Below are 57671 nucleotides of genomic sequence, written 5' to 3'. Positions count from 1 at the left end.
CCACCGCATCCTCGGGTGATGTAACCTGCACCTGTTCGCCCAAACTGGCTACTTGTATACGTTTGGAAAGCTCAAACACCGCCTCCAGGGTTAATGACTTTACCTTCCCCATCCCCGGTATCACTTTAAGATCTTGCCAATCTTTACGTGCCAGGTAGCGTAGGCCATCGAAATGATCGAGTAGCGCTTGGGCCATCTGTATCACGTTCATTTTTCGGCTGCCCGTGCGAAGTAAAATAGCCAGGAGTTCAGCATCCGAAAGACTTTCACTTCCGTAATTCATTAGCTTCTCGCGCGGTTGTTCGTCTGGGCTCATCTCTTTGACGGTTCTGTTTAAAAAAGTGCCGGCTTCGAATTGTTCTTGGTCAGACATGGGAACCTCTCTTTTGATGTTGGTTTTATAAGTAAGACTATCTGAACGTATAATCCTTACAAAAGGGAGGCCAACCTCTTTTGTCTTTACCCCCAACCCCAAATACAACGCATAACTTAAGTTATAAGCATATACACCGATAATTAAATCTTAATCGTGGGCAAGGGGACAAAAAAAATGGGAAAAGTTATATCACTGTTTTTGCTGGCAAGCTTATTATTATTGCCTGCTACTTTAGTAATAGGTTTTTCGTATTTAGGTAATGCGCATCCCCTGGAAAATAAAACAGTAGCTGAACCACCGTTTCTTTCCCAGTCATCAAATTCAATAGAGGTACTATTTTTCGGATATGTTGGTTGCGAGTCGATATGTCCTACTTCGTTAATAAAACTGGCTAAGGTTTTTAAGGAAATAGATCAAAAATACCCTGACAGTAAGACAGGGGCAGTATTCGTAGATATTGGAGAGCAGGTTTCGGCAGACTTATCGAATAGGTATAGCCGTCAGTTTTCGGAAGATATACGAGGTGTTACCTTGGCAAAAGATGATATGAAACAAGTTCTCCGTGATTTTAATGTGCGCTTAAACAAGCCGAATGCAGATAAGCCAACAATTTTTCATACGGATCACTTTTTTGTTTTACAGCAGAAGCAGAATGAGTGGAAAGTGAGGCGGGTATTATCAAATAATATTGAGAAGGAAGCAATACAGCTTGTGTTAGAACAAGCAATACAATAATAGAACAATGTTAAAAATCCTCGGGAGGGGATAAAAGAAATTGGACAATGACCAATCAAGCTAGTTTCAAAGATACATTCTTTCCGATTTATAATGAGGGATTATCGGCGGGGGTAAAGCAGAATGTTAAAAAAACTTTTGAGAAAGCTGATGCTTTTATGTTCAGACTTGTTGTTGTGCACTGGATTGGTGCCTCCACACTAACAGCATTTACATACAGTACCTATTTGTTGGGATTTGTAGGTGGGGCCGTGATAACGGGCATTGCCTATGCGGTTTATAATATGAACCCGGGCACTCTATTAAGCAGAATTACCTTTGGGGCATCATTTATGGCCTTTTCTATGATTTTTATCCAGCAGCATATGGGTAGGATAGAAATGCACTTCCATATTTTTATCGCTATCGCCGTACTGATACGGTACAAAGATATAGCACCGGTATTGGCTGCTGCAGCAACAACAGCGATACACCACGCCCTTTTTAATGTTGCACAAACCTATGAAATGGCTGTTGCCGGGACTCCTATTAAAGTGTTTGATTATGGATGTGGTTGGGATCTGGTGGCTTTGCATGCAATTTTTGTGATTGTTGAAGCAGTGGTAATAAGCAACATTGTATTAAATCTTACACAAGAGTACCTGAACAACTCGAAGGTGTTTAATATTATGGATGAGCTGAGCGCTTCGGCTCATCAAGTTGGAGAGGTGACAGAATTTATTTCTGATTCCGGGCAAGATTTGGCTGCCAATGCTTCTGATAATGCCCAGGCAGTAGCAGAGTCCAATGAATCGATCGACAGCATGAACGAAAAAATATTGGAGCTTAACGATAAAACGAGTTCTGCCACTCAGAAGGTGAAGTCGATTGCCAGTGATACGGATCAGATGAATGACTCTATGAATAATTTAAAAGAGTCTAGCAGTAATATATCTACCATTACTGAAACCATCGACAGTATTGCTTCGCAGACAAATATATTGGCACTGAATGCTGCCGTTGAGGCTGCGCGTGCAGGAGATGCCGGAGCTGGTTTTGCCGTTGTAACTGACGAAATTCGAGTGTTAGCCCAAAAGACGGCTCGGGCAGCAGCTGATATTAGTAAGATGATTGAAACCAATGTGGAGAAGGCAGAAGCCGGGGTTTCTATTTCAAAGCAAATTTCATCACAGATTGATGAACTACAGGCCTGGATTGAACAGGTAAATACGGTGGGGGATGAGCAGATTGCTCAGCTAAAAGAGATTAAAAGCAGTATTGCCAGAATATCTGATACCACAGATAACACAGCAGATATGGCGGAGAAGAACGCTTCGACAGCCGAAGAGTTACAGAGTCAAACCCACGTGTTGACAAATGCGATTGAAAGCATCAATCAAAAAGTTGATATGAATGGAACTACAACTACCAATGGCACTTTTTGATTTCTAAAGTCGGGAAAAGACTCCATTGGTAGTTATAGAAGAAGTTTTGATATCAAATTTAAAACTCTTTTTTCCGGAATATATATAAGCTGAGCAGGCCCAAAGGCAGGCAGCTAACCAATATAAAAGCCAGTAACCCGCCGTCAAGTGCTGAAAAGCCACCGCTGTATATCTGCTTAAGCAGCTCTTCTACCCCGCCCGCACTGGGGATAATATAGCTGAGCGCTACCATAAAGTAGCGAAATAACTCTGACTCAATGCCAAACAGATCTATTAATTTTTCAATCTTTAGCAGGCCGGCGGACAGGCTTGTTATAAACCAGCCTAAAATGGCACCTGCCAGATAAGAGTTGGTAATAGTGAGAAATAAAACAATTGTTATATAATAGGTTAATATTAGCAGTGGCAGAAACAGCAGTATGCCGAGAAAGAACTGAAATGGAAATATAGCGGCTTTAATAGCCAGCATTATTGCCAGAAGTAAAAGGGTAATAAGGGTGTAGGCTACTGCTACAATAGAGACGGCCGCAAGATCAGAAAAGAAAAAATCGGAGCGAGAAATAGGTTTTGATAGAATCAATGAACTGCGTTCCGACTTTAAATTTTGAGAAAAGTGGTTTGGAAAGCCAATGATACAGACTAAGGTAATTAAGCCTATAATCTGCGACATAACCATAGCTGCAGAAAGGTTAAGGTCACCCACCTGAACTGAAAATGAGTAACTGTTTTGAGCAGCTGCTATATCTCCCCAGTACATAATGGCTAATACAAATAGGAGAACAATTGCAGGCCAGCTCCATAATGCTTTATTTTTAAAAATGGTGCGTGTAATAAAACGTATCATGATGTAATAGGTTCTTTGTTTTCAAAATGATGCAGGTAGAACGATTCGACGGTATCAAACTGGTCTTGTAATTCTGATTTCGAAGCTTCTTCGATAATTTGCCCATCCTTTATAAGGTGAAGATGGTCGCAGGTTTTATCAATATCAGAAAGAATATGGGTCGTTATCAGGATCGAGATATTTCGTTTATCTTGCAGGTGAAATATATAATCCATGATACCCTTTTTCTTTACCGCATCGAGTCCGTTGAACGGTTCGTCCAGAATATAAAATTGATCATCAGACAAAAAGGTATTCATCAGGGCTGTAATCTGTGTCATCCCTTTGGAGAGGCCTTTCACTTTTTTGTCCAGGTAGTTGACATCAAAGGCATCGGCCAGTTCTTCAATGCGTAGGTCCAGGTTCTCAGGGGGTGACTTTTTGAGCCCGGCAAAGGATTGCAATACCTCTCTGACGGTAAAATTCTTGGGGAGTGAGAAATTTTCCGGCAGATAACTGAGTTTAACCCGTGATTCTTTATTCTTGTGTGATTTTCCCATCAGGGTGATATGCCCGGTATCGGCAAAAAGAAGGTCGAGAATGACTTTCAAAAAGGTTGACTTTCCTGACCCATTGGGTCCCAGGATGGCGGTAAAACTGCCCTCTTCAATAACAAAGTCATCGATCTTCAGCCGAAAAGCATCTGCGCTTGATTTATATGCTTTTGTGATGTTTTCTGCTTTTAGAATCATAATTGGTATTCTCTTGCGATTGGTTGTTTCCGGTTGTTATGCTATGCTTTTATTGAGTAAAAGTAAATAGTGTTACTCTTCTCCGGTTATTTCATACTCTAAAATATCGCCCGGTTGGCAATCCAGGGCCTCACAGATGGCGTTAAGCGTAGAGAAACGTACGGCCTTGGCTTTGCCGGTTTTCAGGATCGACAGGTTTGAGATCGTCACTCCCACCTTCTCTGAGAGTTCGGTCAGGGACATATCGCGCTTTACCAGCATTAAATCTAAGTTTACTTTAATGGCCATAATAACCTAAATAGTTAAATCCTGTTCTTTCTGAAGTTTAATTGCGCGTTCCAAGAAGAGAAAAATGAATAGTAAAGCTACTGCAATGCTTAACAACGAGCTGGATACTCCGCCGGTAAGTGATTCGCCCAGGTAATATTCATTGTTTAGAAAGTGAACCATTCGTCCATAAAGAACAGCTTTTATAAAGAATGCAGTAATGAATAATGCATAGATACCGCCAAAGAAACGCTTAATTTCTTTTGTAAATAACTTTTTTTCTTGTCGAAAATTGATTTCGGTAACACCTATCAGAAAGAGCGCAAAAATTAGAAATCCACCAAAATAAAATGCGATCTGGTAATAAAATTGAGATTTCCAGAATGATTCATGTTCTTCGGTAACCAGGAATGAAGGATTGCCACTCAGCCCCATAATTTTTGTTAAGCCTGTTTGTGCCTGTAAAATATTAGCTGTCTTCTTTTGGGATGGAGTGTATGATAAATCATCGGTCGTGATATAGCGAACCGTGCGTTTAGTGTCTTGTTGAACAACGGTCGTTTTGGAGAGAGTTAAATCACCTATTTCATAGGTCGCTGTTTGTGCAGAGGGTGGGCTATTGTCATATACTCGGTGGAATGTTTGAATACTGTTGATACCCAGATAGATATAAAATAGAACCATCAAAGCTAGTATTGAGAGTACAAGCCACCTAAAATTGCTTTCTTTTATGATGTTTGATTGCAGGTCCATAGATGATTTAGGTATTAGTTATACCGTCAATTTGAGTTCTTGGTACATCTCGTTGCCTTTCTCGAAAACAGCGGCAAGCGTATAGAGCAATAAGCCGCCGATTAGAAATGTCCAGTCCGAGCCAATAAGTGGCATTTCTAATTTAAACTCACCAATGCCATGGGCTATAATCTCTGAGGCAGGTCCCAGAAAGTGTATGGTGAGATAATAGGCCAGCCACTCCAGCGGTTCTACCAAGAACACCAAAAGGGCGATTATTTTAAGGCGGCGGACGTTTTCTCCGGTGAAGATGGTGTTGTTAGTGGCAGATTTTAACAGGTTGCGCAGCTGGTATAATCCCAATAGAAAAAGAGCAATGGCGATAGCAATAAAGATCGCCCAGGTAATATATGCGTAAGGAGTGTGTTGCAGGATGTAGTCAAAATCGATCATCCCCTTTGCCGGACCGGTGGAGAGATATTCATATTGCTCCGGGTTTTTAAGAGTGATAAGGTCAGACTTTATGGGGAGTGTTAATCCAAAAATGGAGTTGGGATGACTACTCCCAAAGAATTCATAGCTCAAAAGCCCGGCAAACAGAATTCCCATTAGGCAAGAGAGGTACCACCAAACATTAACAATGAGATAGCAGAAGTAGGCCGTTGATTTTTCTCCAAGTCCTTTCATAGTGTGATAATTATATCGTGAGTTGTTGTTCTTTGTAGAGCCTGTTTCCTTCTTTGAATACATAGCCCAATACAAGTATAAAAATGCCTGCATAGGCATATCCATCCCCCATATATGTTAGCCCGGCAATTGATAAGTTTTCTGGGAGGTCTAGACTGGCGAAATAGGGATGGACGAAAAAATTAAGGGCAGGAATAGTAAATGGGGCTAAGAATAAAATCCAGCCAATAGTAAATAAGTACGTTGGATTTTTCTCGCTAAAGGGTTCCTTGTCAATAATCGTCTTGAAAAGTTTGCTGAACAGGAATAAAACGATGGCTAAAATGACGTACTTCAACAAGCCGACCAAGAAAAAACCAATAATAGGCCATTGAGAAGATTTGTCTGAGGTTGAAAGCCTAACTCTTCCATTCATCTCTTCATTTATATGCAAGGTAACCTCTCCTGCTTTGATATCACTTGCTTCCTTAAATTCCTGGACTTCTAATTGCACAGGAATTAGATCGGTACTTAAATGATTGTTCTGGCTTTGCATGAAAAACGTAAAGGTCTGTATTAGGATAAGTCCGCCAATTAGCACATAACCAATTTGTGAGATATAATATAGGAAGTGAGCGAGGGTCCAATCTTTGTTAAAAGTCATGAATACAAATCGCTTTATTGATGTTCAATCTCAAGTAAAAATAAAATTTACTGAATAGTAACAATTTTTTATTGATAAACAATAAATGATTGTTGTTTTATGGTAAATGGAACTAATAAAAAAGCCTGTCAGAGTTGTGGATCTCTGACAGGCTTGAAGAAGCGGTAATAATTTGTTGAACTTAGTCTTCGTCGGGTCCGCCCATCAATGGTTCGTTCATGGCGCGGATACTGGCGTTGGGTAAGCCTTCGGGATAGTTTTGTTTGCACATATTAAGCACGTCAATAGCCATCTCAATATGCATCTGTTTGGAATCTTGATAGAATTCCTGGGCATCGTCACTGAGCTTGGGTTTTCCATGTAGGGGTTTGTCACTAACACAAAGCATAGTGGCATTGGGAATACGGTATCGATAGCCGTTGGTAGCAACGGTGGCCGATTCCATATCTACGGCAATACTGCGGCTCATGTGAATCTGCTCTACCGTTCGTCCTTTAATAAACTCCCAGTTCCGATTGGCCGTGGTGAAGATGGTACCCAAACGGTGATTGCGATTATAACTGTCGAGCACTTCTTTAAGATATACATTTAGCAAATAGTTGGGCGTAATAGGAATATTGAGCGGTAAAATATTATCCAGTACCCCATCATCACGCATAAAGCCGGTGGCCAGTACAAAATCACCGATTTCCTGGTGGTTACGCAGGCCTCCGCAATGACCTACCATAATCATAGCATCGGGACGAAGCACGGCAACATGATCGGTAATGGTTTTGGCATTCGATGGACCTACCCCAATATTAATAAGGGTTACGCCTTTATGGTCATCCAGCTTATGGTGGTACGCCGGCATCTGTACTCCTTCGCGAGCCGGGCCAACACAGTCGGGAAACTTCTCTTTGAAGACTTCCACGTGCATATCGTAGTTGGTAAACAGGATATAACGTTGGAAATCTTCGGGTTGAGTACCGGTGTAATGCTCCAGGCGATTGAGTGAGATCTCTATTCGCTCGGGACTAAACAGGAACAGCTTTTTCTGGGTGATGTCCCAGTCATCTTCGTCGGTATTATCTAGTAGGTCGGGATCGTTAAGTGCCAGCCGCTCTCGAGAAGGGAGGATTTTTATGACAGCCCCCTTTTCGCCGAGTTTCTTAAGTTCCCGCAGTAGGTACCAGCGATACGATTTGGGTTTTGCCATCTCTCCCGTAATAATGGGATTATGTTTGGACCACGATCGTTTGACCAGTAATTTTGGGTATTCTCCATTTTCATAAATGGCTTCCATTGAATCACAGGCTTCTTCCATGCGTTCATGGAGTTCTTTTTGTGAGCTTACTTCGTCGGTATTAAATTCAAATCGTTCTGTCATAAATAGCGTGTAGTCTTATGAGTGAAAAATCTTTTCGTTTCTCAATAGAACCGTGGTCGGTTACCCACCAAAATAAGGAATATCAGACACCAATTTTCAATCTTTTACACCGAAAAATGAAATTGGAGTCGGAAGAAGAGGAGAACGAAGGTGATTTTTACGTATTAAAAGCACCGGAGTGGGTAAATGTACTTCCTATTACTTCGGATGATGAAGTGGTGCTGGTAGAGCAGTATCGATACGGTATTGAGGAGCCGACCCTGGAAGTGCCAGGTGGGATGGTGGATCCGGGAGAGCAACCACTGGAAGCGATACAGCGAGAGCTGGTGGAAGAGACGGGTTATCAGTCTGAGCATTGGCAGAGCTTGGGTAAAGTAAGTGCCAACCCCGCGATAATGACGAACTTTACCCATTTGTTTTTAGCTGAGAATTGTACATTTGAAGGCCTTCAGGAACCGGAGGGAGATATCCACGAGCGAATAAAGGTACATAAAGTGCCACTGGAGGAGTTTCTCTCTTTTGCGGCTGATGAGACGATCCATCACACAATCGTACTGGCGACCGTTGCACGGTATTTGCTATATCGGAATGAGATGGAATGAGCCGGAAGTGAAGACAGTATTATAGGTATTGCAATAAGTTTTACTCTCTGAACGTTTGTTGTCTTTGTTCTTACAAAAGGTATCTTCATCTAAGCTTCAAATAAAGCCCGTACCTTCGGCAATCAAAAAGTTTTATTGCAGTATCAGGGCGATAGCGTTATCATAAAAGATTAATTGATGATACTACAGAGAACGATTTCCCCTGCATCTCCCGTTACCAATACACGATTGGATTGAGAACCACAGTTAATTTGTGAACAGATATGATTGAGACAGGATCTAAAATTGATACCGATTTTACGCTTGATATCGTTAAAGACGGTGAAGAGCAGACTGTAGCCTTTGGTGATCTGTTAGAGCGCCCTACCATAGTTTCGGTATATATGCGTAATAATACCTCTGGTTGCGATAAGCAGAATAAGAGTCTGGCGGAGCATTCCGACTGGTTTAATGAGCAGGGGTATAATATTGTGGCTATCAGTAAAGATACCTGTGGCTCGCACAAGAACTACGCAGAAAAGCTGGATATCAATTATATACTGGCCTCCGATCCCGAATATAAGTTTGCAGAAGCAACCGATTCCATTGTGGAAAAGAATATGTTTGGCAATCAATATGAGGCTCCGTCACGTTCTGCCTATATCATTGATACCGACGGTACGGTAAAAGCTGTCATAGAAAAAGTAAATACTAAAGATCACGCTTCTGAGTTGAAGGAAGTGATCGAGAATTTGTAGAAAAGAATTTATATGAAGTCGCTTGTAATTGTAGAGTCACCCACAAAGATTAAAACGCTTAAGAAGTATCTGCCCGAGGATTATGTGATCGATTCGTCGATGGGGCATATTCGGGATCTTCCTGCCAATGCCAAAGAGGTTCCAAAGAAGTTTAAAGGTGAGGAGTGGGCAAACCTGGGAGTCAATACGGATGATGATTTTGACCCGCTTTATGTAATACCATCCAGCAAAAAGAAAGTTGTTAAGCGATTAAAAAAGGAGCTCAAAGATTCTGATGAGCTTATCCTTGCCACGGATGAAGACCGGGAAGGAGAAGCAATTTCGTGGCATTTGACGGAGATCCTGAAGCCCGATGTGCCGGTAAAACGAATGGTTTTTCGTGAGATTACCGAAGAGGCTATTAAAGAGGCATTGAACCATTTTCGTGAGATTGATATGAATCTGGTGAATGCGCAGGAAGCCCGCCGTATCATTGATCGGCTGGCGGGTTATACGATCTCTCCCCTGTTATGGAAGAAGATTGCCCCAGGGCTTTCGGCCGGACGTGTGCAGTCGGTAGCCGTGCGATTTATGGTTGAGCGTGAACGGGAACGAATGAAATTTCGCTCTGCCCGTTATTGGGATTTGAAAGCACAGCTCAGCAAGCAGGATGGTAGCAGTACTTTTGAAGCAGATCTTACCCATCTAGATGGAAAACGATTAGCTTCAGGTAAAGACTTTGACGAAAATACCGGCAAGCTCAAGAAGCCTAAGAAAGTTGTTCTGCTCGATGATAAAACAGCGGGCGAACTGCGCGATGATCTTGATTCTGCTGATTGGGAAGTTTCTGAGGTTAAAAAGAATCGTAAGAAACGAAATCCATCTCCCGCCTTTATTACTTCTACCCTGCAGCAGGAAGCGAACCGGAAATTAAACTTTTCGGCAAAACGGACGATGGGTGTTGCTCAAAAGCTGTACGAGTATGGGCACATTACCTACATGCGTACCGACTCTGCTCGGTTGTCGAGCCAGGCAATCGGGGCGGCGCGTAGTGCTGTTAAAGATGAATATGGCGAGGACTACCTTTATAAAAAAGTCCGAAATTATTCTGGCGGTTCCGGATCTCAAGAAGCTCACGAAGCTATTCGTCCGGCCGGCAGTTATTTTAAGAAGCCGGAAGAGGCAGGCCTCCGCGGTGATCAATTCAAATTGTATGATCTGATCTGGAAGCGTACAATTGCCACCCAGATGTCGCAGGCTGAGCTGGAGTTTACCAATGTGACGATTGAGGCAAAAGCTAATGGTAAAGTTGCTGAATTTAAGACCAGCGGCAAGAAAATTATATTCCCCGGATTTTTCCGTGCCTATGTAGAAGGCAGTGATGATCCGGATGCAGCACTGGCAAACCAAGAGAAGTTTTTACCTAAATTGAGTGAAGGGGAAGAGGTAGAGGAAGAAGGCATTGAACCTATCTCGCACGAAACAAAGCCGCCGGCGCGATATACCGAGGCTACACTTGTTAAGGAGCTCGAAAAACGAGGGGTTGGCCGTCCAAGTACGTATGCTTCCATTATTAGTACAGTACAAAATCGGGGCTATGTAGAAGCCGATGGTAAAACGTTAGTGCCTACATTTACTGCTTTTGCCGTTACCGAACTGCTAGAAAAGAACCTTCACGATGTAGTGGACAGTGATTTCACTTCGGGAATGGAAGCTAAGCTTGATGAGATTGCGCAAGGTGATCTGGATACAAAGCAGTATCTCAAGGAGTATTACAATGGGGATAATGGATTAAAAGCTAAGGTAGAAGAGCAGGAGGATGAGATTGATCCCCAGGATGCGCGTCATCTTGAATTGCCCCTGCCCGACCTTAATGGTATAAAAGTGTTTGTAGGCCGGTATGGTCCCTATATTAAGAAAGAACAGGGGGACGAAGAGTTAACGACTTCTATTCCTGACAGCTGGAAGCCGAGTGATATTACAGTTGAAAAGCTGGAAGAGCTTATTAAGGCGGAAGAAGAAGGGCCCAAGCCTATTGGGAACCATCCCGAAACCGGCGAATCGATCTTTATTCTTAATGGAAGGTACGGTCCCTATGTGCAGGTCGGTGAAGTGACAGATGATAATAAGAAGCCGGAACGTGCTTCGCTGCTAAAAGATATGAAGCCTGAAGATGTGGACGTAGATATGGCATTGCGCTTGTTGGAGTTGCCACGTCCGTTGGGTGATCATCCTGAGACCGGAAAGGTTATTCGAGCAGGAGTGGGACGATATGGTCCGTTTGTAGTGCATGACGGAACCTTCGCTTCATTACGCAAGAAAGACCATGTGTTGGATGTGAGTCTTGACCGGGCTGTGGAACTGTTGGAGAAAAAGAAGAATAAGAAATCACGCAAAAGTAACGTCATCAACGATCTTGGGAAGCATCCCGAAGATGGTAAGAAAGTGCGCGTAATGACCGGTCGGTATGGTCCATATATCAAGCACGGCAAAAATAACATCAGTTTGCCCGATGACTTTGATCCTGAGGATGTAGATATGGATATTGCCGTGCAGCTCATCACCGAGAAGGGATAATGTCCGATAGGTTGAGCTGCCTGGGTTGTTGATAAATTTGTGTTAGCGCCCGGTTTTAGTACCGGGACACACAAATCTTAAAATTCGTGAAATTTTAACATGACAATAAGGTTCCAGTTTTCTAATTTGGGGCGTCATGGAAAAATCATCAAATACATTTTTCAGCTATCCGCCAAACCTTCATGAGTTGGATTTGGCGACATTGGTATCAATGTATCGCGACCGGGGAATTCCCAAGAAAGCGAAGCCCGGCGAATACTTTGCCTGCAAGGTAACAGAAAAGCTCATCAAGGAAGGAAAATGGTGGTTTGGAGCTTATTACAGCCAAAAAGCCTGGGACGAAACGCTAACAGCCGGCTGTGAGGGATATCCCCTTACCGAGGTTGAGCTGAATGTTCTTGGGTTAGTATATTCTGCTGCTGATGAAGCGCCTCGCCGAGATTATGTGGAGCAGAACTCTGGTGCAGTGGGCAAGCTGGCCTATATGATTGTTAATGATCTTAAAGAGTTCGGTTTCCTTTCTATCGATGACCAAGATCGCTTGTTAATTACCCCTCGTGGTGAGAAGGCACTGCAAGGAGTTTCTAAGCAGATCTACGGCAAGAAGTTTAAACCGGATATGTTACGTGTAAACCAAGGTAAGATTGCCAATCCCAAGATGGAGCGCGCACCCAAAGATGATAGTGAGCAGGCCAATCTGTTTTAGTTGGTGTTTCTATCGATTATAAAATTGCCGCTGATGTGCCTCTTGTTGCTAAGCGGTCTGCGTTCAGTTTTTTAATATATATCCCCTTCCATCTGTCCCCGGTAATACAATTTTCATTGTTCAATTAATTTGTCATCGGAATAAAACCGAATGTCTTCAGTGACCTCCAGATTTCTACCTACCCTGCATCGGCTTTTGTATTGTTAACAGTCACATATCCTAAATTTTAAAAAGAGGATAATACAATGAGTGCCAGTGTTTTAAGGTCTTCAGTAATCATGGAAAATATCTAACTTCGTAGCGTGTTAGTTATTGCAACCTCTAAACGCAACTGATAAACAAATAGTTTTTCTTGTTCATAAATTATTTGGGGACGAACTACCAAAACTTCCAAGATCCTAGGCGGGCATTTAGCCAATCTATAAATTCCCGTCCGGAAATCCATCCTATCACCCCGCATATTCCCAGGTAAACCCAGAAAATAATACTGTCCATATAGATTATTACTGATATTCCAGCATTAAATGCACCTGTTCTAAAAGCAAACCAAAATATAATCATTTGAGCTAGTAGTACCCCGTAAAGAATACCCAATAAACTGTACTTTACGTTATCTTTTAAACTGGCTGCTTTCTTGTGGTTGTTTTCATCTATCTCAATATGAGGACTTTTTTTCTTTTTTTAGTCATTTTGTTTCTTAACTATTTAATTAATGCTATGTTCAACCCATTCTTGTTTAAGAAGGGGTTATCGTAGTTCTTTGGTCAGGTTGTTATAAATACGCTCGATAAATCGCATATCCTGGGTAATTATCTCAGCACGGCCCTGCATGCCATTGGTCGGATTCAGCTGCCGGTCATAATTGGTAGTAAAACCGTTGGGAAAGGTCACTTTGGCAACGAACAGACTATCCTTTACCGGGAATTCGGAAAGGTAATCAACTTTGCCCGATACCGAACCAAACTCTTTGGATGGGAAACCGCTAAAGCGGACCAGTACTTCTTGTCCCTCTTGGATTTTGCCATACGAACGTTGTGAAATAACAAGCTCTCCAAAAAAGTGGGTATTCTCAGGTCGCACATATGCTATACGTTCACCGGATTTAATGGTTTGATTTTCCTGGAATACCCCGGCATACACCAGCTTGCCGCTCACCGGTGCCTGAAGCAAATATTTTTGTTTCCAATCTTTAATAGCATTCTGTAATGTATGCAATGCCTGACGGAAGTCAGCTTTCTGTCTGTCCAACTGTTTGTTTAACTCTATCAGCTGCTGCTTTTTCCCAACCAGGGAAGCACGGTTATTGATAATTGCTGTTTCTGTTTGTAAAAGGGGTAATTGGCTGGCTGCCATTTTACTTTTGGCCGTAGCTAGCTCCAGAGGCGCCGATAACTCTTTTTCTCGCAGTTTCTTTTGTATATCATATTTCTTTTTAGCCAGTTCACGATCAACTTTTTTTACCTCTTTCTGCTCTTTTAGGCTCTCCAGAAGCTGGTTCTTATATGCAATCTCTTGCTGAAGCATCGCTCGTTTTTGGCGATACAATCCCCCGGGCAGAAAAGTGATGAATTCATTATATACTTTATAGAAGGACTGGTACTGTGTTTGCAACCCTCCTAAATTCGTAAATTGTTCCATTTCCAGTGCCTGGATCTTGTTGTACTCTTCTTCATTAAACCAGCGATCGATTTTTTCAAGATTCTTAGACAGGTCCAGAACCTCTTGATGATGGGCGGTACTTTCCAGCCAAGCGATAATAGTGCCTTGTTCAACGTCGGCTCCATTTGGTGATAACAGCTTAACCAGTTTCCCATTGACTTTACTCTCCATCGGCTTGGGGGCATTAAGGGCCGTTACCTTGAGGGGAGCTTCAATAACTTCCGGATATTGTATAACTGCAGCAACGATAAAAACCATGGCTAGTACCCCTATAAAAGCGGCAATACCACCACGGACGAGCCAATGGGGTGGTCGCCCTATTATTTCTTGCACCTCGTTACTGCGTACCTCTAACTCATGGCTGCTGTTATTCTGCTTGGGTTCAGGTGCAGCCAAAGCTTCTTCTTGCTCGGTACCGTTTTGTGAAGAATATTCGTCCATAATTATCTCAATTTCCCAGTTCCAGCTGATTTTTTACCAACTTGAAATAGTCTCCTTCCAGATTCGTAAGTTCCTGATGCGTGCCCTGCTCTACAATTTCCCCGTTACTGAGAACAACAATATTGTCTGCATTTTTTACCGTACTCAACCTGTGGGCCACCACTACCACTGTACGCTGTTCAAAAAAGGCTTCCAGGCTTTCCATAATTGCTCGCTCGTTATTGGCATCCAGCGAGTTGGTAGCTTCATCAAAAAAGATAAACTCCGGATCCATATAGACTGCCCGGGCAATTAAAATACGCTGTTTTTGTCCCATACTGATGCTATTGCCCTCGGAGCCGATCTTGGTGTTGTAGCCCAATGGCAGTGACGCTATAAAGGGATGAATATTAGCCACCTGAACGGCGTGCTGCATCTTTTGCATATCCGGGTGATCCTCTCCCACTGCAATGTTTGCAGCAATACTATCGGAGAAAATAAAACCGTCCTGCATTACCACTCCGCAATGCGACCGCCAGCTGCGGTGCCCCATATTTGAAAGATTTACGTTCCCCAAATGAATACTTCCGTTGTCCAACTTATAGAATTTAAGCAATAGCTTCAGCAAAGTTGTTTTACCGCTGCCACTCATCCCAACTATAGCCGTTGTCTTCCCTTCGGGAATGCGCATATTAATATTTTTCAATACCTGTTCATTTCCCGCTCCCGGATACGAGAAGCTCACATTTTTTATTTCGATATCTCGTTGTTCTGGCAGGGTATAAATGAAGCTTTCATCTTCCGGTTCTTCATCCTCCTGTTGGTGGATTTGATTCAGGCGCTCAAGACTTAAATGGGCATCCTGGGCTGACCGTACAAAAGTAATGAGCTGCTCAATAGGTCCATTTAGCTGACCAATAATATACTGCACCGCCATCATTGCCCCCAATGTGAGCTGGCCATTGACTACCGCAACAGCTGCAATAAAAGTGATCCCGATATTTTTGCCTTCATTAATAAAAAAGGCGCCGGCCTGCTGGTACTGGTTAAGAGAAAGGTTGCTGACCTTATATTTGAACAGACGTGCCTGCAGGCGCTCCCATTCCCAGCGTTTCTGTTTTTCACAGGTGTTCAACTTAATCTCCTGCATGCCTTCAACAAGCTGGATCACTTTACTTTGGTCATTGGAAGAAATACCGAAACGACGATAGTCGAGCTCTCTTCGCTTTTTAAGAAAGAGCATCACCCAAATTACATATAACACGCTACACACTAAGAAAATGGTAAAGATCATCATATGGTAGTAAGCCAACACAATGGCGAAAACAAAAAGGGTAGCAAAAGAGAACAGCGTACTCAGGGTTTTACTGGTCAAAAAGTTTTGAATACGGGCATGGTCTTCCATCCGCTGCATAATATCACCGATCATGCGCGTATCAAAAAATGCCATAGGCAGCTTCATCAGCTTGATCAGAAAATCGGATAGAATAGAAATGTTGATACGGGTACTCATATGCAGTAAGATCCAGGATCGTATAAATTCGACAGCCGTTCGCCCAATAAACAACATCACCTGGGCAATAAGAATGAGGTAGATAAAGTTCAAATCCCGGTTTTGGATCCCGATATCTACCACTGACTGGGTTAAAAAGGGAACCACAAGCTGGAGGGCACTTCCCACGAGCAAGCCCAGTGCCAACTGGAACATCAGATTCTTGTAGGGCAGCACGTAGCGCAACAGACGGCTAAAGTTCAGCTCGTTGTTTTCTTCCCCTTCCAGATCATAAAACTTGGGGGTGGTATGCAGTAGTAACGCTATTCCAGCAGCCTGCTCATCCACTTTTGAACTCAGCCACTGCTGCAGAAAATCATCTTTTTTATATACTACTTTTCCTTTGGCCGGATCGGCGATATATACCTTTTGTCCGCTTATTTTATAGACGACCACAAAATGCTCTTGGCCCCAGTGTATGACACAGGGGAGTTCCGCTTCCTTTTTTAGCTGCTCCCAGCTAAGTTTTGCCCCAATAGTGCGGAAACCGATCTCTTCGGCCGCTTCGCTCATCCCCAACAGGGATACCCCCTCACGATTGATGCCGCTTTTCTTGCGAAGCGTCTGCAGGGTATAATTCCTGCCATAATGTTTGGCAATCATACGCAGGCAGGTGGGCCCACAGTCCATCTGATCATGCTGGCGGTAAACTTTGAATCGTGCCATCTACTGTTTCTTAAATTTAATTTTGTTGTTTATGCCAGCGAAACGACATTGTGTAATGTTAAGATTTGATGTAGAAAATAATTGTCAATAGTATTCACATGGATTTACCTTCCTGGCCATAACTATATCTGAGAAGACAGAGATATAGTTATGGTATGCAGCTAATAAAATATAACGCAGAAAACATAACAGGATGAGGGTTTATAGATGTCGGGAGAATGGGACGAATGGTTGGTTGTTTTTTTCTTGTGATGCTTCTATTAATCCTGGTATTAATCTTTTAAGATCATTTATTTGATAGCCATCAGGAAGTTGATGATCTTGAATAAAAAAACTAGGTGTGCTTTTAATATCATACATATCAAACCATTTGGCTTGTTGGTATGAAAGATCTTCTATTAATTTATCATCAATATTTTTATCCTGCTTATATTTTTCTTTAAATGTATCAGATGACAATGTAAATTTATCCTGAATAAGCTGCTTGGTACGAGGAATCTCTTCATTGTCCTCATATATTTGCAGCAGCCAATAGCCCCAAAAGGTTTTTGCAAGAGAACCTTTATTGTTTAATTCTTTATCAGGTAAAAACCTAAATACTAGATTTAGTTGACCAGGATATAATTCATTTAGTTGAGTAAATTTTTGGAAGCTTTTTTTACAATGTATACATGAAAAACTGGCTGCCATAACTATTTTGATTGAGCCAGTTGGAGATCCAACCTGTAACTCCTTATCAAACGGTGTGATATTTAGTTGCTTTTCTTGTGAAAGAAGCCAAGAAAAAACAGAGGGATTGTATTTTATACGATTCGCTTTGATTTCAGCCTGAGTAGCCCGTTTTCCTGCGGCCAATTTCAATTTCAGCAAAAAAATAAGGGAACTTACTACAGTGAATAAAAAGATTGATACACCGATAGCAAAAAAACTATAATCAGCCACAGTAATTGTAGCCATACTGTACATTAATCCCCCCAAAACTGCTTGTATCATAAGAATTCCATCTACAAACAGGCACAGCTTGCACCAATATTGGAGCTTAAAAAATTGGGAGTATAACGAATAACCTATAATCGGTAGAGCTGGAACACTAAGCATAGACAAAACCCATAAGAAACCAACTGGGTTTTCATAAACCGGAGCAATAAGCCCAACTATGATTAATTGAAAGCTGAAATAACTCAACACGGCGTCCGAAAAAGTTACCCTGCCAAAAATTTTGGCATCTTGAGACCCTAATACTTGATCACAGCTTGTTCGCATTCCTCCCTTGTTGCAAAAGGACATTACAGCTTTATATTCAATACCTAAATCTTTTGCCACAAGGATGTATCCTAATACTGTGCCGGCAGCAGCAGTAATTAAAAATGAAAAATAGACCCACGATATATTCTGGATAAATAGCAAAAACAAAAGAAAAGCCACCGCTGCAACAAATAAAACGGAACTAATTTTTGCATCCCGTTCTTTCGAAATATGGGACTGGTTTTCTTCATCGCTTATTATTGGGGTTGGTTCTGCTTTAAGCACAACACCATCCCAATCCTCTAAAAAAGGTTGTTTCTCCTCCAAATCTTTGCTATCCATAATTGCTATTAACTCACCACTATCCGTGTTAAGATGCAATACATATGGGAAGGATATGTTTTCAAGCTCTTCCCTCTTAATACGAAAAATCTTATTTGGAACTCCTAACAATTTTAGAGTATCAGCAATGCTCAGTAGCGTAGTATGATGGGGGTGTGAGGCAACCAGTTTTTCGCAGTAACTACTTGAAACTGGTATATCCAAATAATTGAGGTATTGAGAAAGGACTTTTTCTTTAGATACAAGTTTTTGCATGATAAATAATTAGTTTAACGAAACGATTTTTGATGAATAATCTAAAAAGATATCCCCTCATTATTTTGGGGGGTATTTAAGATATTAAATGAAGTGCATTATTATTTAAACATATCTTACGGATCCCACCAATCCATAATTTTAGCATATAAAATATTTCTTGTTTGTTTACCGTAGAACCAACCCACCAACAAGCATGTGGCCAAATATAAACTCAAAATCACATAAATAATACTATTATCTAAATGCATATGGATAAGGCCTATTGGCGCTATGAAATATATGACTATACCCATAAGTAGAGCAGCAATGGAATCCTTTATCCGCTGCCAAACACTTGTCGTTGTTTTTTTTTCCTCTTTTCTTATGGAATCAGCTAATTCCTCTTTCATACACAAGTCTGTAACATTATTGATGATTAAATTACATTTATTGAAACTTTTCTAAAGCCAGGGGGCATGTATAATAATTATTAACACAACCTTAATAAATAAGCCAATAAATGTACTCATGGGTAATATGAAATCTGTCTATAAGTTAATAAACAGACCTGAGTATTATTCTTATGTAACTCAGGTCTGTAATAAATCGTTATAAAGAATTGGTTATCATGGGTGGCACACAAAATTCTGGCAATGGAGTTCATTAAATTGCACGCAGTGTGCTAAATATCCGCCACCTAGCTTACATTCATATTTATTAGTCCCCACCACATAACAAGATTGTTGATTGCAGGTTGAATAATTACCAGCCGTGATCTGCTTCATTTCTGATCTCCCGAGTATATTATCTTGATTTTCCATATCTATCTGTATGTTTATTTTAATATTTATTTAACCACACTTAACTCAGTGTAGCTTTATTACCATCTATAGTCATACTATAACATTTATCTATTTTGCAAAAATAAATATACCCTCATTATTTTAGGGGTGCTTTTAGAGATTAGATGAAGTGCACTATTATTTAAACATATCTTGCGGATCCCACCAGTCCGAAATTTTAACTAATAAAAATTGATTATTTTATCATCGGCTAACCAGCCTAATAGTAAGCAAATTGCCATGTATGAATAAAAAATTATATAAATAGTATTATTATCTAAAAATACAATAAAATAGTTTGTTGGAATTATGTAGATATAGGAATATACCTATGAGTGCAGTAATAAGGGAATTCTTCAGCCGCTGCCATACACTAGGCTGCTCCCATTCTCTCATATTTGTTTTATCTATATTCATTCCAATTATTATAAGTGAAATTATAGTTTTCGGGTTTTAACGCTGTGTATAATAGTTTCTGTAAAAGTAGATAAGTAGAAAAAAGAAAGGCCATGGCTAGGTTTTGGTTGATTCACCAAAAATCATAACCAAAACCATTATTGCCATGATCTCTAAGGAAAAGGATACGAAGGAATCATCAGAATTTCAGCTAGAAGATCTGCTGGGGTCCGGCAGCGAGAACCTGCTGGCAGAGATTATACAATTAGGACTCCAACAACTTATGGAACTCGAACGTGACCAACATATTGGGGCGGATCCCTACGAGCGCAGCGAAAAAGCCTTGGTAGCGGCCCTGGCCGAGACCTACGTACAGGGCGTGTCCACGCGGAAGATGGCCAAGGTGACCGAACGGTTGTTTGGCAAAGAGTTCTCTGCGAGTACCATCAGTCGTTTTTCCGAGCAACTGGATGCGGAACTGGAGGCCTGGCGGGTCCGGCCACTGAACCAAGACTTTCCCTACGTAAAGATCGATGCCCGCTACGAGCGGTGCCGGCGCGACGGGATCATCGTCGATATGGCGGTTCTGGTAGCTATCGGAGTGTCTGAAAAGAGGGCCATCGTCACGTGCTGGCCGTGGAGACCGGATGGGGCGAATCCAAAGCAGTCTGGAGCAGGTTTGTCGGTGGGCTTAAGAAGCGTGGGCTTTCCGGGGTTCAGTTGTTTGTCAGTGACAATCATCCCGGGATCAAGGCGGCCTTGCGTGAGCACTATTCTGGAGTCCCGTGGCAACGCTGCCAATACCATTTTCGCCAGAATGCCCTTGATCAGGTCCCCAAAAAGCGTGAGGATCAAATGCTCCAGGCACTGGAACACATGTGGCGAAAAGAGAACTCCTACCGGAAAGCCACCCTTGAGGAGCTGGTCGATGAGCTGGCGGATCCACTGCCGGATGTGGCCGTCTGGCTAAGCGAGCAGGCGCCCCAAACCTTAACCGTCTTCCAGGTGGCCCCAAAGGCTCATCGCCGAAGAATGCGCACAACCAACGCAGTTGAGCGACTTCACCAGGAGTTAAAGCGTCGCAGCAAACCGGTGCGGATTTTTCCCAACCCGGACAGCTGCCTGCGGCTGTTTGGAGCGATGCTTAAAGAACAGCATGAGGATTGGATCACGAGTCAGCGATATCTGAAGATTCATCAACCTGCTATGGCTAAGTAACTTTTACAGAAAAAAGTTGCACAAGCGGTTTTAACTTAGCTTAGAATCCTTTAACCACTTCCTTAAACTTCCCACTCCCTTTATATTCAGTTCGTTTCCAATATTGGTAATATGATTTTCCACTGTTTTTTTACTGATAGAAAGTTCTTCAGCTATTAGGGCGTTTTGCTTACCCTCTGAAAGTAATTTTAAAACTTGGCACTCTCTCTTACTTAAATCACGATATGCTATTAGCAAGGTTAGGTTTTTATTTGCATTACTAATATCTCTCATAAATTTTATCATTTGTTAAAATGATTTAGTGCATTTAGATAATCTTCACTGCTTATTTATTTAGGATTCAATTAAGTAAAGCATAATCTCATTTTGTGAGATATTGTTGTGTAAATAATGAATAAATAGGTTCTATCTTGAATGCTGTGGGGAGTCGAATGTGGGTTTATTGCAGGTGGAGTAAATAATGTTAATAAAATTAGTTGTGTTTCGGTGACCTGAGTCCTGTGTTCAATCAGTTATATTTTCGAGTTGATCTCTTCAAGAATCCCATTGGTTATCCTAGATTTAAGATAGTTAAGGATTTCATCCTTATGTGAATATAAAAATTTGGAAAAAAACTACAAAAGCAATTGTTATATTTGTGAGACGAAATGGTTAAGGTGAAATATATTTGAAATTTTTGGAGATCATGGTTTTGGGTAAGGGGAATATAGTCACTTAGAACGTAATGGAATCATTTTCTGCATAGAGATTCTCTACAATCTCTGCTGCTTGTTAGGCTACACGTTTGTTAAAGACGCTGAGGATATTTTTTGGGATGATGTGTTGTCTTTTGTCGGTTGATTGGGGCGGCGAATTATATAAGGGAAGGTAAAGTCCCCTTAGGGGGGACAGGATGGGGTTATTACATTAGAAATGGTTGCCTATACTGGCGTACGGCTGCGACTTGTGAGATTATATTGAGATATAGTTGATACAAGTTATCAGTAGGTGTGGTGCCCATTTTTTGTCAGCAAAAAATATACGAAAAAACTGCTGGTACTACTACGCCAAGGTGAAATCTGCCAAAGCCCATAGGCGTAGGTATGGCTTCGTAGCACGCAGGGAATCGTATCCCGACAGCTGTCGGGACCAGAACCCTGATTGGAAAACCATATTATAAAAATACCTTGTCATCCCGAACTTGTTTCGGGATCTCGTTTTTAATGCTCTGCGTTGGAACGCATGTACTGCTTTTGACCCACCCTTGGTCTCACCCTACGATCAGGTAAGGAAACTCCGTTCTCCAGCAGAACCACTGTTATCCTGAGCGCAACGAAGTGAAGTCGAAGGATCTCCTTGAAAAGGTTCCCGTAGAATCTAAAGGAAATCTTCATATTCCAGCCCGTTTCTTCAGAGAGATTGCTTCACGTCATTTTGAACGATTTTTTGCCCTCCGTCGGGCGACTGGGTTTGGCGTCCGGCGGAAGATAAGATAGTTTGAATGGTCTTTCTGACCCACCCTTGATCCCTCCCTGCGAGCAGGGAGGGAAACTCCTTTTCTCGAGAAAAAAACACTAGATCGACATGGAGGGTGTTTAAGTTCTTTTCTGGAACCCCCGATGATAGACTTAAATAGTAATTGTAGTCATTGTTTTATTAGCTTATCCATGGAAACAAAGATCTCTCCCGTTGGTCGAGATGACTGCTGGGCTGACTTCTTATTTTAGCGCCTATATTTTCAATATAAATAGTATTATTTGCAGAGCATTGCTTACATTCCTGATAATCTGGTTTTGAACCAAATCGCTGTCTACATAAGATAGGAGGGGTGAGGGTTTTCTAATGGTGTGCTTTGAAAATAATTGTAGTCATTGTCTTTCCATTTTGATCGGACGAGATTTTGAATAGTATTTTATGAACAAAGACCTCTCGCTATACTCGAGGTGACTTTAGGGAGTAGTAAGGGGCAGTTTGCTACAGTAAACAAACAACGAGTCATTTCGAACGAAGTGAGAAATCTCTGTTGTATACGAATCTTATAAAGCAGGGATTTAACTGTAGAGAAGGCTAACTAATCCCCAAAAAGAAAATGGCACAAGCAGGATGCTTGCGCCATTTTAATATCATTTAATGGGTGAAGTAAAAAGCCCAGAATCTATTTAGTAGCAGGCTCAAACTGCTTCAGGTATTCACTCATCTCAATCACATTGTTGTCGCGATTGATATCAGCCATACGCATTGAAGGATCAATCTCTATACGCTTAATCTTCGACGAGGGGGCATCAATTTCGAGCGTATACGTTGGGTTAACCCATGGCCAGTCCGGTTTAATGGTACGCTGCATATCGGAACTGTGATGTGGTTTGGTGTTACGCATAATGCGCAGAGGCATATAAAAAAGCTCTTTACTGCCATCCTTATAGGTAACCACCAGGTCAACCGGCATTGGCATCAGATCATGTCGTTTCAGGGTTACATAGGTCGATCCGTTATTCCCTAAAACAGAGGTAATACCATAGTCTATATGCTTGGTGGTCTCAATGAAATATTGATAGTACCAATCCAGCACCATGTCGGATTCTTGTTCCATAACTCGTAAAAAGTCGCGTCCGTCGGGATGCTTGAATTTCCACTCTTCAAAATAACGTTTCATACCGCGGTCAAAGTTTTCCGCGCCAATGATGTAACGTAATTGGTTCAGGAATACAGCGCCTGTAGAGTAGGATGCCGTACCGTACGCCCTGTTAGTATGGTAGTGGTCAGCATGGGTATCGAGCGCCTCTTGTTGTCCATTCTCAGCAATACTAAAGTACGACTGGTACGAACGTTTGTGAGGTCGTTTGTTATTCCCATTGCTGAAAAGATGATCCATAATAAGAGCCGAAGAGTAGGTCGTAAAGCCTTCATCCATCCATGGGTAGCGACTTTCGTTCGTAGCCAGCACACCATAATACCAGTTGTGAACAAATTCGTGTACCGTAACCCCTACCAGGCTACCAAATGAGCGGTTACCAGTAATAAGGGTAGACATTGGGTATTCCATGCCACCATCGCCTCCCTGGATAACAGTAAACTTATCATAGGGATATTTTCCAAAATGCTTACTCATGAACTGGAATGCTTTAACCGTAGCTTGAGGCAGCTTTTCCCAATTTTTTCGCAGCTGCTCCTGAGTGCGGCGCTTAGCATTAATGGCAACAGTATCGGCTTGATAGAGAAAATGAAGTTTCGGTCCATTGGGAACCTGGGCCGTAGTATGCGTAAAGTCAGGATCGGCACCCCACATAAAGTCGTGGACTTTATCAGCCTTCCAGTGCCAGGTTAGTTTCTCGGAGTCGGGACGATCATATTCATCAGTATAGCCGTGGCCAATCTCATCCGCATTTTTCAGGTACCCTGTTGCGCCCATCACATAAGAGCTGTCGATAGTAATTTTAACGTCGAAACTGCCCCAAACGCCGTGGAATTCTCGTCCGATATAGGGGTTGGGATGCCACCCATCTTCATCATATTCAGAAAGCTTGGGATACCACTGGCTCATTGAGAATTCTACGCCCTCTTTATTCATCCAGCCCGAGCGGCGGATTTGGCGGGGGACCTGGCTCTCAAATTCCATATTAAAAACTGTTGATTCTCCCGGGAGGATAGGTTCCTCAAGTGTTACTTCTAAAATGGTACCGTCTACGGTATAATCAACCTTTTTGCCATCCTGTTTTAGGCTGTTAATGTGATGGTAGCCGATTTCATCTTTAGGTAGTTTCTGGATGCGATCGCGGACCCTTCCGTCGGGGTCAGCAATGGTACGCGAGCGTACATCCATCATACTGTTCGGTTGGAATGCGTTGAAGTACAGATGGTAGAATACCCGGTGCAACGTATCCGGAGAGTTGTTGTGGTATGTTAACTCTTGCGTGCCGGTAAATTGATGATTCTCGGCATTGACGTTGATCTCCATTTTATACTCTGCCTCTTGCTGCCAGTAATATTTACCCTGGCCAAAGCCGGCCACAGAGAGCAGCAAAAAAAGCGTGCAAAGACTAATAGTTTTAAGTTTCATAGGGTTTCTTGTTTAATTATGGATTTGAGATATAGGATCAGGAATAGCGTCTTATTTCTTAGTACCTATTCATAAAGTTTAAAAACTAAAATGTGTTTCGGCTTGCGAAGGCACGTCCCAATGTAGCTTCATCAATAAATTCAAGCTCCGTACCCATGGGAATCCCATAGGCAATACGGGTAACTTTAACATCATCGAAAGGTTTAATCAATTTATTAATATAGTAGGATGTGGCTTCGCCTTCGGAATCGGGGTTGAGCGCCAGAATCACTTCTTCGGTTTGCTCCTCTTCATTATTGATGCGCTCCATAAGCTCTTTAACGCGCACGTCATCGGGACCAATATTATCCAGGGGAGAAATAACGCCTCCCAGCACATGGTAGCGTCCGCGAAACTCATTGGTTTTTTCGATCAGAAATACATCCTGTGATTCTTCAACCACGCAAATTTGGCCTGTTTGACGCTTAGCGTTACTGCATATGGAGCAGGGATCGCTGTCACTGATAACACCACAAGTATCGCAGCGCGTAATCGATTTTTTGAGATTGACAAGCGCTTCTGCCAGTTTTAAAACAGACTCCTCGTTTTGTTTAAGTAAATAGAGCGCAATACGCCGGGCCGATTTTCGCCCTGTGCCGGGGAGCTTAGCCAGCTGTTCTATTGCCTGCTCCAGTATTTCCGAAGTTCCTTCCATGTAGTTTTGTTAAAGGTTAATAGTTATTAGTGAATTAGGATTCTCTTTTTAGTGCTGAGAATGGCCTAATAACGAATAACAATTAACTAGTGTTACAGTCCCAGTTTGCTCATGTCCATGCCTGGAATTCCACCGCCGGGCATCATATCCTTATAGGTTTCTTGCATGCGTTCCTGGGCGGTTTCCTCTGCCTTGTCGAGCGCTTTATTAACGCCGGCTACGATGAGGTCCTCCATCATTTCGGCATCATCAGGATCGATAACATCTTCATCAAGGCTGATGCTTAAAATTTTACGCTGGCCGTTGGCTTTTACTTTTACCATGCCGCCACCTGCTTCTGCTTCAACTTCAAGCTTCGAGAGTTCGCTTTTTGCTTGCTTCATCTTTTCTTGTAGCTCGGAAAACTTTCCGAACATATCTGCCATATTCTGATTCATAATCTTATGTTTTAGGTGTTAAAAAGTACTAAAAGTTCAATTTGCTGATTCCCATGAGTCCTTTGGGAATATTTGATTTCATTCTGTAAAGTCTATAACCCAAACGGGGAAATCCCCGATTCATTGTCGGTCTATTGGTTTAAATTGTAATCCAGTTCGGCTCCAAAAAGTTCAACTAGTTTTTTTATGGTTTGATCTCGTTCCTGCAGTTCTTTAAACCGTTCATAGGGACTTTTTGAAGCTTCGGCATCGCTCTCATCTTTTTGCACAACCGACTCGAACCCCAGGTAAGCCCCAATTTTATCTTCCAGGAACTTTCCCAGTCGTCGGTTATTTTCATCCACAATTTTCTTTGCGAAATCGTCGTTACAGCGCAGTAACAGAACCCCATTTTTAAGCTGCATGGGTTTCACACGCTGCATCTGAAAATATAACATCTCGGGCACATGTTGGCGAAGATCATCCAAGTACGAATCCCATACTTCCTTCACTTCGTTTAAGCTAACATCTTTTGGGGCTCGCTTGGGAGCAGTTTTAGTAGCAACTTCCGTGGTATCTTCAGTTTCATCAACTGCAGGTTCGGGGCTTTTTTTAGCATTGCCCAAAGAAGATCCGCCGAATAGATGACTAAATTCATCGTCTTCATTTCCAGTTTCTTTTGGGGATGTTTTGCTTTCTGCCTGAACTACCGGAGTTGGAGAAGGTGCCGGTTCTTGGGCTGTCGGTTCTGGTTGTGATTCGGAAACTGTACCATCGGCTTTATCTGAATGCTCCGGATCAGGGTCCTTTGGTTGCTGTGCTACCGTTTCTTTTTTAGGATTGTCCCCCCCCCCGTTATCAGGGGTAGAGCTGTTTTGTTGTCCATTGGTAGATGGGGGATCGTTTTCTGGTTCAGAAGAGGGCTCGCTGCCAGAATCGTTCTGCTCTAATTGAGGCTGATTACTGAGCTTTTTTTTTAAGTCTTTAAGCCCGGCTAGCAATTTATTGAGATTTTGTGTGCGCTCCATATGGATCAGCTTCAGGAGGGTGAGCTCAAACTGTATCTTAGGCTGATGCGCTTCCTTTATTTTGTATTGGGCATCACTGACGATATGGAGCATGCGCATCAAGTCATCTTCTGAAAATGTTTTTGATGCTTCTTTGTAGCGTTTTTTGGTGTCGGGTGATGCTTCGACTAAGTGCATCTTCGCAGAGCTTTTTGCTACGTACAGATTTCGCAGATGTTCGGTGAGCCCCACCAGGTATTCCTGGATGTCATAGCCTTCTTGCAGCAGTTCATTGATAAGCTCAAGTCCTTCACTGGCATTTTGTGTTTCCACCGCATTCATAAAGGCAAACATGCGTTCGGTGCTTACCACATTGAGTGCCCGAAGAAGTTCTTCATGTTGGATATTGTTGCCACAAAATGCAATAGCCTGATCCATAAGCCCAAGGGCATCGCGAAGTGCACCATCCGCTTTTTTAGCAATGACGTGGAGCGATTCTTCATCAATGTTGATGTTCTGGTCGCGTGCTACATTAGCAAGTCGTTCTACGATCTGGTCAACACTGATACGTTTAAAGTCAAAGCGTTGAACCCGAGATAATATTGTGGGCAGCACTTTGTGCGGTTCTGTGGTCGCAAAAATAAAAATGACATGATCCGGCGGTTCTTCCAGCGTTTTCAGCAGGGCGTTAAACGCCGACTTACTAAGCATATGAACCTCGTCAATAATGTAGATCTTATATCGGCCATTTTGAGGAGGGATACGAACGCGCTCTCTCAGGTCTCGAATATCATCTACACTGTTATTCGATGCCGCATCGATCTCAACAACATTGAGAGTTTGATTGAGCGATTCTCCATCAACTTGCTGATCAATTTTATTAACGGTACGGGCCAACACACGCGCCATAGTTGTTTTGCCCACCCCGCGCGGACCGCAAAACATATAGGCATGGGCCAGCCTGTTCTTTTTGATGGCATTTTTTAACGTACTGCTTACGTGTTCCTGGGATACAATATCGTCGAAGGACGTTGGCCGGTAAGTACGAGTTAATGCACGGTAATTGTCAGACATCGGAGGCTCTGGTTGAGCTGGAAGTTATTCATATAAACAACGGATTAATCTACAAAAAATGAAGGCCAATTTCGTGCTAAATTTGTAAACCTTCCTTATTGAAGACCGATATTAAGATAGGGGAAACTTCCAAGTAAATAAGGCAATACAGGAATAGGTTAATTAATACGAATTTTATGCCACATCAGCAGAATCAAGTGCATTAAATACCTTCGACTCTCCCTCGTCAAGTACATTGAATTCTTGTTCGTTGACACTAAGTTCATCGAGGGCATGTGCTAAGTCTTCGACGGGTTCATACATTCCATCATCAGCCATAGGAAAGGTGCCAAAATGCATGGCAAAACTCTGTTGAGACTGGATATATTTATGTGCTCTAACTGCTTCTTTGGGCGACATATGGATCTTTTGCATAAACCAGCGCGGCTTATAGGCACCAATTGGCAGAAAAGAGGTATGTATGGGGCCAAAACGATTGCCAATATCCCTGATAAAATCACCATAGCCCGTATCACCGGCAAAGTAGATATTTCCTATTGAAGCGTGTAAAACATAGCCACACCATAATGTTTTGTTACGGTCAAAAAGGCCACGTCCCGAAAAGTGTTGAGCCGGAACAGCGGTCAGCGACAGGGATTCTGAGATGGGATGGTGATCCCACCAATCGAGATGTGAAGTGCTAAAAATACCATGGTCGTGAAGGAGCTTTTCAACACCAAGTGGGACTATAAATTTCGGATCATACTTTTGATACAGTTTTTTTACTGTCGGTAAATCAAGATGATCGTAATGGTTATGGGTAAGCAGTACGACATCAATATGGGGGAGATCTTCAAAGGCAATACCCGGTGGACGCATACGCTTGGGGCCAATCCATTGGTACGGGCTGGCACGAAAGCTCCATACGGGATCAGTTAGGATATTGAGGCCATCCAGCTGAAGCAGGTAGGTCGCATGGTTTACAAATGTAGCTTTGAAACTGTTTTGCCCTTCTTTTGGAGCTGGAGGAGGATATTGGGTTATTTGATCTTCATCCAGTTGGTGCCATTCTCCCCTGTCATAGCCGCTAAACCACCATTTGAGTACTTCCCAGTAACGGTGTGTATCCCCTGCATTGGGGTTCACAAATTTCTTACCATCAAAGTGATCAGAAGTTTTCTCCAGGTAGGGAGGTGCAGCAATCTGTAGTTCTACTACGAAAAGGGCAACGATTAATGTAGTTATGGCAATGACAATCCAAGCCATAAATTTTCACAAATTATGATTATTGGGATCAGTCTTGAAAAGATAAGAACCTAAGAAAAAAAAGGAACATTCCGAGGTTTTTTTGCTTATTTATTCTTGCATACGATTTTTCGGTTCGTACTATCTTTTTTAGGAAGGTGAAAAAAATCCCCGGGGGAATACCGGTAGTTATAAAAAATCAGGTATTATCCCCGAGAAGAAATCGAAGCAAAAGCTTATAATTACTTTAGTTCCTCTTCGAAGAATTCGTAAATACGGCTGTATTCATCATACCAGGCATCGGGATCTTTAAAGCTATGTCGCTCTGAGGGATAGACCATCATATCGAACTCTTTGTCGCCGGACTGCACAAGTTTATCTATGTATTGTGCGGCATCCTGGAAACCCACATTGCTGTCTATGAGTCCATGTAAGATGAGTACAGGTTGTTCCAGCTCATCCACGTAATTGATAGGAGAGCTTCGGGCATAGTTGGCAGAGTCGGCCTTGGGTTCTCCCAATCGTGGCAAAGTGTACCAAGGGTTGGTGTGATAGTAATTATCCCAATTTGTGACGGCACGTAAAGCAGCTGCAGCATCAAAATAGTCAGGGGCTACGCTGGTGGCATACAAGGCCATGAATCCCCCGTAACTTCCCCCATAGATACCCGTCTTGCTGGTATCAGCCTGCGGATAGTTATCAGCAAGATAATTGATGCCGTCTATGATATCTTGGGTTTCGTACTTACCCATCCAGTTGGTTACATCTTCTCGAAATTCACGTCCGTATCCGGTGCTATGTCGATAATCGACCTCAATCACATAATATCCCTGCGCTGTGAGGTACTGATGAAACATATACTCACGATAATAGCTTGATGACCATCCTTTGTACACATTTTGTAGCGAGCCGGCACCATGCACAAACACTACAACAGGATGAGAGCTGCCCTTTTGTTTGTTCAGAGGTTCAAGAACAGACATCGAGAGCTTGGTCTCGCCATCGCGACCGGTAAACCGAATGTAATCCTCCTTTTGCCAGTCGATTTTATTGAAACGATTTGGAATAGTCTCGCTTAATCGAACTTCTTCTTGAGGATTTTGAAGGTCGAGACTGTAAAGTTCAAACGGCTGATTAAAGTAACTGTACTTATATACCAGGTGATCTTTGTCAGGACTTAATCGAAAGCCCTTGCGATATCCTGTTTTGTCAGTAAGTTTTGTGACTTTACTATTACCAATATCGAGGGTATAAATATGTCGTTCACCGGGATCTACTTTGGTAGAAGCAAAAACCATAGACTCTTTGCCGGTCCATTGTACCCAGGGGATTTCAAATGAACCCTTTGTATGTTGGCTGAGATTACTTCCATCAGGGTTTATGGTGTATATATGGTTCCATCCATCCTTTTCTGACTGGAACATCAGCGTTTGTCCTTCGGGAGCAAATTCCATCTCGGTACCGTAAAGCCATCCGTCAGTAGAATCTTTAAAAACCGTTTCCCAAGCTGATTTCTGTAGGTCATATACCTTTATTTCACGATGTTTCATGGGAGCATCCATGATATCAAGAGCAAGGTATTGGCCATCCGAACTAACGCTAGGGCTGATATATCCCTTTTTTTCAAGGATCTGGTCGATTTTACTGGAATCGAGATAGGCAATGGAATAGGTTCGTTTTGCTATACCTCGGCGTGTGGCACCCGTTTCAACGTAGTGGCCAACATACTCAGGAAAATAATACTCTTCATAGTCAGAAGTGTCGTATTGAGATAAAATAAGCTTGTCATTTCCCGCCCAGTCGGTGATGCTGTATCGCAGATCATCTTTTGAGATGTTTGTCACTTGTTTGAGCTGGGCACTTTTGATATCCAGAATCCAAACATCGCCATCCATGACAAAAGCAATACGCCTACCGTTGGGAGACCAGATAGCATTGTATTCCGGGACCTCAGAGTCAGTAAGCTGCTTTTTGTTTTCAAAGTTTAGGTCGGCTATCCACAGGTCTCCTCGTTTATTAAATAGGAGTTTATTCCCTGTGGGGGCAACCTTAAATCGCTTTTCAATATCTTTGGGGGCAAGCTTTCTGTCGCTGCCATTAAGGCTTACTTGGAATATTTCTTCTTCAGTCATTGCCGAGTCATTGGCCTGGTAATAGATATGTTGGCCATCAGGAGAAAAAGTATTTAGGTCGGGGCGATTGCCTGCCAATAACGGTTCATAGAAGATTGATTTTAAGCTCAGTGTATCAAGAGATGTCTGGGCTTTTGTAAATCCCGGTATGAGCAGTAAAAGGGTAAAAAGTGTTAAAAGTGGCTTCATTATGAATGATTCTGAAAGTTATTTTTCGTTCGATAATAAAGAAAGGATTTAAGAGAGGGGCAAGAGCGGTACATTTTTTTACGATTTTGAGGCAGGGTATTACTCTAATTTTTCCAGGTAGGTATCATTGCCCAGGTAATTCATATAGCGCATAACCCAGGCGCTGCGGCCTAACATATATTCGGAGGGGTTATCAAGATTATAACGTTTTGGGGCCGGAAGAGCCGTTACCATAAAGGCACTTTCCCATTTTGAGAGTTGTTTCGCAGATTTGTTAAAGTAGCGCTGGGCGGCAGCTTCGGCACCATAAACACCATCCCCAAATTCCACAATATTTAAATATACTTCGAGGATCCTTTCTTTCGACCAAAGGAGCTCAATCGTGAGAGCAAGATAGGCTTCGACTCCTTTTCGCAGGTATGACCGGCTTGGCCATAAAAAAAGATTCTTGGCAACTTGTTGCGTGATAGTACTGGCGCCCCGGAGATCTGCTCCTTGTTTATGTTCATTAATCGCCTTTTGGATAGAGTTGACATCAAGTCCCCAGTGATTGGCAAAGCGTTGATCTTCTGATGAGATAGCTGCCATTTTGAGGTGTGGCGAAATCTCATCATCAGATATCCAGTGGTATTGAATATCCAGCGATTGGCTATTTTGCCTTGCTTCATACTGTCTTTGTAATATGAAAGAAGTTGTGGGAGGAGGAATCCAGCGAAGCAATAAAACGATAAATATCGATAACAAGAATATTCCTGCAATTAAGCGGGAGAGATAATGCCCAAACTGAGCTGTATAAGACCGGTATTTGAAAAGTTCTGTTTCTTCAACTTCTCTGGAAAGCTGTTGAAAGCTATAGTAGTCATCCATGGTAGAGTATAAAGACGACGATTGCTTTATATATGTCGGCATTTATGGCACTAACATCAGAGCTAGCGATAGAATACTTCGTTACCCTTGTTGCTGGCAACCATAGCCGCACCAACGATACTGGCCTCATTTTGAAATTCCGCGGCCTTAAAGGCGGTGTTTATTTTAATATATGGAAATGTTTTTTTGGCCTTTTTGCTGAGTTGTCCGCCCAGAATAAACAGGTTGGGGTGAAAGATCTTTTCGAAATGTTCCAGCACGGTTTCTAAACGTTTGGCCCAGATTTTTTTGCGGAGATTTTCTTCTTTTCGGGCTTTGTTAGAGGCATGTTTTTCAACGGTGGTGCCATCAATCTCAAGGAGGCCCAACTCTGTGTTTGGCACCAGTTTGCCATCCATAAAAAGGGAAGAGCCGATACCGGTACCCACCGTGAGCACGATGGTAAGCCCGCTTTGGTTTATACCTGCTCCAAAATGCATTTCTGCCAAACCGGTGGCGTCGGTATCATTTATAATAGTGACAGGATTATCGGTGATATCAGAAAAAAGTTGCTCAGCATTGGCATCTATCCAAGATTTGTCGATACGTCTTGCTGATAAAACAATGCCGTTATTGACAGGAGCAGGGAAGGCACATCCTACAGGACCATCCCACTCAAACTCATTGCTCACCATATGATGCATCTGAGCTAAGACTTTGTGTGGGGTACTATCCTCGAGTGGGGGAGTGCTTTTATATTCCGATATTATTTCACCTTTTTCGGTATCAACAATGCATCCTTTGATACCATAACTCCCGATATCAATTCCCAGTATTTCCATATTGCCGAATATAGGTTAATGGTTAAAGTTATTGGTTGTATGCCATCCATTAACCAATAACGGTACGCTATTTTTCGATTAGAACCCAGCCGTCTTCTTCAACTTTGCGTTTGGCCTTTTTCCATTTGATATCGATGACTTCGCCGCTGCTCATGTTCTGAATTTTGACGTAGTCGTTACGTCCCGGTTCTTCTTCAACGGTTACCGGTTGTGGCTTTTGGTCGCTCCGTTCCTGTTGTCCGCCGTTTGGCTGTGCCTGTCCGGACTTGAAGCCCATATTGGTAGCATCGGAGTGCTTGGTCTTGGCTTGGTTCATATCCACTTTGGCACGCTCTTCGGGTGCTTGTTGTAGTTTTTCCTGGTCAGCTTGCATCTCAGGGATCGCCTTCCAGATCAGAGAAATGGCCTCTTGGTTAACATCATCAAGCAGCTGCTTAAACATCTCAAATGCTTCGCGCTTGTATTCTAGGAGGGGATCTTTTTTCCCATACGCACGCAGGCCAATACCTTCTTTAACGGCATCCAGCTCGCGGAGGTGGTCCATCCATTTATTATCAATAGTAGAAAGAACCGCCGTACGCTCAAGGGCACGTGCAATTTCATGCCCTTCATTTTCGAGTGCCCGGTCTACATCTACCACTACTCGCATGCGGCGAATTCCGTCAGTGAAGATAACCTGCACCTTGGAAGGCTTGTTTTCGGCTTCCGACTCTTCAATATTTTTGATCACCTCATAGATAGGTTCAGAGATCATCTGTTCTTTTTGATCATAAACCTCGTATGCTCGCTCAATAATGTGATCAATGAGCACGTCAGGTCCCATTTGGCCCATCTCTTCGCGATCAAGTTGGATATCAACAGCTAAGAATCGAAGTATGGTATCTTTTATTTCATCGAGCTCACCTTCAGGATAGTGTTCATCAACTACATTTTCGACGAGTTCTTCAAGCATGTCGTAGAGGTCACTACGTAGCTCATCACCTTCGAGGGCGTGTTTACGTCGTTTATAGATAACTTCACGCTGATTGTTGAGCACGTCATCGTATTCCAGCTGTTTCTTACGAATGCTGAAGTTGTTTTGCTCAACCTTTGATTGTGCCCGTGCCAGTGATTTGGTAATCCAGGAGTGGGTAATAACTTCGCCTTCTTCAAAGTTGAGGCGATCCATTACGCTGGCAACACGATCAGAGCCAAACAGCTGCATCAGGTCATCTTCCAGAGATACAAAGAATTGGGATTCCCCGGGATCTCCCTGACGACCGGCACGTCCGCGAAGCTGCAAGTCAATACGTCGAGATTCGTGTCGGGCAGTACCGAGGATAGCCAACCCGCCTTTCTCTTTAACACCGGGAGCCAGTTTAATATCGGTACCACGGCCCGCCATGTTCGTAGCCACGGTAACGGCACCGGGCTGGCCGGCATTTTCTACAATTTCACTTTCCCGTGCGTGATGCTTGGCGTTTAATACGTTATGAGGAATGTCGGCACGTTTGAGCATTCGGCTGATGGTCTCAGACACATCAACGCTGGTAGTACCTACGAGTACGGGTTGCCCTTTTTCGTGATATTCACGGATTCTTTCAATGGACGCATTATATTTTTCACGCTTGGTGCGGAATACGAGATCCTCTTTATCATCCCGGATTACCGGTTCATTAGTGGGGATGATTACGACGTCAAGGTCATATATCTCATTGAATTCTCCCTCCTCAGTTGCAGCAGTACCAGTCATTCCGGAAAGCTTATTGTACATCCGGAAGTAGTTTTGCAGCGTAATGGTAGCGTAGGTCTGAGTAGAAGCTTCAACACTCACATTCTCTTTGGCTTCAATAGCCTGGTGCAAACCATCAGAATATCGGCGTCCCGACAGTACACGACCTGTATGCTCATCTACAATTTGGACTTTGCCTTCTTGAACAATGTATTCTTCTTCGCGTTCAAAAAGGGTATAGGCTTTTAGCAGCTGGTTGATAGTGTGGATGCGGTCGCTGCGTTCGGCAAACAGGCGGTGAAGTTCATTGAAACGTCGTTCGCGTTCCTGTGCTACTTCCTGCTTGGCTTCTTCAATCTTTTTCTCTTTATATTCTTCGCTAAAGTCATCGTTTTGTTTGATCTCTTCGATTTTTTCTTCGCGAAGCTCATCAATTTCTTCATCAATAATAGTGGTTTCGGTACCCAGGTCAGGGATTACGAAAAACTCTTTATCTTCATCATCCCGCAGAATAAACTCTCGACCCTTTTCGGTCATTTCCAGGTTATTCATCTTCATATCTACCGAATAGTATAGCTCTTCATCTACTTCCGGCAGGCGGCGGGCATTGTCCTGCAAGTAAAAAGCTTCGGTCTCTTGAACAAGCTTTTGGTTCTGTGGAATCTGCATCATTTTGCGGAACTTCTTGTTCTTTGGAAATCCACGCTGTGCGCGATACAGTGCGAGCCCCGCTTTCTCTTCATTCCCTTTTTCCATCTCTTCCTGGGCTTCTTTGACAAGGGAAGCAACAAGTTTTTTCTGAGCTTTAACCAGTGATTCTACCCGGGGTTTCAGTTCTTCATATTTCTCAGAGCGGTTATCTTCCGGTACGGGACCTGAAATGATAAGTGGAGTACGGGCTTCATCAATAAGAATAGAGTCAATCTCATCAATAATGGCGAAGTTATGATCACGTTGCACAAGCTGGTCGGAGTTGACGACCATATTATCGCGCAAGTAATCGAAGCCGAACTCATTATTTGTGCCGTAGGTGATATCGGCTTGATAAGCTTCGCGACGAGGTTCGGAGTTCGGATCATAGAGGTCAACACAATCAACTTCGAGACCGTGGAAGTTAAACAGCGGTTCATTCCATTCGGCATCACGTTTTGCCAGGTAGTTGTTAACCGTTACAATATGGACACCGCGGCCACTTAATGCATTGAGGTAAGCCGGCATAATAGCGGCCAGTGTTTTACCTTCACCCGTTTTCATTTCAGCAATTTTACCCTGGTGCATGGCAACAGCGCCGGCAAGCTGTACGTCGTAGGGCACCATACCCCATTCGTTCATGCTGCCGCCGACCATCCATTTTTCGCCAAGGAAGCGCCGGCACGTATCTTTCATTACGGCAAAGGCCTCGGGCAGGATCTCATCCAGAACATCTTCAATGATGTCTGTTTGTTCTTGTTCAAGCTCTTCGAGTTCTTCGGCCAGTTCACGGCGTCGGTTTACCGAGAGTTCATCGCTGCTGTTCAGCGTGTCTTTAATAGAGGCGATCTCCTCTTCCACTTCGGCAGTGGCGTCACTAATTTTCTGCTTGAAGGATTCGGTCTTCTGTTTGAGCTCTTCATCCGAAAGCTCTTCCATTCCCTCATAGTGCTCATTTATTTCTTCCACTATGGGCCAGATCCTTTTGAGGTCACGCTCGCTCTTGGATCCGAAAATACTCGTTAAAAGATCACTAACTTTATCACCTAATGTGTCGAACATAGAAAAGTTTTGTCTCGTGCAATTAATATGATTTGTGAAAGTTACAGTTTACGCAGAGCCTGTTCAAATTAATTAACGGTATAATTCCGCATTTTTTACCAGTAGACCTCTACATATGCATTAAATGTAACCGATAAATTATGGTTCTTATTGTCTAAATTTATTTTTATTTTATGGGTCTGTATCAGAAGCGAATTCTCATAAATCGATTTTAGTCATGAAACGTACGTATCAACCAAGCAGTCGTAAACGAAAAAACAAGCATGGTTTCCGAAAGCGTAATAGTAGCAAGAACGGAAAGAAAGTGTTGAAGAAGCGTCGTCAAAAAGGACGCCACAGTATCACTATTAGTGATGAACAAGGGCCGAAGTAACCACTCTTCGACCTCTGGCAATGATTTAGGCTTATCCAAAGCTAAAATCCTGAGGGGCCGAAAGAATTTTAAGCGCCTTTTTGAAAAGGACGCTTATATTTTCCGTCATAAGTATGTAAATCTACGGTTTCAGATTGTTGATAATACTTCTTTCGGCTGCCTTATGGGCTTTATTGTACGGAAAAGTTTGGGTAAAGCAAATAAACGAAATAGAATGAAACGGCTTCTTAAAGAAGCTTATCGGCTTCATCAACATACGTTATCGGCCTTCCTCCGGGAGACAGAGCTTACTTTTCATGGAGCACTCATGGCCAATGCTGTTGATGTGCCCTATAAAGATGTTGAGCAAGATGTAGTAGTATTGCTCGAACAAGTGCGCGATCAACTTCCTACCATTTTGTCCGCCCATTCATGAAATACCTGTTTATTGGACTTGTCCGCTTATATCAGCTAGTTATTTCTCCGTGGATGCCAAGCAGCTGCAGGTATCATCCTACATGCAGTCAATACAGTATTGAAGCTTTTCGAAGGCATGGGGCTATTAAAGGGTTTTGGCTTACCGCAAAGCGTATTGCACGTTGCCACCCCTGGACCGAAGGAGGTCATGATCCTGTACCCGAGCACAAAAAGAATTCAAAAATTTAATTTAACTGAGGATTTCTCTTGGATCGTAATACCGTAACCGGCTTAGTGTTAATATTTATAGTGATGGTTGCCTGGGGCTACTTTAGCATGCCATCAGAACAGGAATTGCGTGAACGTCAGGCACAAGCGCGTCAAGACAGTATTGCTGCTGCTCAGGCAGACAGCCAGCGAGCAAAGACGATGGCACAAAATGAGGATAGCCAGCAGCAAGATGTGGAAGAAGCACAGGCTTCACCAGAACCACAGCAGCAAACGTTGCGTTCTGAACAGGAAGAACCACAAAATATGGGAGCATTTTCAGCTGCCAGTGTCGCTGATACTTCTGAAATTGTAGTTAAGACTCCCCTGTACCGGGCAACATTTACAAATCTCGGAGCAGGGCCTTCGCAGATAACGCTCAAAGATTACGAGACGTGGGATCATAAGCCTGTGCATATGATTAAAGATACGACGCAATCTGCGTACTCCATGGGCTTTCTGACCAGTGAAAATTATAATGTTGAGACGAATGACCTGGTGTTTGAACCCCTTACCAATGCTGATTCGCTGACTGTAGCAAAAGGTGATTCGGCACAGGTTCGGTATGCTCTTAACATCAGCGACAGTAAGCGCATAGTTTATACGTATACCCTGTCGGGAGATTCTCACCAGTTCGGGCTCGATGTTACTTTTGAAGGATTGGAGCGCGATATTATTGGTGGTACAGTTGATTTTGGATGGACCTCTCCACTTAATTTCACCGAGAAAGATCCCACACTGGAATCTACTTACTCTTCGGCCTATGTTTATACTGGGGGAGAGATGGAGCGGTTAAAGCTAGATGAAGCAGGACGCAATACCCAAGATTACAATGGTACTATCGATTGGGTGGCAACTCGCACAAAGTTCTTTACGCAAATTATTAAGACTCCAAATTCTACACAGGGCGCCCATCTTGTTGGTGAACAGACGGGAGAAAGCGGGAAGATGACGACTGATCATAATTACAAGTCGTTTATTACAACGGACATCTCTCCCAAAGGAAAAGCAGCTTTTAGTTTGTTTGCCGGTCCAATGGACTATCACGCATTGTCCTCTTATGATGCCCAGACATATGGGATGGTAGATACCGGGTACTCTTGGTTAAGCTGGATGTCGGACCCTCTCGTAACGTATCTTATTATTCCGTACTTCGATGCAGCTGAAAATTATATGAGCATCGGTTTTGCGATTATCTTATTTGCTATACTCATTAAGATGGTTCTGTACCCGCTTACAAAGAAGAGTTACCGTAGTATGGCTGCAATGAAAGAGCTGCAGCCTAAGATGCAGGAGATTAAAGAGAAGTATGAAGATGACCCGGAAAAACAGCAGAAAGAAACAATGAAGCTGTATAAAGAGGAGGGCGTAAATCCGCTGGGTGGATGTTTGCCCAACCTGTTACAGTTACCAATTTTAATTACTCTTTGGCGTTTCTTCCAGAACTCGATCTTAATTCGTCAGCAGGAATTTCTGTGGGCAGGTGACCTTTCAGCACCGGATTATATATTAAACCTTCCTTTTGAAGTTCCGTTTCTTGGTGATCAGCTTGCCGGTTTTGTACTGTTGATGACAGCAGCAATGATGGCACAAAGCAAACTTACCGGCGGTATGGGACCCGGTGGTGGCGGCGGTGGAGCAGCCGGCGGACCGAATATGAAGGCACTGCAATATATTTTCCCCTTCATGCTGTTGTTTATTTTTAACAACTTTGCTGCGGGATTAAGTCTCTACTATCTCATATATAACGTAGTATCTATTGGGCAGCAGCTGATTATTTATCGCCAAATGGATAAAGAAAAAGAGATGGCAAACGCCTAAACAGCCTAACGTGTATGAAGCAGAAAGGCTCCGGATTTCGGGGCCTTTTTTGTTTGAGAGGGCTTTGCAAAACCTTTGATTTCGTCATCCTGAGCTTGTCGAAGAATCTCCAGTATCCATCTGCTGCCGTTGAAAGGGAGATCCTTCATTACATTCAGGATGGCTGCCTGGTTTTGCAAAGGTCCCTTTGAATGATTATGGCCAACGTATTGGCTATGCAGTTTTTTCGAATTGCCTTTAAGCCTATTTTAAAATTTCTATATTTGTAGCTATGTCTACTATTGTTGAACATGCATATCCCCGGGTGGCGTGGCGAAATCGCCAGAAGATGTTATGGAATCCTATCCATAAGAAAGCCTTAAAAAACCTACCGGAAGAGCGGGTACGTCTGCGCGTTATTGAGGCTCTTATGCAATTTGGATGGTCAAAAAATCGTATGTCGACCGAAGAGTCTATTGGCAGTATAGGAGATACGGATATGCGGACGGATATTATTTGCTATGACCGGCAATTTGAACCGATGCTGTTGGTTGAATGTAAAGCCGAACATATTCCTATATCCGAAAAAGCGGCAGAGCAAGTTGGGCGATATAACAGGAATGTGAATGCACCCTATTTGTTGCTAACAAATGGGATAAGTGACTACTGGTATGCCATTGACAGCGAATCGGACAAAGTTATGCAGAGAGATGAGCGTCCACCGTTTCTGGATGACAGCAGTGAGGGTATGAAGCCTGACTTCACGTATTGGAAAGATCGTGGATTTGCCGGTGAAAAAGCCTCCTCAAAATTGCAAGAGTGGATACAGAAGGCTTATTCTCAATTTTGGCTTGCAAAAGATCAGCAGGTTCAATACTTAAATTTTGGGGATGGTCCTTCGGATGTGGATTTAAGTCACTATTATCGAATTAATGCGGTGGCCGAAGATCGTCGTATTGCTGTTAGTACCCTAAATACGGCATTTGGAGGCAACCGAATGATCATCATTTTAAACGAGGAAGATGAAAATAAGGCCGTGTTAGAAATTAATCTCGATCTGCTTGATGATGAAAAGAAGGGTAACAGTGGCCTGTATTCCAAAGATGGTATTCGAACCTTTGATCTCAATGACTATTGGGAGTTGTGGCAGCTAAAAGAGATGTCCGAAATTGCAGAACAGGCCAATGATATTTTCTCTGAGTATGTAGAGTAGATAACAGGTGATTTAGTTTCTTCGATACGATTTTTCTCGTAAGTTCCAGATTCCATTTTCATTAAACAATTTCTTATGCATCATTTACACCGCGAAAAATTATTTTCACTACTTGACGATGAAGAATCTGCCATTGTTTATATGAAGGGGGCTGATCTCATGTATCGGTACAATACCGATTATGAGTTCCCTTTCCGGCAGGAGTCGAATTTTTGGTACCTAACGGGAGTAAATGAACCGGATTTCCATCTCGTTTTGGATCTCCAAAAGCAGGAGTATCACCTTTTTGCCCCGAAACGTGATGCACAATATGCGGTTTGGCACGGTCGGGTGAAATCCAAAGAGCAGCTGCAAGAAGAATACCAGCCTGATCACTTGCATTATGAAAATAAACTGCCCCAGGTGCTTAATGAAATTGATCCTGATAAAATATACTGTATTGAAGAGGAGCAAGCTGAGTTTATCGAAGAGTTTGAACGCAAGCTTCCCATTGATCTGGATACGCTTGATGATGCCATTACACATTGTCGGGTATTTAAAACAGAGTGGGAGCTGGATCAGATGCGAGAAGCTGCACGGGTGAATAATATTGCTCACCGAGCGGTACTTGATGCCCTGGAGCCGGGGAAATATGAGCATGAGCTGAAAGCCATTTTTGATTATCATCAGATTAAAAATGGATTGATGCAGGATGCCTATAACGGCATTTTTGCGGCCGGTGAAAACAGCGCTATTCTACACTACGTAGAGAATAACCGCGAAGTGAAAGACGGTGATCTTTTCTTGATTGATGCCGGTTATGAATGCAATGGTTATGCTTCGGATTATACAAGAACCTATCCCGCGAATGGGAAGTTTACAGCTACCCAAGCCGAGATTTATGAGGCCGTTCTTGAAGCTCAAAAGCAAGTTATTGAGGGTTCCGAACCGGATGCTAAGATGGAAGATCTGCATATTTTGGCGGCGCGCGTGATGATGCAGGGACTTAAAGATGCTGATATTGTCAGTGGCTCTATTGATGACCTGATGGAAGAGGATATCTTTGCACTATTTTTTCCCCATGGGCTGGGACACTTCCTTGGTTTGGATACGCATGATGTAGGAGGCTACCCCAAAGGAGTAGAGCGGATTGAACGTCCCGGGATTAAATACCTGCGCATGCGGCGGACGCTGCAGCCCGGTATGGCACTGACTATAGAGCCCGGTCTCTATTTTGTGCCTGCGCTGTTAAAACCGGCGCTGGAAGATGAGAAGTCTTCTAAGTTTTTGAATGCCTCAAAGCTTAATGAGATGATGGACTTTGGTGGGGTACGCATCGAAGATAATCTGATTATTACCGAGGATGGGTATGAAAATATGACCGATGTGCCCAAAGAGCGAGATGAAATCGAAAAAGTAATGGCCGACTAAATTCATTTCACGGTGCTGCCACTTTTAGTGGCGGTACTTTTTTATTTCTTTCGCCCGAAAGTAGGTCTTGAGCATTGAGGGATTAAATTATTTTTATTATCAAGCTGAGTGACAACATTTATCGGGATTAACCGTCTGATTGATAAGCAGCTTTGATAGGTTATTCAATAACCTTTTATCCAAACTAATTATTAAAATTGTATTACAATATGTTTAGAGACAAAAAAGTATTTTTTAGTAACGTACTAACCCTTTGTGGATTTCTTCTTTGTACCTTAATGATAACCCCAACTGTATATAGCCAAGAAACAGATGATGTAGAAATTACCGGATCAATGAAAATAAGCGGTATTTCTCCCATGGTAGGGGCAAACTTTAATTTTGGAGAGAATAATACCATTCGGACACTTGGATTTTTCCATGTTAACCGATCTGGTGTACGGGATAACTTTTTTCTGGATGTGAGCTATCTCAGGAAGTTTGGATTGACCGATACGGAAGACGTAAATACATATTGGGGGATAAATCTCCATTTACAATTTGAAGATCCCACTATTGGTCCTGGTGCTATATTTGGAACCTCCTATAGCCTAAGTGAGCACTTTGCTATTTTTGGGGAAGCAGGACTAAATGTTTTTATCTTAGATGATAGTGGTTTTGGAGGGTTTGGGATGTTAAACTCAGGCTTGGGGATAGAAGTGAAATTTTAAATCTGAGACATAGATACCATCGCTTTGAGCGATGGTATCTATATTAAAATATGTTTACTCGTTAAAACTATCAGGTAGATCATTTTCGTAGAGGATGATATCGCCGTTCTGGGCAAAGTCTTGAACCTTCTCATTAGCTTCATTTAAGCTATTGACGGTTTGTACTTTTTGCATGTCGAAGTCGGTAGAGGCAATCCCTTCTTTAATAGGTTTGGTTTGTTGTTGCCCTACAAGAACGGCCAAGTCTAAATCAGCTTCGCCAATTTGCACGCCAAACTGGTAGTTTTTCTCTGCCTGAAGTTCACCAAGTTCAATCATTCCCGGCGTGATGATGATACGCCTGCCGGTATCAAATGCGGAGAGTGTTTCCACAGCATTGCGTGCCCCCACGGGATTAGAGTTGAAGGCATCATCAATAACAGTCAGCTCTCCCTGTTTCTTAAGCTCCAGCCTATGTTCTACCGGTGCTATTCTGCTCGCAGCCATCGCCATGGTAGTTAGGCGGATATCTAATGCTCTCGCAACACCGACAGCCAATAGCATGTTTTGGACATTATGGGAGCCCAGAAGTTTCATATTAAAAGTTTCGCTATCTCCATTGGAAGTAACGGTAAACTGCATTCCATCGGGGCCATACTGAATATTGGTGCCCCGTATGTCGCCTTTTTCAAGCCCTACTTTGGTGATCTCCAGATCATCCCGGAGTTCAGCCATAGCATGCACGCGTTTGTCATCTGCATTGAGTACTGCTTTTCCGTTGGGCTGGGTTCGGCTTACTATCGTAGATTTTGTACGTGCTATAGCATCCTGAGATCCAAAGGTTTCTAAGTGTGCCACGCCCACATTGGTAACTACCGAAATATCCGGTTCAGCAATATCACAAAGTTCATCGATGTTCCCTTCATAGCGTGCTCCCATCTCAAGTACCAGCACTTGGTGTTGAGCCTCCAGATCGTTGTTGATAACTTTGCATATCCCCATAGGAGTGTTGTAGCTGCCCGGTGTGGAGCAGACCGCATAGCGTTCACTAAGCAGATCGCGGATCATGAATTTCGTACTGGTTTTACCATAGCTGCCGGTGATAGCAATGACCGTAAGTTCGGGCATTTGGGAGAGCTTTTTTTGGGCCAGCTTTATGAAATGACGATGCACATACGCTTCTATCGGTTTTGTTAGGGTCCCTGCTATAAATATAAGGAAGGGAATTAAGGCATTGGCAAAAACCCATCCGAATCCCAGAAGGTACATGTCAGCGGCATACAGCCCCTGGTTTTTGAGTCCATAGCCGGTAAAGGGAATACGACCGCTATACGAGATATAAGTAACGAGTATAGGAAGCAGTAATGATAAAATTACAAAAGGCACGGTGAGGCGAATCATTCGCGGGGTGAAAACAAGAGGCTTTTTAACCTCCTCATTTCCGTAGTAGTTAAAGGGGGCAAACCAGAAGATGCCGAATAGGCTTAAAATAACTATCGCGGTACTTCCTGTTACGGTATTCGACATAACAAAGAGCAGAACTACGATAACAATATTGTACAATATATGCTCCGGGGTAACTACACGCCTATTCCAATTGTCGAAGAGCCAGTGCCAGTACTCATTAAGTTTATAACCGTGCTGCTGAAAGATATGTAAGAAAAAACGTCCTCTTAGAAAGGTATGTCTCGCCAGTACAATTACGAAGGCGAGAATGAGGAGATCAATAAAATGTAAATACCAATTCAAATTGAAGCTGTTTATTAAAGAATTAATAAGTGACAAGTGGTCGCTAAAGTATGGAACTTCCGTTATATTAACGCGCTAAACAAATTAGATAATCTTTCATCTAAAATTCGTTGAAATATATGAAATTAATAATCCCAATGGCAGGTCGTGGAACAAGAGTTCGGCCCCATTCACATACGGTTCCCAAACCTTTACTTCCCGTAGCAGGAAAAATGATTGTGGAGCGTATTGTAGAGACATTTGCGCGAACATTAGATCGTGATATTAATGAAATTGTATTTATTCTGGGGCCTGATTTTGGGCAAGAGATTAAGGATGCTTTGCAAGCGATGAGTGATCGTCAGGGAGCAAAGGCGACCTTCCGCGTGCAGGAGACTGCCGAGGGAACAGCCCATGCCGTTTATTGTGCAGAGGAGGACTTGAGCGGAGAATGCATTATTGTTTTTGCAGATACTATATTTGATATGGAAGGTTCCGTTTCTATTGAGGATGCCGATAGTGTTGTTTGGCTGAAAGAAGTGGAAGATCCCTCCCGCTTTGGCGTGGCCGTAGAACAAGATGGCAAGATTACTGATTTCGTCGAAAAGCCGGATGAGCCGATCTCAAATCTCGCTATCATTGGGGTGTATTATTTTAAAGAAGGAGAGCAGCTCAAAAAAGAAATTGAGTACCTGCTTGATAATGATGTTCGTGGTCATGGCGGAGAGTTTCAGCTCACCGATGCCCTGGATCGACTACTTAAAGATGATAAAATATTTCGCAAAGCCACGGTTGACCAGTGGTTGGATTGTGGAACACTGCCGGCATGGCGCGAAACTTCCGGTATCATTGTTGAAAAAGAGTATGAAGAGATTGATGAAGATCGCTTTCCCGGTACAAAAATTATCCCTCCGGTGTATATTGGAGATGATGTAGAGCTTGAAAACTGTATTGTCGGTCCTAAAGCAAGTATCGCTGAAGGAAGTACGCTTAAGAAGTGTACCGTTAAAAACAGCCTCATCCAGGAGCATGCAACCCTTGAAGACTGTACAATCGAGGATTCAACCATCGGTCGACATACCGAGCTGAAAGATGTTGATCAAGAAGTACATCTGGGCGACCATACAAAGATTGGCGTTGAGGTTTAACTTATTGAGTAGTGAGATATTGAGATATGAGTATTGAGTAAGGGAAAGTAATTCCTGATATCAGAAGAAATCAGCTTGCAGCGTATTGAAAAAGCGGTGGAAGAAAAGATGCTCGATGGATAGAATTGCTCATGCCAATCTCAATACTTTATACTCACTACTCAATATTATCTCTCAAATAAAATCTTTCAGCGGGCGCTGTTGGTCGGCGTCTTTTAATGTATCGTGCACCTCTTCGTGATGTCCTTCCGGTTCTAAATGGATGGTGACAATGACATCTCCGTTTACCGCATTTATTAGATTCTTTTCAAGCATTGTTGAATCGTCATGCGCTTTTTTTAGGCTCACTTCTTCTTCAAAAACAGCATGCAGCTCTATCCAGGTCGTGTTGCCGGTTGTACGATGTCGTAAATTGTGAACATCGATCATTGATCCGGGGAAATCCTTGGAAAGCTCTTGGCGAATTGAAGTATCGATAGCGGGATTTCGGGAATCCATCAACCCATCGATTGCATATTTTAGTAGCTTGCCCCCCTCATATATAATATAGAATGCCAGCAATATTGCGACCAGGGAATCCAGAATTATAAAGTTAGTGAACTTTATAATTAGCAGAGTTGCCACGGCTCCGGCACTGGTCCATACATCGGTAAGAGTATGTTTGCCGTTGCTGATTACCATCATATTTTCTTCGCGGCGACCTACTTTTAGCAAGTAGGTTCCAAGCACAAGATTGATGATTCCTGCACCGCCGATCAGGTAAACACCGCTCATAAGTTCTTTAAGATGGTGGCCAAATAGGTAGTTCTCCACCGACTGATAGATAATAGTAATACCTGCTATGGTGATGACGGCTCCTTCAACGCCAACCGATAGAAATTCCACGCGTTCATGCCCATAAAGGTGCTTGTCATCAGCAGGTTTGTTGCTCAGCATTAATCCATAATAGACAAAAGAGACCGCCAGAACGTGTATAACGGATTCGGCAGCATCAGAAAGGGCGGTGGTAGAACGGGTAATCCAGAAGCCGCTGAGCTTTAACCCTAACGACACAAAGGATACCAATAAGCTAATAAGTAACGCTTTTTTTGCCGGTGATCTTTCCACGGTAATATGTTGGTGATCAGTTGGCTAAAAGATTAAGCAAAGAATACCTGAAAGCAAGCGTTTTTGTTCTTATTTTTACGCTCATTTTCAGACTAGTAATTATTGAACAAAGAAAGGGCCCGTGGAAGATATCCCTGAGCAACACCAAGAAGTATTTGAAGTTATATCCGAGGCCGGAGAAGCCGTAGGCCAGGATGTGTATGTGGTAGGTGGCTATGTACGTGATTTTTACCTGAACAGGACTAAAGATGCCGACGAGCAGGATATCGATTTCGTGACTATAGGGTCGGGAATCGAGCTGGCAAAAGAGATTTCTGAACGACTGGGTGCCGATAATTTATCTGTTTTTAAGCAGTTCGGGACCGCACATATTCGATATGAGAATATGGATCTTGAGTTTGTTGGCGCACGCAAGGAGAGTTACAGCCGCGACTCTCGCAAGCCTATTGTGGAAGATGGTACGCTGGAAGACGATCAGCTGCGCCGTGACTTTACTATTAATGCCCTTTCATGGTCGCTCAACAAAGACAACTTCGGCCAGCTTATTGATCCCTTTGAGGGAATACAGGATCTGAAAAAGCAGCTCATCCGAACCCCGGTAGATCCGCTTAAGACCTTTGATGATGATCCGTTGCGCATGATGCGGGCCATTCGGTTTGCCACACAGCTGCAGTTTGATATTGAGTCGCAGACCTATCGCGGCATTGAGGAGATGGCCGACCGCATTGAAATTATTTCTAAAGAGCGGATTATCGAAGAGCTCAATAAGATTGTGATGGCCCCGAAACCTTCTATCGGCTTTGCTCATCTGTTTAAGACTGGATTGCTACATCACTTTTTCCCTGAACTGGTAAAGCTGCACGGGGTCAAAGAGGTGCGTGGAGTTCGTCATAAAGATAATTTTTGGCACACCTTAAAGGTGCTTGATAATGTTGCCAAAAAGGGCGGTGATTTATGGCTGCGCTGGGCGGCAATCATGCACGATATTGCCAAACCGGCTACGCAAAAGTTTGAGCCGGGCACCGGCTGGACCTTTCATGGACACGATGCGCTTGGGGCACACTGGGTTAAAGGAATTTTTCGTCGACTGGGGTTACCGTTGGATGAGCGGATGCGTTACGTGCGAAAGCTCGTGCGGCTACACCTGCGGCCTATTGCGTTGGTTTCTGATGAGGTGACCGACAGTGCGGTACGCCGCCTTATTTATGAGGCGGGTGATGATATCGAGGATCTCATGCTGTTGTGCCGTGCCGACATTACCAGCAAGAACGATTACAAGGTAAAACGGTATAACCAGAACTTTGATCGCGTGGAAGAGAAAATTCAGCGCGTAGAAGAGAAAGATCGCATGCGTAATTGGACCAACCCGATAAGCGGTGATGAAATTATGGATGCACTGGATATCTCTCCCGGTCCTGTTATTGGTGATATTAAGGATGCAATTAAAGAGGCCATATTAGACGGGGAGATTCCAAACGAGCATGAGGCTGCCTATAATTATATGCTGGAGATTAAAGACGAGTATGTTAGTTAATAGTTATTTGTTATTGGTCAGGTAACATTAAAAATGTTGGTTAACATAGTGTAGATAAGTCATAAGGCTTGATGTCATCCTGAACCATGTACTGAGTTTATCAGCCGAAGCCATACCTACACCTAAGGGTTTCGGTAGATTACACCTTAGCATAGGTTGGCTTGTCGAAGTATCTCTTTCAGGATCTCGAGATTCCGCATCAAAGTGCAGGTTTTGGAGCCAAAATAATTATACAATAACTCCAGGTATTTTTTGATTTGTTGCAAACATAATTTCTACTATTTAACCACGAGACCCTCAGGGTTTCAAAAGAATGTATAAAGATGTCTAACGAAATCTGGATTGCTGATTCGTACGCAAAAATAAACCTAGGTCTGCATGTTTTGGATCGCTTGCCAACGGGCTATCACGCTATTGAAACGGGCTTCTGTTTTCTGGAGTGGCGCGATCGTTTTGAGGTTCGCCAGGCACCGGAGATGAAGCTTGAGCTGAGCGATGAGGAGATCCCTACCGATGGCAGTAACCTGATTAATAAAGCCATTGCGGCCCTGGATCGGTATGTGGGGCTCAAAAACAATTACCTGATTCGGGTTGATAAACGTATTCCAACAGGAGCAGGGCTAGGAGGTGGAAGCAGTAACGCTGCTTTGACGCTGCGGATGCTTAACAAAATTGAAGAGATGGGACTCAGTGATGATGAGCTTATTGACCTGAGTCGTAATATCGGGGCGGATGTGCCCTTCTTTATTAAGGGTAAGACGGGGATTGGCAAAGGTATTGGCCATGAAATCGAAGAGCTGGATATCCAGCCCAATCATTGGATTGTGGCATGTTATCCCAATAAACAGAGCAGTACGGCTGAGGCCTATAAATATTGTGTGCCCAACCCGGATCCCGATTTTGATCTCAAAAAGACGCTTACCGAAGAGCCTATTGATGAGTGGCAGTATACCTTGTTCAATGACCTGGAGCAGGCGGTGTTCCCTCGCATTCATGTATCGGGAAATCTTAAAGACCAGATGTATGAGTTCGGTGCCATCTATGCTTCTATGACGGGCAGTGGTTCTGCAGTCTACGGTATTTTTGAGCAGGATTTTGTTGCAACCAACGCCTACCAGGGATTTCTTGAGCTTGACCTGCCTGCGAGTTTAACCCGTCCCGGCTTTGAACCGGATTATGGAATCTACCGAAAGGGATAATAATTGTTTCTCTCCGTTTTGAGCTTTTGAAGTCGCCCGGCTTTCAATAGTTATAAACGTACCAGGCAGTAAAACTTTACCACTTTCCTCCCCTCCTTTTCGATTTGGAAGAGAAAAAATATCTCATCCGGATGAAAATGAGGGATTTTTTATTCCTATCACGTATATAATAACAGAGAGCGATTAAAACTAGTCTTGAACAGGAATTACCAATGCCTTTTCAGTAAAGTTTACAGACTAATTTCGAAAGTGTCGGCGAACTTTAAGTTATACTAAAAATAATATCATGATGAGACGACTAACCACACTACTTATCCTACTTGTATTTACAGGATTCATGTTGGCCGCATGCAGCGATTCGGGCACGGGACCTGATCCCGATGAAAATAATGGGAATAATGAAAAGGAGGAAGTTGCAACTTACGCGGTTTCGGTCGAAACGACCCCAACAGATGCCGGAACGGTATCCCCATCGACAGAAGGAAAGTATGAAGAAGGAAAAGAAATACAGTTATTGGCCAACCCGGAAGATGGCTATGTTTTTGCCGGCTGGACCGGAGATATGGAAGGGAATGTAAATCCACTGCCGTTGACGGTGGACCAAGATTTTAATCTTACCGCAAACTTTGAGCCCAAAAATTATGAGTTGAGTACCAACGTGGAAGGAGAAGGTTCAATCCAGGAAAAGGTGTTACAGCAGAAGTCGAATGAATACGAAGACGGTACGGCAGTAGAACTGGTTGCCACACCGGCCAAAGGGTATAAGTTTGTTGAATGGAAAGGAGACACAACAGCTACTGAAAACCCCACTCAAATTACGGTTGATGATCCCAAAGAGATAACGGCGGTTTTTGAGAAGAAAAGTTATGAACTGGCAGTAACAACCGAAGGAAGTGGGGCCGTTTCTGAGAAGGTGGTATCGAAAGCCAAAGCTTATGAATATGGGGATGTCGTAGAATTGACTCCCAATGCGGCCGAGGGGTGGGAGTTTGTGCAGTGGAAAGGAGATTTAACAGGCTCCAGTATCCCTGCTCAAATTACCGTAGATACGGCCAAGGCAGTAACAGCCGTGTTCGAAAGAGAGACGTTTTCTTTGAACTTAAATACGGCGGGCAAAGGATCTGTTGCCAAAGATCCGGACCAGACTGAATATGAATATGGCTCAACGGTTACCTTGACGGCTTCACCGGCAGATGGTTGGGCTTTTAAGGAATGGGGCGGTGAGATTTCAGGTTCTCATCCCACGATGGAAGTTACGGTGAATTCAGAGAAAGATATCATGGCGGTATTTGAAGAAAAAAGCTATGATCTGACGGTGAATACCGATGGAGAAGGTTTGGTAACCGAAGAAGAAGTGAAGTCCAAAAGTTATACGCACGGTACTTCGGTGCAGCTGACGGCCGAGCCTGCAGACGGTTGGCGATTTGTGGAATGGCAGGGGGATTTGACGGGTAGCAGTAATCCTGCCGAAATTACGGTGGGTTCTTCTAAAACGGTAACCGCCGTCTTTGAAAAGAGTCCGGTACATCTGTCCCTATCGACAACAGGTCAGGGATTGGTGACCAAGAATCCGGACCAGAGCGAATACGAACCGGGGACAACTGTGACGCTGACGGCAGATCCTGCGGACGGCTGGGAGTTCGTCGAATGGACCGGCGATCTGTATGGTACGCAACCGACGACCGAATTTACGATGGATGCGGACAAAAGCATTACAGCAGTCTTTGAGGAAAAAAGCTATGATCTGACGGTGAATACCGATGGCGAAGGTTCGGTAACCGAAGAAGAAGTCAAGGCCAAAGGTTATACGCACGGTACTTCGGTGCAGCTGACGGCCGAGCCTGCAGACGGTTGGCGATTTGTGGAATGGCAGGGGGATTTGACGGGTAGCAGTAATCCTGCCGAAATTACCGTTGATAACCCCAAAGAGGTGACGGCGGTTTTTGAGCCCCTGTTCTATCTGGCGAAAAATGGGGTGACCGTTGTATGTCCCGAAGCCGAACCCGGCCAGAAAGGTATATTAAACGGAGATTCATACGGCAAAGAATATGAAGCCGTGGACCGAACGTTGCTGGAGCAAAAGATAAGCAACGGCGAAGATCTAACTGCGGTATGTACCACGCTTATAACTGATATGAGTGATTTATTTGGTGGGAGTTATAGTAATCCAGTTAGGTTTAATCAGGATATAGGAAGATGGGACGTGAGTAATGTGACCTCTATGCGAGACATGTTCTCCTACGTAATCAATTTTAACCAAGATATCAGTGGATGGGACGTGAGCAATGTGACCTCTATGCGAAGTATGTTTTATGAAGCTACAGCCTTCAACCAAGACATTGGCAGCTGGGATGTTAGCAGTGTCACCTCTATGCGTACTATGTTTTGGGAAGCTAAAGCTTTTAATGGGGATATTGGCAGCTGGGATGTGCGAAGCGTCACGGTAATGAATAATATGTTTAGTGATGCCTCATCCTTTAACCAGGATATAGCCACCTGGGATGTTAGTAATGTTACCGATATGGTGGGAATGTTCAGTGGTGCTACATCATTCAACCAGGATATCGGAGACTGGAATGTCAGCAGTGTGGAAAATATGAGTAACATGTTTTGGGGCGCTACAGCTTTCAACGGGGATATTGCTGATTGGAACGTCAGTAGTGTAACGAAAATGAACCGGATGTTTGTTGGTGCCAGTTCATTTAATCAGGATATCAGAAGTTGGGATGTCAGTAGTGTAGAAAGTATGGTTCGTATGTTTGACGGTGCCAGTTCATTCAACCAAGATTTGGGAGGCATCTTGGGCTGGGAAGACATCAGTAACGTAACAAATATGAGGGGCATGTTTAAAAATGCTACAGCCTTCAATGGGGATGTTGGTCACTGGGATGTTAGCAAGGTAGAGAGTATGTCAAGTATGTTTGAAGGTGCTAGTTCGTTCAATCAAGATTTAGGAGGCTTCTCTGGCTGGGACGACGTCAGTAATGTTACAAGTATGCGGGATATGTTTAAAGATGCTACGGCCTTCAATGGAGATGTCGCCGATTGGGATGTCTCCAGTGTCACGAATATGGATGGAATGTTTAAGAATGCCTCATCCTTTAACCAAGATATCAGTGATTGGGACGTCAGTAATGTTGCAAGTATGGAGAGTATGTTTACTGGTGCTACATTGTTCAACCAGGATATCGGAGACTGGAATGTTAACAGTGTGGAAAATATGGGTAACATGTTTAGGGACGCTATAAACTTCAATACATATATAGGAGCCTGGGATGTGTCAGGCGTAAATAATATGGATAAAATGTTTAAGGGCGCTGTAGACTTTGATCAAAATCTAAACGGTTGGTGTGTGAGTCAGTTTGGTACAAAGCCCACTGAGTTTGATGCCGGTGCCGGTTTTGAAGGCAGTGTCAAACTCCCGAATTGGGGGAGCACAAACGCATGTTCCAATAAGTAGAATATGCAAACAGGATGACCAACCAATCAAGGATTGGTCATCCCGGAAAAAAATTTAAAAGGAATGAAAAAAAATCATGATGAGACGACTAACCACACTACTTACTACACTTGTATTCACAGGATTCATGTTGGCTGCGTGCGGCGATTCCGGCACCGGTCCCGGCAATGACGGTAATGGAGACAACGATGGAGGTGAAACAACCACCTACAGCATGGATATCACCGTAACGCCATCAGAAGGGGGGGCTGTTTCTCGGTCAGCCGATGGCCCCTATGATGAAGGAGAAACTGTAGAACTAACCGCCGAGGCCGCCAGCGGCTGGATCTTTGTGGAGTGGCAAGGAGATATGACAGGAACAGAGAATCCCCAACAGATTACCATTGACGAGTCTAAAGAGGTAACGGCCGTCTTCGAAGAGGAACAAGCAAAATTTTATATGGCCGAAAACGGTGTGACTATCAAGTGTGAAGACGCCGGCGTTGGCGATACCGGTACGGTAGATGATGTCACTTACACTAAGCGCATTGCCGATCAGATTACCACAGATAATGCCTCTACCACTTGCACAAGTGATATTACGGATTTGAGTTATGTTTTTCGGGACTCTGTGGATTTCAACGAAGATATTAGCAGTTGGGATGTCAGCAGTGTTACAACTATGACTGCTATATTTCATGATGCTAAGTCTTTTAACCAGGATATCAGCCACTGGGATGTGTCTAGTGCTACGAATATGCTTAAAATGTTTCAAGGTGCCGAGGCCTTTAGTGGGGATATCAGCAGTTGGGATGTCTCTGGTGTTTTGTATATGGGATCTATGTTTATGGATGCTACTGCCTTTAATGGTGACTTGAGCAACTGGGATGTCAGCAGCGTGACGGATATGAGTGCGATGTTTTGGAATGCTACTTCTTTCAATCAGGATATCGACAGCTGGGGAGATGATGTAAGTAGTGTAGAAAGTATGAAGCGCATGTTTCAAGGTGCCGAGGCGTTTAATCAGGATCTCAACAGTTGGGATGTATCCGGTGTGGAAGATATGAGTGATATGTTTCATGATGCTATCAACTTTAACGGGGAGATCAGTAACTGGGATGTGTCTAATGTAACCGATATGAACACTATGTTTGCCGATGCTGAGGGCTTCAATAGAGATATAGGCGATTGGGATGTCTCGGGAGTTACAGATATGGAGACGATGTTTTATAATGCTACATCTTTTAACCAAGATCTCAGCGGCTGGTGTGTATCAAATTTCACATCAGAGCCCGGTGGTTTTTCATCATTCAGTGCGCTTGAAGATAGTAATGAACCGGAGTGGGGAACTTGTCCCGGTACATAGAAAACAATTGATAATTATTTGCCAGCCGTAAAAAGGCCGGCTTAATCCACTAAAAAAACTAAGAATATCATAATGAGACGACTAACCAAACTACTTATCACACTTTTATTTACAGGATTCATGTTGGCCGCGTGCGGCGATTCGGGGACCGGTCCGGGAGATGAAGGCGAAACAACCACCTACACGGTTGATCTGTCTTCTACCGAAGGGGGATCGATCTCTCCCTCAGGTTCAAACACCTATGATGAAGGGGAAGAAATTGAGATTGATGCCAATGCCAACGAAGAATATATGTTTACCAGCTGGACCGGCGATGTAGAGAGTTCTGACAATCCGTTGTCATTGACAGTAGATCAAGATTATTCTATTACAGCCAACTTTAAAGTAAAAAGCTATGAGCTTGCCGTTACCACAGATGGTGATGGATCAGTAAATGAGGAAATCGTTCAACAAAAATCCACAGATTACGAGCACGGTACTGTTGTGAAATTGACGGCCAATCCTGCTACCGGCTGGGAGTTTGTAGAGTGGACCAAAGATCTAACCGGCAGTGAAAATCCCCAGCAAATTACGATGGATGGGGCCAAAGAAGTAATGGCTGTGTTTAAAGAGCAATCTCCATTTTATTTGGCTGAAAACGGAGTGACAGTAAAGTGTGAGGATGCCAGTGTGGGTGACACCGGAGAAGTGGATGGCGTTACTTATACCAAACGCAGCAAATCCCAGATTACTACTTCCAATGCCGAAACAACCTGTACGAGTGGAGTAACGGACATGAGTGGTATGTTTGGTAGTGAGGATACTTTCAATGGTGATATTAGTCATTGGGATGTGAGCAGTGTAACCGATATGAGTGCTATGTTTTTCCGTGCAACTTCCTTTGACAGAGATCTCAGCAACTGGGGTGTGAGTAATGTAGTAGATATGAGTGAGATGTTTTATGAAGCCACAGCTTTTAATAGAGATCTCACCAGTTGGGATGTCAGCAGTGTAACGAAAATGAGTAGAATGTTTGAGCGAAATAGTACTTTCAATGGAGATATTAGTAGCTGGAATGTCTCGTCTGTTACAGACATGGATAACATGTTTAATCAGGCTTCAGCCTTTAATGGAGATATTAGTGGTTGGAATGTAAGCAATGTAACGAATATGGAGAATATGTTTAGTGAAACGTCTTCCTTTAACTCAGACATCAGTGGCTGGGATGTGAGCAAAGTAACGGATATGCAGGATATGTTTTATGGGGCAAATTCATTTAATAGAGATCTCAGCAATTGGAATGTTAGCAGTGTTACAGATATGCGGTCAATGTTTGCTGGGGCTGATACCTTCAATGGAAATATCAGTAGTTGGAATGTAAGCAGTGTTGAATTTATGAGCAGTATGTTTGAGCATGCAGATTCCTTTAATAGAAATATTGCCAACTGGGACGTGAGCAATGTAACGAGCATGACTTCAATGTTCGAAGATGCAGCATCTTTTAATCAGGATATTAGCAGCTGGTGTGTATCTAATATTTCTTCAGAACCTTCTAACTTCTCCGCAGGAAGTCCACTTACAGAGAGTAATAAACCTGAATGGGGTACCTGCCCGGGCTCGTAGTAATAAACTGGGTTACTGAATTTTAACAGTCCCATTGTATAGCTGGTGCAATATTGAGTTTGCACCAGCTATTTTTTAAAAAGGGATTTGCACTTCTTTTTAAGCTCGATTTTTATTTTTACTGTATTCGCATTTAATTACCCAATTAACAAATACAATAATTGGGTTTACAGACAATGCCTTCAGACACCTCGCACAACCCCCGTACGGGAATGGATGTGGATGCCTTTCGCGAAGATATCCATCAGCATCTTCATTATACATTGGCTAAAGATAAGTTTTCATCCACAGAGTGGGACCATTATAGAAGTGTGGTAATGGCTGTTATGGATCGCCTGCATGATCGGTGGATTAACACCCAGCAAAGCTATTATGCCCAAAAGTCGAAGCGGGTGTACTACCTGTCGATGGAGTATCTTATTGGGCGGCTGATGGATAATATGCTCATTAATCTGGGAGTGCAGGATGTGGTGGCCGAGGCGATTGAAGATTTGGGGCTTGATTATGATAAGGTGCGCGAAGCCGAAGCTGATGCCGGGCTCGGTAACGGGGGGCTGGGGCGGCTGGCCGCATGTTTCCTGGATTCGATGGCTACCCTGGGCGTACCGGCGCTGGGCTATGGCATTCGATACGACTACGGTATTTTTGATCAGGATATTGAAAACGGTTGGCAGGTAGAGAAGCCCGACATGTGGTTGCAGTATGGATACCCGTGGAGCGTAGTGCGTCCCAAGAAGAAATACCGGGTTCGTTTTTATGGAGAGGCTACGGCCCATGAGGATAGCAACGGGCGCCTCCATTTTGACTGGGTGAATACCCATAACGTGACAGCACTGGCCTATGATACCCCTATTCCCGGTTATCAAAATGATGTGGTTAACCACTTGCGTCTGTGGAAGGCAACGTCTGATGAAGGCTTTGATCTTAAAAGCTTTAACCAGGGAGATTATATTGATGCAGTACGCAACAATCTGCTGGAAGAGAATATCTCGCGCGTGTTGTATCCCAATGACAAGGTATTCAAGGGACAGGAGCTGCGGCTGAAACAGGAGTATTTTTTAGTCTCGGCTTCGCTGCAGGATGCCATGGTGCGCTTTAAAAAGCAGTTTTCAGACCTGTCTAAGATTCCCGAACAGATGGCGATTCAATGTAACGACACGCATCCGAACCTGGCGATTCCGGAGTTGATGCGTGTGCTGATGGACGAAGAGGGTTTGGAATGGATACCGGCCTGGGAGATTACGACAAAGACGATCAACTATACCAATCATACGTTAATGCCGGAGGCACTGGAGAAGTGGCCACTGTCGTTGATGTCAAATTTGCTTCCTCGACATACACAGATTATTCGCGAGATTGATCGTCGTTTTTTGAATACTATTGAGGTAAGCGGTGATCGTAGCGCGAACAGCAAGAAGAACGATATGCGGATTATTAGTAATGAGATGGAGTCGCGCGTACGGATGGGCCACCTTGGAATTGTGGGGGCGA

At 43.2% G+C, this 57671-nt stretch carries 46 protein-coding genes and 2 pseudogenes (2 of these 48 running past the window's edge); 22 read left to right on the top strand and 26 right to left on the bottom strand.

The features are described 5' to 3' along the window. Nucleotides 1-373, bottom strand: the 5' portion of a protein-coding gene (gene radC, locus G3569_RS03990) for a RadC family protein (protein WP_165266315.1). The gene continues 347 nt to the left of window position 1, outside the view; only the first 373 of its 720 coding nucleotides appear in the window; it begins with the start codon at nucleotides 371-373; the stop codon falls past the left edge of the window. Nucleotides 374-550: 177 nt separating this feature from the next. On the opposite strand from radC, the gene G3569_RS03985 reads away from it, so the two are divergent. Beyond that, nucleotides 551-1111, top strand: a complete 561-nt coding sequence (locus G3569_RS03985; RefSeq protein WP_165266313.1) for an SCO family protein — start codon at nucleotides 551-553, stop codon at nucleotides 1109-1111. 47 nt (nucleotides 1112-1158) lie between these two features. Further along, a complete protein-coding gene (locus G3569_RS18725) occupies nucleotides 1159-2535 on the top strand; it encodes a methyl-accepting chemotaxis protein (protein WP_165266311.1) in 1377 nt (458 codons plus the stop codon). Nucleotides 2536-2593: 58 nt separating this feature from the next. Here G3569_RS18725 and G3569_RS03975 read toward each other — a convergent pair whose 3' ends face one another. The 7 genes from G3569_RS03975 to G3569_RS03945 form a co-directional block, all read right to left on the bottom strand. Continuing rightward, nucleotides 2594-3379 carry a hypothetical protein gene (locus G3569_RS03975; RefSeq protein WP_165266309.1) on the bottom strand — a complete coding sequence of 262 codons (786 nt, stop codon included), beginning with the start codon at nucleotides 3377-3379 and terminating at the stop codon, nucleotides 2594-2596. Next, complete coding sequence (locus tag G3569_RS03970) at nucleotides 3376-4110, bottom strand: ABC transporter ATP-binding protein (RefSeq protein ID WP_165266307.1); 735 nt, start codon at nucleotides 4108-4110, stop codon at nucleotides 3376-3378. Before G3569_RS03970 ends, G3569_RS03975 begins: the two co-directional genes overlap by 4 nt. A 72-nt stretch (nucleotides 4111-4182) precedes the next feature. Next, nucleotides 4183-4398: a helix-turn-helix domain-containing protein gene (locus G3569_RS03965; RefSeq protein ID WP_165266305.1), complete on the bottom strand. Its 216-nt coding sequence runs from the start codon at nucleotides 4396-4398 to the stop codon at nucleotides 4183-4185. 6 nt (nucleotides 4399-4404) lie between these two features. Then, the gene (locus tag G3569_RS03960) at nucleotides 4405-5130 is read right to left on the bottom strand and encodes a DUF2975 domain-containing protein (RefSeq protein WP_165266303.1); all 726 of its coding nucleotides are present in this window, start codon (nucleotides 5128-5130) and stop codon (nucleotides 4405-4407) included. A gap of 18 nt (nucleotides 5131-5148) precedes the next feature. Next, entirely contained in the window at nucleotides 5149-5796 is a 648-nt protein-coding gene (locus tag G3569_RS03955; protein WP_165266301.1) for a DUF2975 domain-containing protein, read from the bottom strand. A 10-nt stretch (nucleotides 5797-5806) separates the two neighbouring features. Next, nucleotides 5807-6439 carry a DUF2975 domain-containing protein gene (locus tag G3569_RS03950; RefSeq protein ID WP_165266299.1) on the bottom strand — a complete coding sequence of 211 codons (633 nt, stop codon included), beginning with the start codon at nucleotides 6437-6439 and terminating at the stop codon, nucleotides 5807-5809. Nucleotides 6440-6620: 181 nt separating this feature from the next. Then, nucleotides 6621-7808, bottom strand: a complete 1188-nt coding sequence (locus G3569_RS03945; RefSeq protein ID WP_165266297.1) for a phosphorylase family protein — start codon at nucleotides 7806-7808, stop codon at nucleotides 6621-6623. Nucleotides 7809-7825: 17 nt separating this feature from the next. Here G3569_RS03945 and G3569_RS03940 point away from each other — a divergent pair, with 17 nt between their 5' ends. The 4 genes from G3569_RS03940 (at nucleotide 7826) to G3569_RS03925 (ending at nucleotide 12409) form a co-directional block, all read left to right on the top strand. Continuing rightward, entirely contained in the window at nucleotides 7826-8410 is a 585-nt protein-coding gene (locus tag G3569_RS03940; RefSeq protein ID WP_165266295.1) for an NUDIX hydrolase, read from the top strand. A gap of 263 nt (nucleotides 8411-8673) precedes the next feature. Further along, nucleotides 8674-9147, top strand: coding sequence for a peroxiredoxin (locus G3569_RS03935; RefSeq protein WP_165266293.1), 474 nt, complete (start codon nucleotides 8674-8676; stop codon nucleotides 9145-9147). A gap of 12 nt (nucleotides 9148-9159) precedes the next feature. Next, nucleotides 9160-11703 carry a type I DNA topoisomerase gene (gene topA / locus G3569_RS03930; protein ID WP_205720020.1) on the top strand — a complete coding sequence of 848 codons (2544 nt, stop codon included), beginning with the start codon at nucleotides 9160-9162 and terminating at the stop codon, nucleotides 11701-11703. Between the two features lie 136 nt (nucleotides 11704-11839). Further along, nucleotides 11840-12409: a hypothetical protein gene (locus tag G3569_RS03925; protein WP_165266291.1), complete on the top strand. Its 570-nt coding sequence runs from the start codon at nucleotides 11840-11842 to the stop codon at nucleotides 12407-12409. A gap of 747 nt (nucleotides 12410-13156) precedes the next feature. On the opposite strand, the gene G3569_RS03920 is transcribed toward G3569_RS03925, so the two are convergent. From G3569_RS03920 to G3569_RS03905, 4 genes are all read right to left on the bottom strand, one after another. Then, a complete protein-coding gene (locus G3569_RS03920; protein WP_165266289.1) occupies nucleotides 13157-14509 on the bottom strand; it encodes a beta-barrel domain-containing protein in 1353 nt (450 codons plus the stop codon). Nucleotides 14510-14516: 7 nt separating this feature from the next. Next, complete coding sequence (locus tag G3569_RS03915; protein ID WP_165266287.1) at nucleotides 14517-16706, bottom strand: peptidase domain-containing ABC transporter; 2190 nt, start codon at nucleotides 16704-16706, stop codon at nucleotides 14517-14519. 201 nt (nucleotides 16707-16907) lie between these two features. Further along, nucleotides 16908-18548, bottom strand: a complete 1641-nt coding sequence (locus G3569_RS03910) for a vitamin K epoxide reductase family protein (RefSeq protein WP_165266285.1) — start codon at nucleotides 18546-18548, stop codon at nucleotides 16908-16910. Nucleotides 18549-18664: 116 nt separating this feature from the next. Further along, nucleotides 18665-18940: a hypothetical protein gene (locus G3569_RS03905; protein WP_165266283.1), complete on the bottom strand. Its 276-nt coding sequence runs from the start codon at nucleotides 18938-18940 to the stop codon at nucleotides 18665-18667. Between the two features lie 994 nt (nucleotides 18941-19934). Between G3569_RS03905 and G3569_RS18720 the strand changes: the two are divergent. Beyond that, nucleotides 19935-20366, top strand: a pseudogene (locus tag G3569_RS18720) (transposase); the annotation flags it as partial. Between the two features lie 29 nt (nucleotides 20367-20395). Continuing rightward, nucleotides 20396-20986, top strand: a complete 591-nt coding sequence (locus G3569_RS18715; RefSeq protein WP_165266281.1) for an IS256 family transposase — start codon at nucleotides 20396-20398, stop codon at nucleotides 20984-20986. Between the two features lie 30 nt (nucleotides 20987-21016). On the opposite strand, the gene G3569_RS03890 is transcribed toward G3569_RS18715, so the two are convergent. From G3569_RS03890 to secA, 11 genes and pseudogenes are all read right to left on the bottom strand, one after another. Next, nucleotides 21017-21259 carry a response regulator transcription factor gene (locus tag G3569_RS03890; RefSeq protein WP_165266279.1) on the bottom strand — a complete coding sequence of 81 codons (243 nt, stop codon included), beginning with the start codon at nucleotides 21257-21259 and terminating at the stop codon, nucleotides 21017-21019. Between the two features lie 239 nt (nucleotides 21260-21498). Further along, a pseudogene (locus G3569_RS18885) lies at nucleotides 21499-21579 on the bottom strand (transposase); the annotation flags it as partial. 1541 nt (nucleotides 21580-23120) lie between these two features. Continuing rightward, nucleotides 23121-25022: a M1 family metallopeptidase gene (locus G3569_RS03880; protein WP_165266277.1), complete on the bottom strand. Its 1902-nt coding sequence runs from the start codon at nucleotides 25020-25022 to the stop codon at nucleotides 23121-23123. Between the two features lie 85 nt (nucleotides 25023-25107). Further along, nucleotides 25108-25716 (bottom strand): recombination mediator RecR, encoded by a 609-nt coding sequence (recR, locus tag G3569_RS03875; RefSeq protein WP_165266275.1) that lies wholly within the window; start codon nucleotides 25714-25716, stop codon nucleotides 25108-25110. Between the two features lie 92 nt (nucleotides 25717-25808). Then, nucleotides 25809-26153, bottom strand: a complete 345-nt coding sequence (locus G3569_RS03870) for a YbaB/EbfC family nucleoid-associated protein (protein WP_205720019.1) — start codon at nucleotides 26151-26153, stop codon at nucleotides 25809-25811. Nucleotides 26154-26284: 131 nt separating this feature from the next. Further along, a complete protein-coding gene (gene dnaX / locus G3569_RS03865; RefSeq protein WP_165266273.1) occupies nucleotides 26285-28213 on the bottom strand; it encodes a DNA polymerase III subunit gamma/tau in 1929 nt (642 codons plus the stop codon). A gap of 174 nt (nucleotides 28214-28387) precedes the next feature. Beyond that, nucleotides 28388-29458, bottom strand: a complete 1071-nt coding sequence (locus G3569_RS03860) for an MBL fold metallo-hydrolase (protein ID WP_165266271.1) — start codon at nucleotides 29456-29458, stop codon at nucleotides 28388-28390. A gap of 221 nt (nucleotides 29459-29679) precedes the next feature. Next, nucleotides 29680-31758, bottom strand: a complete 2079-nt coding sequence (locus tag G3569_RS03855) for a S9 family peptidase (RefSeq protein WP_165266269.1) — start codon at nucleotides 31756-31758, stop codon at nucleotides 29680-29682. Between the two features lie 99 nt (nucleotides 31759-31857). Next, complete coding sequence (gene mtgA / locus G3569_RS03850) at nucleotides 31858-32625, bottom strand: monofunctional biosynthetic peptidoglycan transglycosylase (protein WP_205720018.1); 768 nt, start codon at nucleotides 32623-32625, stop codon at nucleotides 31858-31860. 62 nt (nucleotides 32626-32687) lie between these two features. Further along, nucleotides 32688-33446 (bottom strand): polyphosphate--glucose phosphotransferase, encoded by a 759-nt coding sequence (gene ppgK, locus G3569_RS03845; RefSeq protein WP_165266265.1) that lies wholly within the window; start codon nucleotides 33444-33446, stop codon nucleotides 32688-32690. Nucleotides 33447-33513: 67 nt separating this feature from the next. Beyond that, nucleotides 33514-36909: a preprotein translocase subunit SecA gene (secA, locus tag G3569_RS03840; RefSeq protein WP_165266263.1), complete on the bottom strand. Its 3396-nt coding sequence runs from the start codon at nucleotides 36907-36909 to the stop codon at nucleotides 33514-33516. Nucleotides 36910-37126: 217 nt separating this feature from the next. Between secA and rpmH the strand changes: the two genes are divergently transcribed. Genes rpmH through yidC form a run of 4 tightly spaced genes read left to right on the top strand, consistent with a single transcriptional unit; the run spans nucleotide 37127 to nucleotide 39766 of the window. After that, a complete protein-coding gene (rpmH, locus tag G3569_RS03835; RefSeq protein ID WP_138430857.1) occupies nucleotides 37127-37282 on the top strand; it encodes a 50S ribosomal protein L34 in 156 nt (51 codons plus the stop codon). Continuing rightward, nucleotides 37263-37697 (top strand): ribonuclease P protein component, encoded by a 435-nt coding sequence (locus G3569_RS03830; RefSeq protein WP_165266261.1) that lies wholly within the window; start codon nucleotides 37263-37265, stop codon nucleotides 37695-37697. Before rpmH ends, G3569_RS03830 begins: the two co-directional genes overlap by 20 nt. Beyond that, complete coding sequence (yidD, locus tag G3569_RS03825; protein ID WP_165266259.1) at nucleotides 37694-37927, top strand: membrane protein insertion efficiency factor YidD; 234 nt, start codon at nucleotides 37694-37696, stop codon at nucleotides 37925-37927. The genes G3569_RS03830 and yidD overlap by 4 nt, the downstream gene beginning before the upstream one ends. Before the next feature lie 18 nt (nucleotides 37928-37945). Next, nucleotides 37946-39766 carry a membrane protein insertase YidC gene (yidC, locus tag G3569_RS03820; protein WP_165266257.1) on the top strand — a complete coding sequence of 607 codons (1821 nt, stop codon included), beginning with the start codon at nucleotides 37946-37948 and terminating at the stop codon, nucleotides 39764-39766. A gap of 5 nt (nucleotides 39767-39771) precedes the next feature. Here yidC and G3569_RS03815 read toward each other — a convergent pair whose 3' ends face one another. After that, on the bottom strand, nucleotides 39772-39945 hold the full coding sequence (locus G3569_RS03815; RefSeq protein WP_165266255.1) for a hypothetical protein: 174 nt from the start codon (nucleotides 39943-39945) through the stop codon (nucleotides 39772-39774). A 92-nt stretch (nucleotides 39946-40037) separates the two neighbouring features. Here G3569_RS03815 and G3569_RS03810 point away from each other — a divergent pair, with 92 nt between their 5' ends. From G3569_RS03810 to G3569_RS03800, 3 genes are all read left to right on the top strand, one after another. After that, nucleotides 40038-40958, top strand: a complete 921-nt coding sequence (locus G3569_RS03810) for a type I restriction enzyme HsdR N-terminal domain-containing protein (RefSeq protein WP_165266253.1) — start codon at nucleotides 40038-40040, stop codon at nucleotides 40956-40958. A 75-nt stretch (nucleotides 40959-41033) separates the two neighbouring features. Then, complete coding sequence (locus tag G3569_RS03805) at nucleotides 41034-42368, top strand: aminopeptidase P family protein (RefSeq protein WP_165266251.1); 1335 nt, start codon at nucleotides 41034-41036, stop codon at nucleotides 42366-42368. A gap of 209 nt (nucleotides 42369-42577) precedes the next feature. Further along, nucleotides 42578-43078: a hypothetical protein gene (locus G3569_RS03800; RefSeq protein WP_165266250.1), complete on the top strand. Its 501-nt coding sequence runs from the start codon at nucleotides 42578-42580 to the stop codon at nucleotides 43076-43078. Between the two features lie 54 nt (nucleotides 43079-43132). Here the strand turns inward: G3569_RS03800 and G3569_RS03795 are convergent, their stop codons facing one another. Beyond that, a complete protein-coding gene (locus G3569_RS03795) occupies nucleotides 43133-44806 on the bottom strand; it encodes a UDP-N-acetylmuramoyl-tripeptide--D-alanyl-D-alanine ligase (RefSeq protein WP_165266248.1) in 1674 nt (557 codons plus the stop codon). Between the two features lie 119 nt (nucleotides 44807-44925). Between G3569_RS03795 and G3569_RS03790 the strand changes: the two genes are divergently transcribed. Next, complete coding sequence (locus G3569_RS03790) at nucleotides 44926-45933, top strand: sugar phosphate nucleotidyltransferase (RefSeq protein ID WP_165266247.1); 1008 nt, start codon at nucleotides 44926-44928, stop codon at nucleotides 45931-45933. A 174-nt stretch (nucleotides 45934-46107) separates the two neighbouring features. Here the strand turns inward: G3569_RS03790 and G3569_RS03785 are convergent, their stop codons facing one another. Then, a complete protein-coding gene (locus G3569_RS03785) occupies nucleotides 46108-47040 on the bottom strand; it encodes a cation diffusion facilitator family transporter (protein WP_165266245.1) in 933 nt (310 codons plus the stop codon). 121 nt (nucleotides 47041-47161) lie between these two features. On the opposite strand from G3569_RS03785, the gene G3569_RS18880 reads away from it, so the two are divergent. The 6 genes from G3569_RS18880 to G3569_RS03755 all read left to right on the top strand — a co-directional run. Next, on the top strand, nucleotides 47162-48574 hold the full coding sequence (locus G3569_RS18880) for a CCA tRNA nucleotidyltransferase (RefSeq protein ID WP_165266243.1): 1413 nt from the start codon (nucleotides 47162-47164) through the stop codon (nucleotides 48572-48574). Nucleotides 48575-48897: 323 nt separating this feature from the next. After that, nucleotides 48898-49773: a 4-(cytidine 5'-diphospho)-2-C-methyl-D-erythritol kinase gene (gene ispE, locus G3569_RS03775; protein ID WP_165266241.1), complete on the top strand. Its 876-nt coding sequence runs from the start codon at nucleotides 48898-48900 to the stop codon at nucleotides 49771-49773. A gap of 286 nt (nucleotides 49774-50059) precedes the next feature. After that, nucleotides 50060-53233 carry a BspA family leucine-rich repeat surface protein gene (locus tag G3569_RS03770; RefSeq protein ID WP_165266239.1) on the top strand — a complete coding sequence of 1058 codons (3174 nt, stop codon included), beginning with the start codon at nucleotides 50060-50062 and terminating at the stop codon, nucleotides 53231-53233. A gap of 76 nt (nucleotides 53234-53309) precedes the next feature. Then, complete coding sequence (locus G3569_RS03765; protein ID WP_205720017.1) at nucleotides 53310-54578, top strand: BspA family leucine-rich repeat surface protein; 1269 nt, start codon at nucleotides 53310-53312, stop codon at nucleotides 54576-54578. A gap of 72 nt (nucleotides 54579-54650) precedes the next feature. Next, on the top strand, nucleotides 54651-56180 hold the full coding sequence (locus G3569_RS03760) for a BspA family leucine-rich repeat surface protein (protein WP_165266237.1): 1530 nt from the start codon (nucleotides 54651-54653) through the stop codon (nucleotides 56178-56180). Nucleotides 56181-56356: 176 nt separating this feature from the next. Further along, nucleotides 56357-57671 carry the 5' portion of a glycogen/starch/alpha-glucan phosphorylase gene (locus G3569_RS03755; RefSeq protein ID WP_165266235.1) on the top strand. Its footprint extends 1148 nt past the window's final position, so 1315 of the gene's 2463 nt are visible here — the first part of the coding sequence; it begins with the start codon at nucleotides 56357-56359; its stop codon lies off the right edge, out of view.

It is taken from the genome of Fodinibius halophilus, assembly GCF_011059105.1.
GTDB classification, from domain to species: Bacteria; Bacteroidota; Rhodothermia; order Balneolales; family Balneolaceae; genus Fodinibius; species Fodinibius halophilus.
This window is presented reverse-complemented; position numbering and strand designations above follow the sequence as displayed.

Coding starts and splice junctions, on each gene's coding strand:
- G3569_RS03965 (WP_165266305.1), bottom strand. CDS start 4,398: ATGGCCATTAAAGTAAACTTAGATTTAATGCTGGTAAAGCGCGATATG.
- G3569_RS03925 (WP_165266291.1), top strand. CDS start 11,840: ATGGAAAAATCATCAAATACATTTTTCAGCTATCCGCCAAACCTTCAT.
- G3569_RS03880 (WP_165266277.1), bottom strand. CDS start 25,022: ATGAAACTTAAAACTATTAGTCTTTGCACGCTTTTTTTGCTGCTCTCT.
- topA (WP_205720020.1), top strand. CDS start 9,160: ATGAAGTCGCTTGTAATTGTAGAGTCACCCACAAAGATTAAAACGCTT.
- mtgA (WP_205720018.1), bottom strand. CDS start 32,625: ATGGATGACTACTATAGCTTTCAACAGCTTTCCAGAGAAGTTGAAGAA.
- G3569_RS03960 (WP_165266303.1), bottom strand. CDS start 5,130: ATGGACCTGCAATCAAACATCATAAAAGAAAGCAATTTTAGGTGGCTT.
- G3569_RS03855 (WP_165266269.1), bottom strand. CDS start 31,758: ATGAAGCCACTTTTAACACTTTTTACCCTTTTACTGCTCATACCGGGA.
- G3569_RS03870 (WP_205720019.1), bottom strand. CDS start 26,153: ATGAATCAGAATATGGCAGATATGTTCGGAAAGTTTTCCGAGCTACAA.
- G3569_RS03970 (WP_165266307.1), bottom strand. CDS start 4,110: ATGATTCTAAAAGCAGAAAACATCACAAAAGCATATAAATCAAGCGCA.
- G3569_RS03760 (WP_165266237.1), top strand. CDS start 54,651: ATGAGACGACTAACCAAACTACTTATCACACTTTTATTTACAGGATTC.
- G3569_RS03950 (WP_165266299.1), bottom strand. CDS start 6,439: ATGACTTTTAACAAAGATTGGACCCTCGCTCACTTCCTATATTATATC.
- rpmH (WP_138430857.1), top strand. CDS start 37,127: ATGAAACGTACGTATCAACCAAGCAGTCGTAAACGAAAAAACAAGCAT.
- G3569_RS03955 (WP_165266301.1), bottom strand. CDS start 5,796: ATGAAAGGACTTGGAGAAAAATCAACGGCCTACTTCTGCTATCTCATT.
- G3569_RS03905 (WP_165266283.1), bottom strand. CDS start 18,940: ATGAAAGAGGAATTAGCTGATTCCATAAGAAAAGAGGAAAAAAAAACA.
- G3569_RS03800 (WP_165266250.1), top strand. CDS start 42,578: ATGTTTAGAGACAAAAAAGTATTTTTTAGTAACGTACTAACCCTTTGT.
- G3569_RS03765 (WP_205720017.1), top strand. CDS start 53,310: ATGATGAGACGACTAACCACACTACTTACTACACTTGTATTCACAGGA.
- secA (WP_165266263.1), bottom strand. CDS start 36,909: ATGTTCGACACATTAGGTGATAAAGTTAGTGATCTTTTAACGAGTATT.
- recR (WP_165266275.1), bottom strand. CDS start 25,716: ATGGAAGGAACTTCGGAAATACTGGAGCAGGCAATAGAACAGCTGGCT.
- G3569_RS03770 (WP_165266239.1), top strand. CDS start 50,060: ATGATGAGACGACTAACCACACTACTTATCCTACTTGTATTTACAGGA.
- G3569_RS03910 (WP_165266285.1), bottom strand. CDS start 18,548: ATGCAAAAACTTGTATCTAAAGAAAAAGTCCTTTCTCAATACCTCAAT.
- G3569_RS03945 (WP_165266297.1), bottom strand. CDS start 7,808: ATGACAGAACGATTTGAATTTAATACCGACGAAGTAAGCTCACAAAAA.
- G3569_RS18725 (WP_165266311.1), top strand. CDS start 1,159: ATGACCAATCAAGCTAGTTTCAAAGATACATTCTTTCCGATTTATAAT.
- G3569_RS03860 (WP_165266271.1), bottom strand. CDS start 29,458: ATGGCTTGGATTGTCATTGCCATAACTACATTAATCGTTGCCCTTTTC.
- G3569_RS03985 (WP_165266313.1), top strand. CDS start 551: ATGGGAAAAGTTATATCACTGTTTTTGCTGGCAAGCTTATTATTATTG.
- dnaX (WP_165266273.1), bottom strand. CDS start 28,213: ATGTCTGACAATTACCGTGCATTAACTCGTACTTACCGGCCAACGTCC.
- G3569_RS03790 (WP_165266247.1), top strand. CDS start 44,926: ATGAAATTAATAATCCCAATGGCAGGTCGTGGAACAAGAGTTCGGCCC.
- ppgK (WP_165266265.1), bottom strand. CDS start 33,446: ATGGAAATACTGGGAATTGATATCGGGAGTTATGGTATCAAAGGATGC.
- G3569_RS03920 (WP_165266289.1), bottom strand. CDS start 14,509: ATGGACGAATATTCTTCACAAAACGGTACCGAGCAAGAAGAAGCTTTG.
- G3569_RS03810 (WP_165266253.1), top strand. CDS start 40,038: ATGTCTACTATTGTTGAACATGCATATCCCCGGGTGGCGTGGCGAAAT.
- G3569_RS03935 (WP_165266293.1), top strand. CDS start 8,674: ATGATTGAGACAGGATCTAAAATTGATACCGATTTTACGCTTGATATC.
- ispE (WP_165266241.1), top strand. CDS start 48,898: ATGTCTAACGAAATCTGGATTGCTGATTCGTACGCAAAAATAAACCTA.
- G3569_RS03940 (WP_165266295.1), top strand. CDS start 7,826: ATGAGTGAAAAATCTTTTCGTTTCTCAATAGAACCGTGGTCGGTTACC.
- G3569_RS03915 (WP_165266287.1), bottom strand. CDS start 16,706: ATGGCACGATTCAAAGTTTACCGCCAGCATGATCAGATGGACTGTGGG.
- yidD (WP_165266259.1), top strand. CDS start 37,694: ATGAAATACCTGTTTATTGGACTTGTCCGCTTATATCAGCTAGTTATT.
- G3569_RS03975 (WP_165266309.1), bottom strand. CDS start 3,379: ATGATACGTTTTATTACACGCACCATTTTTAAAAATAAAGCATTATGG.
- G3569_RS03805 (WP_165266251.1), top strand. CDS start 41,034: ATGCATCATTTACACCGCGAAAAATTATTTTCACTACTTGACGATGAA.
- G3569_RS03890 (WP_165266279.1), bottom strand. CDS start 21,259: ATGAGAGATATTAGTAATGCAAATAAAAACCTAACCTTGCTAATAGCA.
- G3569_RS03830 (WP_165266261.1), top strand. CDS start 37,263: ATGAACAAGGGCCGAAGTAACCACTCTTCGACCTCTGGCAATGATTTA.